This window comes from Halomonas eurihalina (assembly GCF_008274785.1).
Lineage (GTDB): Bacteria > Pseudomonadota > Gammaproteobacteria > Pseudomonadales > Halomonadaceae > Halomonas > Halomonas eurihalina.
Map to the genome: position 1 here is coordinate 55,631 of NZ_VTPU01000006.1, position 55,747 is coordinate 111,377.

General features: G+C 62.3%; 53 protein-coding genes and 3 tRNA genes (1 of these 56 only partly in view). 40 read left to right on the plus strand and 16 right to left on the minus strand.

What is annotated here, in order from left to right:
- Window positions 1-243: 243 nt before the first annotated feature.
- A complete protein-coding gene (locus FZZ93_RS07575; protein ID WP_149321719.1) occupies window positions 244-2,322 on the plus strand; it encodes a YadA family autotransporter adhesin in 2,079 nt (692 codons plus the stop codon).
- 495 nt (window positions 2,323-2,817) lie between these two features.
- Window positions 2,818-3,582, plus strand: a complete 765-nt coding sequence (locus FZZ93_RS07580) for a response regulator transcription factor (protein ID WP_149321720.1) — start codon at window positions 2,818-2,820, stop codon at window positions 3,580-3,582.
- 86 nt (window positions 3,583-3,668) lie between these two features.
- Here the strand turns inward: FZZ93_RS07580 and FZZ93_RS07585 are convergent, their stop codons facing one another.
- A complete protein-coding gene (locus FZZ93_RS07585; RefSeq protein ID WP_149321721.1) occupies window positions 3,669-4,589 on the minus strand; it encodes an SH3 domain-containing protein in 921 nt (306 codons plus the stop codon).
- A gap of 204 nt (window positions 4,590-4,793) precedes the next feature.
- Between FZZ93_RS07585 and FZZ93_RS07590 the strand changes: the two genes are divergently transcribed.
- Window positions 4,794-5,861, plus strand: a complete 1,068-nt coding sequence (locus FZZ93_RS07590) for an NAD(P)H-dependent flavin oxidoreductase (RefSeq protein ID WP_149321722.1) — start codon at window positions 4,794-4,796, stop codon at window positions 5,859-5,861.
- A 292-nt stretch (window positions 5,862-6,153) separates the two neighbouring features.
- Here the strand turns inward: FZZ93_RS07590 and FZZ93_RS07595 are convergent, their stop codons facing one another.
- The 4 genes from FZZ93_RS07595 to FZZ93_RS07610 form a co-directional block, all read right to left on the minus strand.
- On the minus strand, window positions 6,154-6,345 hold the full coding sequence (locus FZZ93_RS07595; protein WP_246146145.1) for an Hsp20 family protein: 192 nt from the start codon (window positions 6,343-6,345) through the stop codon (window positions 6,154-6,156).
- A 416-nt stretch (window positions 6,346-6,761) separates the two neighbouring features.
- Window positions 6,762-6,837 (minus strand) — tRNA-Thr (locus tag FZZ93_RS07600).
- A gap of 51 nt (window positions 6,838-6,888) precedes the next feature.
- Window positions 6,889-8,202 (minus strand): glycine cleavage T C-terminal barrel domain-containing protein, encoded by a 1,314-nt coding sequence (locus FZZ93_RS07605; protein WP_187774487.1) that lies wholly within the window; start codon window positions 8,200-8,202, stop codon window positions 6,889-6,891.
- Window positions 8,203-8,476: 274 nt separating this feature from the next.
- Window positions 8,477-9,298 carry an acyl-CoA thioesterase gene (locus FZZ93_RS07610; protein ID WP_149321724.1) on the minus strand — a complete coding sequence of 274 codons (822 nt, stop codon included), beginning with the start codon at window positions 9,296-9,298 and terminating at the stop codon, window positions 8,477-8,479.
- 108 nt (window positions 9,299-9,406) lie between these two features.
- On the opposite strand from FZZ93_RS07610, the gene tadA reads away from it, so the two are divergent.
- Window positions 9,407-9,874, plus strand: coding sequence for a tRNA adenosine(34) deaminase TadA (gene tadA / locus FZZ93_RS07615; RefSeq protein WP_223111777.1), 468 nt, complete (start codon window positions 9,407-9,409; stop codon window positions 9,872-9,874).
- A gap of 4 nt (window positions 9,875-9,878) precedes the next feature.
- On the opposite strand, the gene mltF is transcribed toward tadA, so the two are convergent.
- On the minus strand, window positions 9,879-11,342 hold the full coding sequence (gene mltF / locus FZZ93_RS07620) for a membrane-bound lytic murein transglycosylase MltF (protein ID WP_149321855.1): 1,464 nt from the start codon (window positions 11,340-11,342) through the stop codon (window positions 9,879-9,881).
- 257 nt (window positions 11,343-11,599) lie between these two features.
- Here mltF and purL point away from each other — a divergent pair, with 257 nt between their 5' ends.
- Complete coding sequence (gene purL / locus FZZ93_RS07625; protein WP_149321726.1) at window positions 11,600-15,535, plus strand: phosphoribosylformylglycinamidine synthase; 3,936 nt, start codon at window positions 11,600-11,602, stop codon at window positions 15,533-15,535.
- Window positions 15,536-15,643: 108 nt separating this feature from the next.
- Here the strand turns inward: purL and FZZ93_RS07630 are convergent, their stop codons facing one another.
- Window positions 15,644-15,862 (minus strand): hypothetical protein, encoded by a 219-nt coding sequence (locus tag FZZ93_RS07630; protein WP_149321727.1) that lies wholly within the window; start codon window positions 15,860-15,862, stop codon window positions 15,644-15,646.
- A gap of 159 nt (window positions 15,863-16,021) precedes the next feature.
- Between FZZ93_RS07630 and radD the strand changes: the two genes are divergently transcribed.
- The 9 genes from radD (at window position 16,022) to FZZ93_RS07675 (ending at window position 25,391) form a co-directional block, all read left to right on the plus strand.
- Window positions 16,022-17,821 carry a DNA repair helicase RadD gene (gene radD, locus FZZ93_RS07635; RefSeq protein WP_149321728.1) on the plus strand — a complete coding sequence of 600 codons (1,800 nt, stop codon included), beginning with the start codon at window positions 16,022-16,024 and terminating at the stop codon, window positions 17,819-17,821.
- 111 nt (window positions 17,822-17,932) lie between these two features.
- Entirely contained in the window at window positions 17,933-18,871 is a 939-nt protein-coding gene (locus FZZ93_RS07640) for a segregation and condensation protein A (RefSeq protein WP_149321729.1), read from the plus strand.
- Complete coding sequence (gene scpB, locus FZZ93_RS07645) at window positions 18,868-19,782, plus strand: SMC-Scp complex subunit ScpB (RefSeq protein WP_149321730.1); 915 nt, start codon at window positions 18,868-18,870, stop codon at window positions 19,780-19,782. The genes FZZ93_RS07640 and scpB overlap by 4 nt, the downstream gene beginning before the upstream one ends.
- On the plus strand, window positions 19,782-20,645 hold the full coding sequence (gene rluB / locus FZZ93_RS07650; protein WP_149321731.1) for a 23S rRNA pseudouridine(2605) synthase RluB: 864 nt from the start codon (window positions 19,782-19,784) through the stop codon (window positions 20,643-20,645). Before scpB ends, rluB begins: the two co-directional genes overlap by 1 nt.
- A gap of 69 nt (window positions 20,646-20,714) precedes the next feature.
- Window positions 20,715-20,790, plus strand: a tRNA-Lys gene (locus FZZ93_RS07655).
- 31 nt (window positions 20,791-20,821) lie between these two features.
- A tRNA-Lys gene (locus tag FZZ93_RS07660) sits at window positions 20,822-20,897 on the plus strand.
- A 300-nt stretch (window positions 20,898-21,197) separates the two neighbouring features.
- Window positions 21,198-22,226, plus strand: coding sequence for a quinolinate synthase NadA (nadA, locus tag FZZ93_RS07665; protein ID WP_149321732.1), 1,029 nt, complete (start codon window positions 21,198-21,200; stop codon window positions 22,224-22,226).
- Window positions 22,227-22,358: 132 nt separating this feature from the next.
- Window positions 22,359-24,203, plus strand: a complete 1,845-nt coding sequence (gene ilvD / locus FZZ93_RS07670) for a dihydroxy-acid dehydratase (protein WP_149321856.1) — start codon at window positions 22,359-22,361, stop codon at window positions 24,201-24,203.
- A 78-nt stretch (window positions 24,204-24,281) separates the two neighbouring features.
- The gene (locus FZZ93_RS07675) at window positions 24,282-25,391 is read left to right on the plus strand and encodes an oxidoreductase (RefSeq protein ID WP_149321733.1); all 1,110 of its coding nucleotides are present in this window, start codon (window positions 24,282-24,284) and stop codon (window positions 25,389-25,391) included.
- Between the two features lie 46 nt (window positions 25,392-25,437).
- Here FZZ93_RS07675 and nudE read toward each other — a convergent pair whose 3' ends face one another.
- A complete protein-coding gene (gene nudE, locus FZZ93_RS07680; protein WP_149321734.1) occupies window positions 25,438-26,022 on the minus strand; it encodes an ADP compounds hydrolase NudE in 585 nt (194 codons plus the stop codon).
- 104 nt (window positions 26,023-26,126) lie between these two features.
- On the opposite strand from nudE, the gene yrfG reads away from it, so the two are divergent.
- From yrfG to hemH, 13 genes are all read left to right on the plus strand, one after another.
- Window positions 26,127-26,807, plus strand: coding sequence for a GMP/IMP nucleotidase (gene yrfG, locus FZZ93_RS07685; protein WP_149321735.1), 681 nt, complete (start codon window positions 26,127-26,129; stop codon window positions 26,805-26,807).
- On the plus strand, window positions 26,800-27,189 hold the full coding sequence (locus FZZ93_RS07690) for an RNA-binding S4 domain-containing protein (RefSeq protein ID WP_149321736.1): 390 nt from the start codon (window positions 26,800-26,802) through the stop codon (window positions 27,187-27,189). Before yrfG ends, FZZ93_RS07690 begins: the two co-directional genes overlap by 8 nt.
- A 91-nt stretch (window positions 27,190-27,280) precedes the next feature.
- A complete protein-coding gene (gene hslO / locus FZZ93_RS07695) occupies window positions 27,281-28,156 on the plus strand; it encodes an Hsp33 family molecular chaperone HslO (RefSeq protein ID WP_149321737.1) in 876 nt (291 codons plus the stop codon).
- A 254-nt stretch (window positions 28,157-28,410) separates the two neighbouring features.
- A complete protein-coding gene (locus FZZ93_RS07700) occupies window positions 28,411-29,991 on the plus strand; it encodes a phosphoenolpyruvate carboxykinase (protein ID WP_149321738.1) in 1,581 nt (526 codons plus the stop codon).
- A gap of 137 nt (window positions 29,992-30,128) precedes the next feature.
- A complete protein-coding gene (gene msrB / locus FZZ93_RS07705; RefSeq protein WP_149321739.1) occupies window positions 30,129-30,626 on the plus strand; it encodes a peptide-methionine (R)-S-oxide reductase MsrB in 498 nt (165 codons plus the stop codon).
- 155 nt (window positions 30,627-30,781) lie between these two features.
- Window positions 30,782-31,153: a 30S ribosomal protein S6 gene (gene rpsF, locus FZZ93_RS07710; RefSeq protein WP_013333282.1), complete on the plus strand. Its 372-nt coding sequence runs from the start codon at window positions 30,782-30,784 to the stop codon at window positions 31,151-31,153.
- A gap of 33 nt (window positions 31,154-31,186) precedes the next feature.
- Window positions 31,187-31,414, plus strand: a complete 228-nt coding sequence (gene rpsR, locus FZZ93_RS07715) for a 30S ribosomal protein S18 (RefSeq protein WP_013333281.1) — start codon at window positions 31,187-31,189, stop codon at window positions 31,412-31,414.
- Between the two features lie 12 nt (window positions 31,415-31,426).
- Entirely contained in the window at window positions 31,427-32,278 is an 852-nt protein-coding gene (locus tag FZZ93_RS07720; protein ID WP_149321740.1) for a hypothetical protein, read from the plus strand.
- Window positions 32,279-32,293: 15 nt separating this feature from the next.
- The gene (gene rplI / locus FZZ93_RS07725; RefSeq protein WP_149321741.1) at window positions 32,294-32,740 is read left to right on the plus strand and encodes a 50S ribosomal protein L9; all 447 of its coding nucleotides are present in this window, start codon (window positions 32,294-32,296) and stop codon (window positions 32,738-32,740) included.
- Window positions 32,741-32,919: 179 nt separating this feature from the next.
- Window positions 32,920-34,308, plus strand: coding sequence for a replicative DNA helicase (gene dnaB / locus FZZ93_RS07730; RefSeq protein ID WP_149321742.1), 1,389 nt, complete (start codon window positions 32,920-32,922; stop codon window positions 34,306-34,308).
- A gap of 71 nt (window positions 34,309-34,379) precedes the next feature.
- The gene (locus FZZ93_RS07735; protein ID WP_149321743.1) at window positions 34,380-34,673 is read left to right on the plus strand and encodes a hypothetical protein; all 294 of its coding nucleotides are present in this window, start codon (window positions 34,380-34,382) and stop codon (window positions 34,671-34,673) included.
- 118 nt (window positions 34,674-34,791) lie between these two features.
- Window positions 34,792-35,094, plus strand: coding sequence for a DUF6482 family protein (locus tag FZZ93_RS07740; protein ID WP_149321744.1), 303 nt, complete (start codon window positions 34,792-34,794; stop codon window positions 35,092-35,094).
- 326 nt (window positions 35,095-35,420) lie between these two features.
- Complete coding sequence (hemH, locus tag FZZ93_RS07745) at window positions 35,421-36,458, plus strand: ferrochelatase (protein WP_246146156.1); 1,038 nt, start codon at window positions 35,421-35,423, stop codon at window positions 36,456-36,458.
- A gap of 31 nt (window positions 36,459-36,489) precedes the next feature.
- Here hemH and FZZ93_RS07750 read toward each other — a convergent pair whose 3' ends face one another.
- Genes FZZ93_RS07750 through FZZ93_RS07775 form a run of 6 tightly spaced genes read right to left on the minus strand, consistent with a single transcriptional unit; the run spans window position 36,490 to window position 42,329 of the window.
- A complete protein-coding gene (locus FZZ93_RS07750; RefSeq protein WP_187774488.1) occupies window positions 36,490-36,885 on the minus strand; it encodes a Na+/H+ antiporter subunit G in 396 nt (131 codons plus the stop codon).
- A 15-nt stretch (window positions 36,886-36,900) separates the two neighbouring features.
- Window positions 36,901-37,170 carry a K+/H+ antiporter subunit F gene (locus FZZ93_RS07755; protein ID WP_149321746.1) on the minus strand — a complete coding sequence of 90 codons (270 nt, stop codon included), beginning with the start codon at window positions 37,168-37,170 and terminating at the stop codon, window positions 36,901-36,903.
- Window positions 37,164-37,661: a Na+/H+ antiporter subunit E gene (locus FZZ93_RS07760; RefSeq protein WP_149321747.1), complete on the minus strand. Its 498-nt coding sequence runs from the start codon at window positions 37,659-37,661 to the stop codon at window positions 37,164-37,166. The genes FZZ93_RS07755 and FZZ93_RS07760 overlap by 7 nt, the downstream gene beginning before the upstream one ends.
- A complete protein-coding gene (locus tag FZZ93_RS07765) occupies window positions 37,658-39,169 on the minus strand; it encodes a monovalent cation/H+ antiporter subunit D (protein WP_149321748.1) in 1,512 nt (503 codons plus the stop codon). Before FZZ93_RS07765 ends, FZZ93_RS07760 begins: the two co-directional genes overlap by 4 nt.
- Window positions 39,166-39,513, minus strand: a complete 348-nt coding sequence (locus FZZ93_RS07770) for a Na+/H+ antiporter subunit C (RefSeq protein WP_149321749.1) — start codon at window positions 39,511-39,513, stop codon at window positions 39,166-39,168. The genes FZZ93_RS07765 and FZZ93_RS07770 overlap by 4 nt, the downstream gene beginning before the upstream one ends.
- Window positions 39,513-42,329: a monovalent cation/H+ antiporter subunit A gene (locus tag FZZ93_RS07775; protein WP_149321750.1), complete on the minus strand. Its 2,817-nt coding sequence runs from the start codon at window positions 42,327-42,329 to the stop codon at window positions 39,513-39,515. Before FZZ93_RS07775 ends, FZZ93_RS07770 begins: the two co-directional genes overlap by 1 nt.
- Before the next feature lie 239 nt (window positions 42,330-42,568).
- Here FZZ93_RS07775 and FZZ93_RS07780 point away from each other — a divergent pair, with 239 nt between their 5' ends.
- The 9 genes from FZZ93_RS07780 (at window position 42,569) to rloA3 (ending at window position 50,296) form a co-directional block, all read left to right on the plus strand.
- Entirely contained in the window at window positions 42,569-44,899 is a 2,331-nt protein-coding gene (locus FZZ93_RS07780) for a putative monovalent cation/H+ antiporter subunit A (RefSeq protein ID WP_149321751.1), read from the plus strand.
- Window positions 44,892-45,329 (plus strand): Na+/H+ antiporter subunit B, encoded by a 438-nt coding sequence (locus FZZ93_RS07785; protein ID WP_149321752.1) that lies wholly within the window; start codon window positions 44,892-44,894, stop codon window positions 45,327-45,329. Before FZZ93_RS07780 ends, FZZ93_RS07785 begins: the two co-directional genes overlap by 8 nt.
- Before the next feature lie 10 nt (window positions 45,330-45,339).
- Window positions 45,340-45,687 (plus strand): Na+/H+ antiporter subunit C, encoded by a 348-nt coding sequence (locus FZZ93_RS07790; protein ID WP_149321753.1) that lies wholly within the window; start codon window positions 45,340-45,342, stop codon window positions 45,685-45,687.
- Window positions 45,684-47,201: a Na+/H+ antiporter subunit D gene (locus FZZ93_RS07795; protein ID WP_149321754.1), complete on the plus strand. Its 1,518-nt coding sequence runs from the start codon at window positions 45,684-45,686 to the stop codon at window positions 47,199-47,201. Before FZZ93_RS07790 ends, FZZ93_RS07795 begins: the two co-directional genes overlap by 4 nt.
- Complete coding sequence (locus FZZ93_RS07800) at window positions 47,198-47,671, plus strand: Na+/H+ antiporter subunit E (RefSeq protein WP_149321755.1); 474 nt, start codon at window positions 47,198-47,200, stop codon at window positions 47,669-47,671. Before FZZ93_RS07795 ends, FZZ93_RS07800 begins: the two co-directional genes overlap by 4 nt.
- 16 nt (window positions 47,672-47,687) lie before the next feature.
- Complete coding sequence (locus FZZ93_RS07805) at window positions 47,688-47,957, plus strand: MrpF/PhaF family protein (RefSeq protein ID WP_149321756.1); 270 nt, start codon at window positions 47,688-47,690, stop codon at window positions 47,955-47,957.
- Window positions 47,950-48,351 (plus strand): monovalent cation/H(+) antiporter subunit G, encoded by a 402-nt coding sequence (gene mnhG / locus FZZ93_RS07810; RefSeq protein ID WP_149321757.1) that lies wholly within the window; start codon window positions 47,950-47,952, stop codon window positions 48,349-48,351. The genes FZZ93_RS07805 and mnhG overlap by 8 nt, the downstream gene beginning before the upstream one ends.
- Window positions 48,352-48,431: 80 nt before the next feature.
- Window positions 48,432-49,697, plus strand: a complete 1,266-nt coding sequence (locus FZZ93_RS07815; RefSeq protein ID WP_246146147.1) for a lytic murein transglycosylase — start codon at window positions 48,432-48,434, stop codon at window positions 49,695-49,697.
- Between the two features lie 50 nt (window positions 49,698-49,747).
- A complete protein-coding gene (gene rloA3, locus FZZ93_RS07820) occupies window positions 49,748-50,296 on the plus strand; it encodes a retropepsin-like aspartic peptidase RloA3 (RefSeq protein ID WP_149321759.1) in 549 nt (182 codons plus the stop codon).
- Between the two features lie 14 nt (window positions 50,297-50,310).
- Here the strand turns inward: rloA3 and FZZ93_RS07825 are convergent, their stop codons facing one another.
- Complete coding sequence (locus FZZ93_RS07825; protein WP_149321760.1) at window positions 50,311-51,024, minus strand: 16S rRNA (uracil(1498)-N(3))-methyltransferase; 714 nt, start codon at window positions 51,022-51,024, stop codon at window positions 50,311-50,313.
- A 124-nt stretch (window positions 51,025-51,148) separates the two neighbouring features.
- Here FZZ93_RS07825 and phaR point away from each other — a divergent pair, with 124 nt between their 5' ends.
- The 4 genes from phaR to FZZ93_RS07845 all read left to right on the plus strand — a co-directional run bounded on the left by phaR (window position 51,149) and on the right by FZZ93_RS07845 (window position 55,020).
- The gene (phaR, locus tag FZZ93_RS07830) at window positions 51,149-51,607 is read left to right on the plus strand and encodes a polyhydroxyalkanoate synthesis repressor PhaR (protein ID WP_149321761.1); all 459 of its coding nucleotides are present in this window, start codon (window positions 51,149-51,151) and stop codon (window positions 51,605-51,607) included.
- Window positions 51,608-51,680: 73 nt separating this feature from the next.
- On the plus strand, window positions 51,681-52,970 hold the full coding sequence (gene purD / locus FZZ93_RS07835; RefSeq protein WP_149321762.1) for a phosphoribosylamine--glycine ligase: 1,290 nt from the start codon (window positions 51,681-51,683) through the stop codon (window positions 52,968-52,970).
- A 146-nt stretch (window positions 52,971-53,116) separates the two neighbouring features.
- The gene (locus tag FZZ93_RS07840) at window positions 53,117-53,989 is read left to right on the plus strand and encodes a phosphoribulokinase (RefSeq protein ID WP_149321763.1); all 873 of its coding nucleotides are present in this window, start codon (window positions 53,117-53,119) and stop codon (window positions 53,987-53,989) included.
- 32 nt (window positions 53,990-54,021) lie between these two features.
- On the plus strand, window positions 54,022-55,020 hold the full coding sequence (locus FZZ93_RS07845; protein ID WP_149321764.1) for a LacI family DNA-binding transcriptional regulator: 999 nt from the start codon (window positions 54,022-54,024) through the stop codon (window positions 55,018-55,020).
- A gap of 95 nt (window positions 55,021-55,115) precedes the next feature.
- Here FZZ93_RS07845 and tal read toward each other — a convergent pair whose 3' ends face one another.
- Window positions 55,116-55,747, minus strand: the 3' portion of a protein-coding gene (gene tal, locus FZZ93_RS07850) for a transaldolase (RefSeq protein WP_149321765.1). The gene runs 322 nt beyond the window's last position; 632 of the gene's 954 nt are visible here — the last part of the coding sequence; its start codon lies off the right edge, out of view — the gene reads right to left on this strand; it ends in the stop codon at window positions 55,116-55,118.

Here is a 55,747-nt window from a genome sequence, read left to right on the forward strand (position 1 = left end):
ATTGTTATGATTCGTCTTTTGTGATTGTAAATTGTTGTTAACAATGCTAGTGATAAATGTATCGCATGGTAAAATTTCCTTGGGAATCGTGTCTCCTGTGGGTGACTGGAAATGAGTGACTGGAAATGAGTGAGTGCTGCACAGCAGGATGACTCCAAGCGAACGGTTTTGGAACTGCGCCGAGAAATTGAACTGCCAGCGTCGGTTGACGGGTAGGCCCTAGGAAGCAGGGAGAGAGCTGTAATGGATAATATGTATCGCCTGGCTTGGAGTCGCTCCCCCGGCCACATGTCGATGGTATCCAGGGTAACCCGTCCAGCGGGAAGGTTGACGATTTCTCGAAGTATCGCTATCGGCATGTTCTTGAGCGTCGCTTTCACCATGGGGCTGGGGGCGAGTAGCGATGTCCAGGCCCGGAAGTTTGCCTCGGATGGCAGTACCTGCATCTCGAATACCGGCGATACGGCTGTAGGCCGGATCGCCACTCCCCTGACCGACCGTGACCCCATGGATGGTTCCGGAACCTACTCCACGGTGGCTGGCTGTAATGCTGATGGCAATGGCCAACTTGCGGCAACTGTCTATGGCACATTCTCCAAGGTGACAGGAAGAGGGGGAAGTGCCTTCGGTTTCTTGAGCGAGACGTCAAAATGGGCATCCGCCCTGGGGCTCGAGTCGGCGGCGACAGGAACTGGCGGTGCGGCCGTAGGTTTCGGGAGTCGTGCCACTGCCCTCAATTCCATTGCGATCGGTAGTGCTGCCGGGGATGGTGCCAATCCGCTGACCGTGGAAGATTCCACCATCGCATCTGGTCGACACTCCATTGCCATTGGTGCAAATGATGTGCGCGGGGCGCAGGCTTCTGGAGTGGCAGGTATCGCGATAGGCGGTGAGGCCACGGCGAGTGCAGTATCAGCGGTAGCCACGGGAAGCGGCGCGATGGCCACGGCGGATGGCACACTCGCCCTCGGAGCCGGTGCCATGGCTAAGGACGCTCATGGCGTGGCATTGGGCGCGAACAGTGTGACAGCACCGGTCGAGGCAACCTCCGAGGTGACTATCAATGGTCAGACCTACGTAGTGGCCGGCAGTGATCCGGCGAGCACTGTATCGGTGGGGGATATGGGGGCAGAGCGAACTGTCACCAATGTGGCGGCGGGGCGGGTTTCTGCTGATAGCACAGATGCTGTCAACGGCAGCCAACTGCATGCCACCAACCAAGTGGTGGGCCAGATAGGGGGTCGAGTGATCGAAGTCGAGGGCGACGTCAAAGCACTTGGTGATCGGGTAACCAATGTCGAAGGTGGTGTGAGCAACATCAGCAACGACCTGGCGGAGCTGGACGATCAGGCGGTCAAATACGACACCAGCGACGACGGGAGCGTCGACTACGACACTATTAACTTGAATGGCGATGACGGGACCACCATCACCAACCTTGGAGATGGCGAGGTCTCGGCGGACAGCAGTGACGCGGTCAATGGTGGCCAGCTGTGGGAAGTTAAGGAGAAGCTCACCAATATAGAAGTGGGAGAGACAACGTACTTCAAGGCTAACTCCGAGGCAGTGGATGCGCGTGCCGAAGGTGCCGAGAGCGTGGCGATGGGACCGGAGAGTGTGGCTGCAGGTGACGACAGTGTGGCAGTTGGCAACGGCGCTCGAGCTGAGAGTGATGGCGGGGTAGCCCTGGGGGCCGGCTCGCAAGCGACTCGCGAGGGCATGAACGGTGCCGAGGAAGCTTTTTCCAATGAATCCGTGGCGTCGACACAGGGCGCTGTTTCGGTGGGCAGCGAAGGTGGCGAACGTCAGATCTCCCATGTGGCGGGTGGTACTGAAGACATGGATGCGGTCAATGTGCGTCAGTTGGAAGCCGTGCAGACGGGTTCGGTGAACTATGACCGCCATGAAGATGGCGGCGTGGACTACAGTTCGGTGACACTGGGGCATGAAGGCACATCGACACGGATCCGCAACGTGGCACCAGGTGAGGCGCTGACTGATGCCGCTAATGTGGGACAGCTGCAGGAATTGAACCAGCAGTTCAACCAACAGATCGGAGGGCTCAGTAATCGCATCGACGACGTCGAGGACGATGCCAATGCGGGGACCGCCAGCGCCATTGCCACAGCTTCTGTGCCGCAGGCCTACCTACCCGGCAAGAGCATGGTATCCGCCGGTGCAGGGACCTACAGCGGTGAGTCGGCTGTCGCTGTGGGGGTGTCACGCCTTTCCGACAACGGTCGCTGGGCTGTGAAGCTCAATGCCTCGGGGGATTCCCAGGGTAACTTCGGTACTGGTATCGGTGCGGGCTTCCATTGGTGAAGCCTGGCAATGATCCTGGGACGAGCAGAGAGTTTCTTCGAAGACTAAGGCTTGCTTGATGAAGGTTTGCTAGCTGTGTGGAGGTAGTGAAATGCCCAGCCAATTGATGACATATGGGTGAACTATTCTCTCTTCTATATGGCAAAATAAGATGTTTTATGATGGTTCGTAATTTCTAGGTTATAGATTTGTTTTTTTATGGAATAAGAAGCTGTCGCCCTTGGTGATCGGGGTTGAAGTCGATGGTCGGACACATTCTTTCATTAAATATCCCTTAAGGCATTGCAAGGTTTTGCCTACCATTGTAGGGCCATGGGTTCCTCCATGGTCCCCTGCTTTTGCCTGGCATTTTGCCAGGCTTTTTTATCTCCCCTGTACAATATGGTTCTGTTGGCAGTTTTGATGTGTCAAACTGTTAAAGGTTGGCTATAATGTCTACCTTGGACGCAAAAAAATTAATAGTTTTTAAGTATACGCTGTAGGAGCTGTGCCCTGATGTTTATCGCCATCCTTGAGGACGATCCAGTATGTCTCAATCAGTTGACGAGTCTACTACATACCGCATCTGAAAAGAGTTCACAGGACTGGCAGGTCGATGAAGGCAAGACGGATTGGCAGATTGATGAGTACCAGAACGCCAAGGACTTCATTCGAGGTATCAAGCGAAAGACCTATAACCTCGTGCTTCTCGACTGGATGCTTCCAGACATGAATGGGCCGGAGATTTTGCATTGGATGGACGAATATTTTCAGTCTCCGCCTCCTGTCATCATGGTGACCAACCGGGATACGGAACAGGATGTTGTTGAAGCATTGAAAGCTGGCGCCGAGGATTTTGTCAGCAAGCCTTTTCGGCCAGATGAGCTGGTCGCGCGTGTATTGACGACCCTGCGCCGTCATCACGTGAGTGGCAGGCATCGCAACGAATCCTTCACGCAAGGAAATATCACCGTATCCCCGAAAGAGGAAATTATCTCTATCGGTGGTGAGGCCGTTAAATTGACTCATCAGGAGTACCGCTTGGCGCTACTTCTTCTACGTAATCTGAACCATCCTTTGAGTCGCTCCTACTTGTATGAAACGGTTTGGGGACAGGAAGAAAGCCCTATGTCGAGAACTCTGGATGTGCATATTTATCGCCTCAGGAGAAAGCTTGGACTGAATGCTGTTAATGGCTGGAAGCTGTCTTCTGTATACCGTTATGGGTATCGCCTGAAGAGGCTTGATGAAGAGGAGCAGGAGGTTGGTGAAGAAGTGTGATCCCGGAATTTCCCAAGCTTCTTGCTGTTAGGATTGAATTTTTCGGCTAGTCTCGAAGGAGTAAAGCGGGCGGGGTGTTGCCCTGGTTATTCTAGTAAGCTGGTGGCTATCCAGCCGAGCTTGCCTTTTTCTGGCAAGTAAACCTGGTTCCAGTCACCCGTGCTTCCCAGAATGCGTAGCGTGTCACCCTGTTGAGCTTTGTTGATCACCTCATGGTCGGTGGAATTACCGGCGCGAATATTGGCTGTTTCAACGCGAACCCTCCTGGCCTGCAAATGTTTCAGGCTCGAGGCGATGTTTTCGGCAGCGACTTCGTTGCCTTGTTGCGCGGAGATAGCGAACCAGAACGTTGCCCAGGCATGGCTGTTCTCTACCCCCTTTCCCTGGGCGTACATGGCACCAAGACTGTTCTGAGCATAGGCGTCACCAGTCTGGGCGGCCTGTTGATACCAGTCGAAGGCCTTGGCATAGTCCTGGTCAACACCGCGACCATTTTCGTAGAGAGAACCCAAGTTGTTCTGTGCAGGAGCCACGCCCTGTTTGGCGGCGGCTTCGAGCCATTTGGCGGCCTCGATATCGCTCTGCTCGACGCCTCGACCTTCCAGATAAAGCATGGCCAGCTGAAACTGTGCTTGCGCCTCCCCTTGCTCTGCTGCATGCCGATACCAGAATGCGGCCGTTTCGGAATTGGCTTCCTTCACGTTGCCATTTCCGCTCAGATATTGTTGCGCAAGTTGCATCTGGGCCGGTACGTAGCCGGCATCGGCGGCCAGTTGATACCATTTGAGAGCTCGCTCAGCATTCCGGGAGGTACCCTGGCCGCGCTCGTACATCCCCGCCAGCCGGAATTGAGAGTCGGCATTGCCCTGTTCGGCGGACTGACGCCATTCATATATAGCGGAAGCAAAGTTACCGCGTTGATACTCGCTGACGCCTTGCTCATAGTTGGCCATTGACAGAGGTGCATGGAGGGCAATGAGCCCGATCATGGACAGTTTCCATTTCATGGTCAGCCTCCGAGAGGTATGAGCTGGAAGCATTGGCCGTGCGGCGCCTTCATGACGGTACCATTCTGGTGCCAATTTGGCATTGTCCCGAAGGTGGTGGTGCAGTAAAGGTTCGTGATCGCCACTTTATCGGCCTCGAAGGGATTGCAAGAGACGTCATTGTGGATTTTCCTGATATATGGATCTCTTGCCAAGGAGTTAGCCATGTCATCCGCCGATGCATTCTTGCAGCGACTCGGCCTCCGCTACCCCATCATGCAGGCCCCCATGGCAGGGGTGTCCACGCCAGCGTTGGCGGCGGCCGTCACTGAAGCTGGCGGTTTGGGGGCGTTGGGGGTGGGGGCGCTCTGTGTGGATCGCGCGAGGGAACAGATTCACGCTGCCCGCGAACTGAGCACTGGCCCGATCAACGTCAATCTATTCTGTCACCGTGCCGCGGCGCGCGATGCTGGCCGTGAGGTCGCCTGGCTCGAGCATCTGGCGCCGCATTTTGCCGAATTCGGGGCTCGGCCGCCGGATGAGCTACGAGAGATCTATCGCAGTTTTGTCGGGCATGACGAGATGCTCGAGATGTTGTGCATGGAGCGGCCGGCGGTGGTTAGCTTTCATTTCGGGCTACCTGGCCGCGAGGTGGTGCAGCGCTTGAGAGCGGCAGGGTGCATGACGCTGGCCTGCGTGACGTCCCTTGAAGAGGCCGAACGAGCCGAGAGCGAGGGTGTCGATGCGCTTGTGGCCCAGGGTATCGAAGCAGGTGGGCATCGGGGAGTCTTCGAACCCAGGCTGGATGATGGCATCGGCACTCTGGCACTGGTGAGACTGCTGGTGGCGCGAACTCGAAGACCGGTGATTGCCGCGGGCGGGATTATGGACGGCGCCAGCATCGATGCCGTCTTGCGGTTGGGGGCCGTGGCGGCACAACTGGGCACGGCCTTTATTCTTTGCCCAGAGTCTGCTGCCGATGCGGCCTATCGCGAGCGACTCAAGGGGGCGAGCACGCACCATACGTGCATTACCACCGCCATTTCCGGTCGCCCTGCGCGTGGGCTCGTCAATCGTCTTCACGGAATCGCTGATGGTGTCGAACTGCCCGATTATCCCCTGGTCTATGACGCTTCCAAAGCCCTGCATGCAGCGGCTCGTGCCGTCGGCAATCACGACTTTGCGCCGCACTGGGCGGGGCAGGGGGCGCCCTTGGCCCGGGAATTGCCCGCCGCTTCCCTGGTAGGGAAATTGGTAGAGGAAATGCAGGAATCCCAGAGACGTGAAGTGTAATGAGCGATAAAAGAGACAGAGTTTATGAGAGGGATGGCTTCATAAAAGTTCATGAGGATAGCGCGGAAATTGCTAGGCGTTATTCGGGCCTTTGGTTAAAATTGTCAGTGCGGTATTCACAATAGTGTGAGATCGTGCCTTGCCAGGGACGGCATCCTAGATCATGAAGATCGAGGAAAATAGGCCCCGTCTTACGGGGCCTGATTAAAAGGAAGTGATGTAGAGCGTTGTAACGGTAGGCCTTGTCACGGATGACATGGCCGACCGTCATACAGTGCTTCCATCTCTGGGTTCAATCTGTTGGATTGAGCCTTCCCTGAGCCAAGACTGTTGATCTCGATTTCGCGTGATGTGGTTTTGCTTCTTCGGGAATTTCGCGAAAGAGATCGATCACCAGCAAGCCATTTTCCAGCTTGATGCTGAGATCCTCTTCGGAAAATCCTGCGACTGCCAAGACGATTTTATATTGATTCTCTCCGTACATTTTCAATGTTATATGGAGGGAAGGTTGAAGCCGAACTCCTCTCCATGGCTCGATCGAAGAGACCGCTGAACCTGTCAAATCCGATGGGGTGACGAAGTGGAGGTTAAAGTGAAAGTGCAGTGTTCATTGATATGTTCTCCCTGCTGTTTAGCGAAGTCATACCTACTGCTTTTAGCCCACCTGCTTGGCTATCGTTCTGGAAGGTGGGCTGTCTGACATGAACAGGAATTAGGCCGATAACGAGGATTTTAACCCTCCGTTTTATAACGATTTTCCATGCCTTATGGCGACTGGATATAATGCTGTCGGTTGACGCTCACACCGTACCGATTGGCAGACGGCGCCGTTATCGAGCTGCATTCAAACGTATAACGGCCACTGCGATGTTTTGCTGAGTGGCCGTCTTTCATGATTTCTGGTGCCGGTGAGTGGACTCGAACCACCGACCTACGCATTACGAATGCGTTGCTCTACCAGCTGAGCTACACCGGCGCGCGGATTATGATACTGGCGTGCGTGCCGGTATGCCAGGTCTGGAGGTCTTCAATAAGAATAATCGCGACCGGCCGCCTTGGCACGTTCACGAGAGCTTGGGTTGACCGATTCGCGGAAGGGCATCTCGCAGACTATCGCGGCTACCGGCTGCCCTGGAATGTCGAGGAACTCGTCGGGCAGCCAGGCCACCAGTTCGGTACCCAGTACCGCCGAAGAGACGGGAACATAGGCCATGGCGATGTTGGTACCGAGTTCCGGTGAATACCAGGGTGAGGTGATCCAGCCACTGGGCTCGCTGCCGGCATCCGGACCTACCAGCCAGAAGTCCGGTGCGTAGTCCTCGATGGGCTTGCCGCCGAGCTTCAAGCCTACCAGCTGATGGCTGAAGGGCGGCTTGCCTGCCTTGACGAGTTCCCGGGTGCGTTCCAGTGCCTCCTTGCCAATGTAATTCGCCTCCTTGGCCTTGGGCACCATATGACCGAGGTTGCATTGGAAGGGATTGGTCTCATGGTCGAGATCCTGCCCGTAGGAAAGGATGCCGGCGGCAATGCGACGGTGGTGGGCCGGAGCGACGACCATCAGGTTGTATTGTTCACCGACGGCGAGAATGGCGTTCCAGACGGTTTCGGCATTCAGGGTCGAGTCATGGGCATAGACTTCGTAGCCCTTTTCGCCGGAGAAACCGGTCTGGGAGATGAAGACGTCAGCGCCCTCGATCTGAGCGGCCATCAGGCCGTAATAGGGCACTTCGCGTACCGCTTCACCGACCAGATCGGCCAGCAGGTCCTCGGATTTGGGGCCTTGAACCTGAAGCGGGCTGACGTCGATCTCGTCGATCTCGACGTCGAAACGCATGCCATGATTGACTCCGCGGAACCAGTAGGCCAGGTCCGAATCGCTAATAGTGAACCAGAACTCGTCCTCGGCGACGCGCAGCATTACCGGGTCGTTGAGCACGCGACCGTGTTCGTCGCAGAGCACTACATAGCGTCCCATCATGGTCGGAACCCGGGTCACGTCACGAGTGCAGACGTAGTTGCAGAAAGCCTCTGCCTCGGGGCCCTTGACGCGAATGGGCCGCTCGACGGCGACGTTCCACAGGGTCACGTCGTTGACCAGTGCGCGGTACTCCTCCATGGCACCGCCATCCTCGGGGCGCACATAGGCGCGGGGGTGATACATGCGATTGTAGACGGTAGCCTTCCAGCAGCCGGCCTCGACGGAGAGGTGCCAGTAGGGAGACTTGCGTACCCGGTTGGAGAGTAATAGCTGAATGCCTGGGTCGCCACTCTGACGGAGGTTGACCGGCACCAGGCGCTCGCTCTGGTCGATGGACTGCTGGAAATTGACGTTATGTGTCATGGTGCGGCACTCCTCGTCCTTGGCTGATGGCCCGAGCAGGTGTCGAGGAGACGTGTGCCTTTCGCCGTCGTTCTCGTCCACTCGGACCTCGCTGTCGGAGGCCCAGGCGGGCATCCGCTCGACGGCGTCATCTGGGCCATGTCGGTCGTTGCGGATGCGGGCCGCCGATATCTTCAAGGTAGGTGTGAACGCGCGAATCACCGTTCCAGTGGCGACGCTGGTATTCCCGGGTACGACACCGCGTCACCGAGTGCAGGCACTTTTCGTGCAGGCCCTAGCGTGGTGCCTCGTGCAGCCTCGTCAGTCCTTCCTGGGCACTGGAAGCGACCAGGCGCCCGTCACGATCGTAGATGCTGCCACGGCTGAAGCCGCGTGCGCCGCCGGCCCAGGGGCTGTCCATGTCATAGAGTAGCCAGTCGTTGACCTTGACGTCGTGGTGGAACCACAGGGCATGATCGAGGCTGGCGATCTGTAGCTTGGGGTCGCCGAAGGCGAGGTCGTGGGGAACCAGCGCAGTAGTCAGTAGGTTGAAGTCGGAGCTGTAGGCCAGCAGGTAGCGGTGCAACGCCGGGTCGTCGGGCAGTTTGCCGGCTAGACGGAACCACAGGCGCTTGCGGGCTGGCTGGCCGGGCTCGGCGCTGTCCTCGATATGGCGAAACTCGATCGGGTGACCGGGGAAGCGGGTCACCCCGGCGTCATTCACTTCGGGGGATTCGGGTGGTGTCACCTCGGGCATGCACGGCTGGTGGGCGATGCTGGTTTCCTCACCGTGGAAGGACGCACTGCAGAAGAAGATCGGCCGCCCTTTCTGAATCGCCGTGATGCGGCGGGTGGTGAAGCTGGCGCCGTCACGCACGGCATCGACCTGATAGATCACCGGCATCTGGGCATCGCCCGGGCGTAGAAAGTAGCCGTGCAAGGAGTGCACGCGGCGTTCGGCAGCGACGGTATGGGTCGCCGCCGAGAGGGCTTGACCGAGCACCTGGCCACCGAACAGTTGGGGGAGTCCCAGGTCCTGGCTGCGACCCCGGAAGAGGTTCTCCTCAAGGGGTTCCAGGGCGAGCAGGTCGACCAGGGCGTTTAGCGCGTCGGACATTCGGGGGTATCCTCCTGAGAAGAGTGTGGCCCACCTTTGAATACCGTTCCTGGTAAGTCGTGTCGGGCCATCATCGATATGCCGAGCAGTCTACTGGAGTCAACGTTGATGCGCAGCGATGAGTATTACATGCACCGGGCCATGGATCAGGCGCGCCGCGCAGAGGCGGCGGGGGAGGTGCCGGTGGGCGCCGTGGTCGTGGATCGGAACGGCGAGATCGTGGGGTGCGGTTTCAATGCGCCGGTCTCTGGCCATGATCCCAGCGCTCACGCCGAGATTCGTGCGTTGCGCGATGCCGGTACTCGGCTTGGCAACTATCGTCTCGATGGCTGTACGCTCTTCGTGACCCTGGAACCCTGCCTGATGTGTACCGGTGCCATCATTCATGCTCGCCTGGCCCGAGTGGTGTATGGCGCGGCCGAGCCTCGCAGCGGTATGGTGGAGTCGCGTGCCAACCTGTTTGCTCAGCCATGGTACAACCATCGAGTCGAGGTGGTGGGCGGGGTGCTGGCCCCGCGTATCGCCAAGCACCTCAAGGCCTTCTTCGCCGAGCGACGAGACACCGCCGAGCCGTGAGCGCTCAGGTGCTGGGCGGGATGACGTTGAACGTCTCGCGACTCGCCTCTCTGGGTAGCCGGGCGTTGAGCGGATGGAACTGCTCCTGGCTGCGGTCCACATAGGCCAGGATCTCGTGATAGCGGCGAATGTTGCGGACGTAGATCACCGGCTCACCGCCACGGGCGTAGCCGTGGCGGGTCTTTTCATACCAGCCGCTCTCCTGGAGCAACGGCAGCGAGCGTCGAACATCCCCCCAGACATCGGGGTCGCCGCCACGCTGACGGGTGATATCGCGCGCGTCATAGAGGTGCCCCAGCCCTACGTTGTAGGCTGCCAGTGCCATGTAAAGGCGGTCGTCGCCGGTGATCGACTCGGGCAGTCGTTGCTCGAGGCTTCTCAGGTAACGCGCGCCGCCATCGATGCTTTGCGCCGGATCGAGGCGGTTGTCGACGCCCAGGTCGCTGGCAGTGGGACGGGTCAGCATCATGAGTCCGCGGACGCCGGTAGGAGAGGTCGCCTCGGGATTCCAGTGGGATTCCTGATAGCCCACCGCGGCCAGCAGTTTCCAGTCGAAACCGGTGTCGCGGGCGGACTGGCGGAATAGCTGGGCATAATCCGGCAGCCGTTTCTGGGCATGAGAGATGAAGGTGCGTGCACCGACATATTCGAGATAATTGTCGCGGCCGAAATAGCGTGTCTCGAGTCGCTGGAGCAGGCCATTGTCCTGCATGTCGGCGAGGAAGCGGTTGGCCTCGCGTACCAGTCCCAGGCCTTGGCCAGCGGGAAAGGCCCAGGCCAGGGAAAGCGGCTTGCCGAACCGGAAACCGTCCTCGACCTCGGGGAAAAACAGGCGATTGAGTCGGAACTGGTGCTCGAAGACCACGGCGGCGTCCAGGTCGCCATTCGCGACCTGGCTCAGCAACGAGGCGACCTCCATATCGCTGGATTCCTTCCAACTCAATTCTGGGTATTCGGCCTGGAGTTCGCGCATGACAGTATCGGTGCCGGTGCCACTCAGGGTGCCGATCTCCAGGCCTGGCAGGTCTTCGATACCGCTGGGCGGCGGGAGGCCTCGGCGGTAGACCAGCAAGGGTTGCAGCGGCATGATCGGACGACTGAAAATCACACCCTCGCGCCCCGGATCGAGTGGCAGGGCGGCGGCACCCATATCCCCCTGCTGACGCACTGCGCCGAGCACATTGGTGGTGTTGTGGTCATCATTGAGCGCCAGGCTGACATTGAGGTGGTCGGCAAAGCGGCGCATCAACTCGTATTCGAACCCGGTGGGCCCCTGGCGGCCTTCGTAATAGGTGGTCGGGGTATTGCGGGTATGCACGCTGATGAAATCCCGTTGCAGCACGTCCTGCAAATGCGGTCCAGGCTCGCTGTTCGGCAGCACTGGGAATAGCATGAGCGGCAGTGTGACGCACAGTGTCAGGTAGCCGCGCCAGTGGCGGCGGACATGGTTGAACCAGGATGCGAGCATAGTGGCGATGAGCGGCAGCAAGACCCTCCACCTTACCCAGCCTCCCTCCGGCTGTCATCATTCTCGATTTCTCGCGACCGGCGCTTTCCAGTATCATGTGGGCATTCAGTCGCCGGCTGCGGCCCTTCAAGGACGACTGGCTCAACGCCGATGCGGCTCACTCATCGAGTGGTCGTGGGTTGAGGCCTGAGCCGGTTGTTCGGCGCTTCCTTCATTTTGCGTCCTTCACATTTTGTTCGCTTCAGAGGCCCGAGGATATGCTCGAACTGCGCGGTGCGCCCGCTTTATCTGCTTTTCGTCACGCTAAGCTACTGGATGCCCTGCGTAGTGCGGTGCCCGATGTCGAGGCGCTCGAAGCCGACTACGTGCACTTCGTCGATCATGACGGGGAACTGGCCGATGATGACCGGCGGCTGCTCGAGCGCTTGCTGGACGACGGCACGGCGCGCGAGGCGTCGCCCAGCGCTCGGGGGCGCCTGTTCCTGGTCGTGCCGCGGATCGGTACCCAGTCGCCCTGGTCATCCAAGGCGACTGACATCGCCCACAACTGTGGGCTGACGAAGGTTCGCCGCCTGGAGCGGGGAATCGCCTATCGGGTGCAGTTCGCCGGAGAGCTTTCCGAGGCGGACTTCGAGGCCGTCACGACAGCGTTGCATGACCGCATGACCGAGACGGTGTTGTTCGATGCCTCGGACGCCGCCCGCCTGTTCGCGCATCATGAACCGACCCCGCTCGGCCAGGTGGATCTTCTGGAGGGCGGCCGCGCGGCGCTGGAAACGGCCAACGTCGAGCTCGGCCTGGCGCTCGCCGAGGACGAGATCGACTATCTGTGCGAGGCCTTCCGCGGGCTCGAGCGCAATCCCACGGACGTCGAACTGATGATGTTCGCCCAGGCGAACTCGGAGCATTGTCGCCACAAGATCTTCAACGCCGACTGGGTGGTGGACGGCGAGGCGCAATCGCACTCGCTGTTCAAGATGATCAAGAACACCTTCGAGGCTTCGCCGGACGACATCCTCTCCGCCTACAGCGACAACGCGGCGGTGATCCGGGGCAGCGAGGCCGGGCGTTTCTTCGCCGCGCCCCTGACCGGCAAGGCGGCCGATCGCGCCGTCTACGGGACCCATCAGGAGTCGGTGAACATCCTGATGAAGGTGGAGACCCACAACCATCCGACGGCCATTGCCCCACACCCCGGGGCGGCCACCGGCGCCGGCGGCGAGATCCGCGACGAAGGCGCTACCGGTATCGGCGGCAAGCCCAAGGCGGGCTTGACCGGCTTTACCGTGTCCAACCTGCGTATTCCCGAATTCGTCCAGCCCTGGGAAGCCTTCGACTACGGCAAGCCCGAGCGCATCACCAGTGCGCTGTCGATCATGCTCGAGGGGCCCGTCGGCGGCGCGGCCTTCAACAACGAGTTCGGCCGCCCCAACCTGACCGGCTATTTCCGCAGTTATGAACAGGATGCTCTTGGCGCCGACGGCATCGAGCGCCGGGGCTATCACAAGCCGATCATGATCGCCGGCGGCTATGGCAACATCCGCGAGGATCATGTTCAGAAGGGCGAGATTCCCGTCGGCGGCAAGCTGATCGTCATGGGCGGGCCGGCCATGCTGATCGGTCTGGGCGGCGGCGCCGCCTCCTCGATGGCCTCCGGCGCGTCCAGCGCCGATCTGGACTTCGCCTCGGTGCAGCGTGACAACCCCGAGATGGAGCGTCGTGCCCAGGAAGTCATCGATCGCTGCTGGGCGCTGGGCGACGACAACCCGATCCGCTTCATCCACGACGTCGGGGCGGGCGGACTCTCCAACGCCCTGCCGGAGCTGGTCAAGGACGGCGAACGGGGCGGACGCTTCGAATTGCGCGAGATACCCAATGCCGAGCCCGGCATGAGCCCGCTGGAGATCTGGTGCAACGAGGCCCAGGAACGCTATGTGCTGGCCGTGGCACCGGACGATCTCGAGACCTTCGAGGCGCTGTGCCGTCGCGAGCGTTGCCCCTATGCAGTGGTTGGCGAGGCCACCGAGGCGCATCATCTCGAGGTTCGCGATGGCCATTTCGCGACCCGGCCGGTGGATTTGCCGATGAGCGTGCTGTTCGGCAAGCCGCCGAAGATGCAGCGTGAATTCGAACGTCAGGACCGCGAGTTGCCGGGCATCATGCTCGACAACCTGGACCTGCGCGAGGCCATGGACCGGGTGTTGCGCCTGCCCACGGTGGCCTCCAAGAGCTTTCTGATCACCATCGGCGACCGCTCCATCACCGGCCAGGTGGCCCGCGACCAGATGGTCGGGCCCTGGCAGGTGCCGGTAGCCGATGTCGCCGTGACGACTGCAACCTTCGATACCCACGCCGGCGAAGCCATGGCCATGGGCGAACGCCCGCCGGTGGCGTTGATCGATCCCGCCGCCAGTGCTCGCCTGGCGGTGGCCGAGACCATCATCAACCTGGCGGCGGCGCCGATCGCCAAGCTCGGTGACATCAAGCTCTCGGCCAACTGGATGAGCGCGGCCAGCCACCCCGGCGAGAACCAGGCGCTTTACGATGCCGTTCGGACGGTGGGCATGGAACTCTGTCCGGCGCTGGGCATCGCCGTGCCGGTGGGCAAGGACTCGATGTCGATGCGCACGGCCTGGGAGGCCGAGAACGACAAGGGCGAACGCGAGGAGAAAAGCGTCACCGCGCCGCTGTCGCTGATCACCACCGGCTTTGCGCCCGTCATCGACGCCCTGCGTACCCTGACCCCCGAGATCAACTTGGAGCAGGACGAGTCCGACCTCATCCTGATCGATCTCGGCGGTGGCCGGAATCGTCTCGGTGGCTCGGCCCTGGCCCAGGTCTACGGGCAGGTCGGTGACGAATGCCCCGACCTGGACGACCCGGAGGATCTCAAGGCGTTCTTCTCGGTGATCCAGGGGCTCAACGCCGACGGCAAGCTGCTGGCCTATCACGATCGCAGCGACGGCGGCCTGCTGGTCACGCTGCTGGAAATGGCCTTCGCGGCGCATGCCGGCCTGGAAATCAAGCTCGACTGGCTGATCGACGAGCCCACCGATGCCTTCAACGCCTTGTTCTCCGAGGAGCTCGGGGCGGTGATCCAGGTCTCCCGCGAGCATACCGAAGAGGTGCTGGCGCAGTTCGCCGGTGCGGGCATCGAAACCTGTGGCGTCATCGCCCGGCCGCGCTATGACGACCAGGTGCGGGTGACGTTGTTCGAGGAGCCGTTGCTCGAAACCACGCGCCTGCTGGCGCAGCGTACCTGGAGCGAGACCAGCTACCGCATGCAGGCGTTGCGTGACAACGCCGAGTGCGCCAAGAGCGAGTTTGACAACCTGCTCGACAGCCGCGATCCGGGGCTTTCGGCGGCGCCGACCTTTGATGTCGACGAGGATGTCAGCGCGCCCTTCGTGAACACCGCGCGCCCGCCCATGGCCGTGTTGCGTGAGCAGGGCGTCAATGGCCACCTGGAGATGGCCTGGGCCTTCGACCGGGCTGGTTTCGAGGCCGTTGACGTGCACATGAGCGATATTCTAGGGGGCCGAGTAAGCCTGGAAGACTTCAAGGGCCTGGTGGCCTGCGGCGGCTTTTCCTACGGTGATGTGCTGGGTGCCGGCGGCGGCTGGGCCAAGTCGGTGCTGTTCAATGAACGTGCACGCGACCAGTTCGCCGGCTTCTTCGGCCGCGATGACAGCTTCGCGCTGGGCGTCTGCAACGGCTGCCAGATGTTGTCTCAGCTCAAGGAGTTGATTCCCGGCGCCGAGCATTGGCCGCGCTTCGTGCGCAACGAGTCCGAGCAGTTCGAGGCCCGGGTCTCGATGGTCCGCGTAGAGCAGAGTGCCTCGATCCTGCTCGCCGGCATGGAGGGGTCGCGGCTGCCGATCGCCGTGGCCCATGGTGAGGGGCGTGCCGAGTTCCGTGACAGTGCTCATCTGCGCCGCATGCAGGGCAGCGCCCAGGTGGCCCTGCGTTATCTCGACAATCACGGGCAGGCGACCACGCGCTATCCCGCCAATCCGAACGGCTCGCCGGGCGGTATCACCGGTTTGACCACCCCGGATGGCCGCGTGACTATCATGATGCCGCATCCGGAGCGCGTGGCCAGGGCGGTGACCAATTCCTGGCGGCCGGCCGAGTGGACACGTGACGGCGCCTGGATGCGCCTGTTCCGCAACGCTCGGCGTTGGCTGGGCTGAAGGCAGACGGCGGGGCCACCAGAACCCGCCATGCAAGACGCCGACGCCTGGCTGGGCGTCGGCGTCTTGCCTTTGTCTCTGCTTATGCTGCCTCGGTTTGGCGCGGGGTCAGGAGGCGTTATTGTCCGAGGCGCCGTCCTTGTGCTTCAGATGCGATTCCACATCATCGAGTAGACTGCGGAATTGTGCCTGAAGACGGTCATAACGCCCGAAATCATGACCGCACTCCTCGCAATAAACATGGTACTGCCCCTCTCGGCTCGGCGGCAGGCGCTTCCAGGGGCTGCCGCATTCCGGACAATTGGGGCTGGTCTTTTGAGTGGTCATGCAAGGTTCTCCCTTAGGGCAATACGAGATAGTTCATTCTCATACTACCTAGGTATCACGCCTGTGTGCCCATAGGTCAAGCCATGCTCGGCCGTTTTGCTGTCGGCAGCGGTGGCGGAAGGTGGCAAGATGGCGACGTTTCACCGCAAGAGTGACCCTATGAGCATCTCTTTCGCACCACGATTGCGTCCTTATCAACAGGACGCGGTAACCCGAGTGATCGAGCATTTTCGAGCCAGTCATGACCCGGCCGTGGTGGTGTTGCCCACTGGCAGCGGCAAGTCGCTGGTGATCGCCGAGCTGGCTCGTCTGGCACGGGGCCGGGTGCTGGTGCTGGCGCATGTGCGCGAGCTGGTGGAACAGAATCACGCCAAGTACGAGGCCTACGGGCTCGAGGCAGACATCTTCAGTGCTGGCCTCGGCAGCAAACGGGCGGCGCGACAGGTGGTGTTCGGCTCGGTGCAGTCGGTGGTGCGCAACCTCGACGCCTTCGGTGAGTGTCTCGATGCACAGGGTGGCGAGCATGGTGCCTTTTCGTTGCTGGTAATCGATGAGTGTCATCGGGTCTCGCTGGACGATGATTCGAGCTACCGGCGTGTGATCGAGGCCCTGCGTCGCCACAACTCGCATCTCAAGATTCTCGGCTTGACCGCCACGCCGTACCGGCTGGGGCAGGGCTTTGTCTATCATCGGCACTACCATGGCATGGTGCGTGGCGATGACGATTGCTTCTTTCGCGAGTGTGTCTTCGAGCAGCCGCTGCGCTTGATGGTCAAGCAGGGCTACCTGGCCGAACCGCAGCGCGTCGACGCGGCAGTGGCCCGCTATGATTTCTCGCGGTTGGCGCCGGGTGCCGGCGGGCACTTTCAGGACGCTGAGCTCGATCAGGTGGTGGCCGGCCATCGTGCCACGCCGGCCATCGTCGCCGAGGTGGTGGCGTATGCCGCCGAACGTCAGGGCGTGATGCTGTTTGCCGCCACCGTGGTGCACGCCGAGGAAGTGCTCGGTCATCTACCGGAGGGACAGGCGGCACTGATCACCGGTGCCACGCCGTCCGACGAGCGCCAGGCGTGCATCGAGGCCTTCAAGGCGCGGCGTCTCAAGTACCTGGTCAATGTGTCGGTGTTGACCACCGGCTTCGATGCGCCCCATGTCGACCTGATCGCGATTCTTCGACCCACGGAATCGGTCGGGCTTTACCAGCAGATCATCGGGCGTGGTTTGCGGCTGGCCGAGGGCAAGCGCGATTGCCTGATCCTCGACTACGCCGGCAATCCCTGGGACCTCTATGCCCCCGAGGTGGGCAGCCCCCGGCCAGCGCCGGACACCGAGCCCGTCCAGGTCGAATGTCCCGCCTGCGGTCACGCCAATCTCTTCTGGGGGCGTCGCGACGGTGAACTGGTGATCGAGCATTTCGGGCGCCGTTGCCAGGGGCTGATCGAAGATGACGCGGGCCGACAGCTCCAGTGCGATTTTCGCTACCGCTTCAAGGAGTGCGAGCATTGTGGCGCCGAGAACGATATCGCCGCGCGTCGCTGCCATGGCTGCCAGGCGATGCTGGTGGATGCCGACGACAAGTTGCGCGAGGCCTTGCGCCTGCGTGACGCCATGGTACTGCGCGTGACCGGCATGCAGCTCGAAGTGACGCACAATGGGCGTGGCTTGCCGCGTCTCAAGGTCACCTATCACGATGAGGACGGCGCGACCCTGAATGAGTGGTTTGCGCTGGAGACGCCGGCCCAGCGCGGCGCCTTCGCGGCGGTCTTTCTGCGCCGTCATCTGCGGGCGCCGGGAGCGGACTGGTGGCCACGGAGTCCGGCGGAAGTCGTGGCGGAGCGGCGCCGGTTGAAAGCGCCGGACTTCGTCGTCGCTCGCAAGACCGGGCGCCACTGGCAGGTGCGCGAGAAGTTGTTCGATTATGCTGGCCGCTACCGAACCGCCGATGCGGCCGAGGCATGAGTCGCCGTTGGAGGCCGGGTGGCTTACCTTGGTGGGGTGGCTCTTGGTAGACTTCACGGTCAACCAACGGGCGTGTTTCCGCCAGCAACGTCGCAGGAGGCCAGGCCACGCGTGAGCGATACGCCAACGACCGCCGATGGTGAGGCGAGTGCCGCGCAGGATGTCGAAAATAGTGCGGCGGTGCTCGGTCGGCTGTTCGACGAGCCGATCACCCAGTTGCCGGAGGATCTCTATATCCCGCCGGAGGCGTTGCGTGTCTTTCTCGAGGCTTTCGAGGGGCCGCTCGATCTGCTGCTCTACCTGATTCGTCGCCAGAACCTGGATATTCTGGCCATCAACGTGGCGGCCATCACCCATCAGTACATCGAGTACGTGGAACTGATGAAGGCCATGGAGATCGAGTTGGCCGGCGAGTATCTGCTGATGGCGGCGATGCTGGCCGAGATCAAGTCGCGCACCCTGTTGCCGCGCCCTCCCAAGGAGAGCGACGAGGACAACGAGGAAGATCCCCGCGCCGAGCTGATTCGCCGCTTGCAGGAGTACGAGCGGCTCAAGAGCGTCGCCGAGTCGTTGGCCGACCTGCCCCGGCTGGGGCGCGACTGGTTTCCGGCGCGGGCAGCATTGCCGCCGCTCGAGTCCCGGGTGATCCACCCCGATGTGGAACTCGATGAATTGCTCGGCGCGCTGGCGGGTATACTGCGACGGGCGGAGCTCAACCAGTCTCACCAGATCAGCCGTGAAGTGCTTTCGACTCGCGAGCGCATGCTGGCGATCATGGAGCGCCTGAGTCACGAGCATCACACGCCCTTCGAGGCGTTGTTCAATCTCGAGGAAGGGCGCGCGGGCGTGGTCGTCACCTTCATGGCGATTCTCGAGCTGGCCAAGGAATCCTTGATCGAGATCGTGCAGAATGCGCCGTTGTCGCCGATCCACGTGCGTGCCCGGGCCGGGACCGAGGCACAGGAAGGTGACGAGGACTTCGAGGAGGAGGGCGACGTGGGTGAGAGTCCCTTCGCGACGCAGGACGAGGATGGGAGCGAACCGGCATGACCGCCATGGAATATCCCGAGGCGCTGGACGATATTCTCGAGGCTGCCCTGCTGGCGGCCGGCGAACCCTTGCCGCTGGAGCGTCTTGAGGCACTTTTCGATGACCACGAGCGCCCGCCGCGTCGCGCCCTGCGCGAGTCGCTGGAGCGTGTCGAGGGGCGTCATGAGCGCGGTGCCATGGAGCTGCTCGAGACTGCCACAGGCTACCAGCTGCGCATTCGGCCGCGGCTGTCGTCCTGGGTGTCGCGGCTGTGGGATGAACGCCCACAGCGCTATTCGCGGGCGCTGCTGGAGACCCTGGCGATGATCGCCTATCGTCAACCAGTGACGCGGGCCGACATCGAGGAGGTGCGCGGGGTATCGGTGAGCGGTTCCATCATGCGCACTCTGGTCGACCGAGGCTGGGTGAGGGTCGTGGGGCACCGTGATGTGCCTGGACGCCCGGCGGTCTATGCCACCACGCGCTCCTTTCTCGACGACTTCGGCCTCAAGACGCTCGATGAACTGCCGCCGATGCACGAACTCAAGAGCTTCGGCGAGGAAGAGACCTATCAGGAGGACGAGCCGCCGCCGCCCCAGCAGGACGTGCTGGCGCAGGCGGATGAGTCGCTCGATGAGCCCGAGGAAGAAGGTGGCGCCGAGGAAGAAGGTGAAGCCGAAGAAGAGAGCGACCGCGAACTCGAGGCGTCACCGGCAGCGGCCGGAGCCGAACGGGCGGAAGCGCCGGCTGGGTCTGAAGAATCATTGGCCGGGACGGCCGACGAGGATGAAACACACGCCGGGACGGCGTCCGAGCGGACGAGTCCGAGCTTTGCCGATATCGAGGCTCGGTTGTCCGAGCGTGCCCGTGGCCGCGTCGACGAGGATGCTGCTGCGGGGACGGAATCCACGACAAGTGAGACAGATGACTGATGAGTGACACCAGCGAAAAACTGCAAAAGGTCCTGGCCCGGGCGGGGCTGGGTTCGCGCCGTGAAATGGAGACCGCCATCGCCGACGGGCGGGTCAAGGTCAACGGTCAGGTGGCGACCCTGGGAGACCGGGTCGAGCTGCGCGACAAGGTGGCCTTCGACGACCGTCCGGTGGCCCTGCGCGGTGCCGACGAAGTGCCGCGCAGGGTGATCATGTACAACAAGCCGGAGGGCGAGTTGTGCACGCGCAAGGACCCGGAAGGGCGTCGTACCGTCTTCGATCGCCTGCCGCGCCTCAAGGGCGAGCGCTGGATCGCCATTGGCCGCCTGGACATCAACACTAGCGGGTTGCTGCTGTTCACCACCGACGGCGAGTTGGCCAATCGATTGATGCATCCCGCGACCCAGATCGAGCGCGAATATGCGGTACGCGTGATGGGCGAGGTGACCATGGAGCATATCAAGGCGATGGTCGAGGGCGTGATGCTCGATGACGGTCCGGCACGTTTCACCGATGTGCAGGAGTTCGGCGGCGAGGGCATTAATACCTGGTTCCATGTGGTCCTCATGGAGGGGCGTAATCGCGAAGTGCGCCGGCTATGGGAGTCGCAGAACCTCACTGTCAGCCGCCTCAAGCGCGTGCGCTATGGCAACATCTTCCTCGACAAGCGAGCCAAGGCGGGGGAGTGGGTCGAGCTCGGTCAGGACGAGATCGACGACCTGGCCGAACAAGCGGGGCTGTCATCGCGCAAGGTGCCGGAACTGACGCCTGATGAGAAGAACCGCTGGAGCCGCGACAAGAACAAGCGGCGCCCAGTACAAGGCATGCGAAAGCCCAAGCCATCCAAGTCTCGAGGGCGTTGATCGGGCGGCGATAAAAAAATCGCTTGCCAGCGACCGGGTCCATACGTATTATTTGCACCCGTTCGGCAGGGGTCGTTAGCTCAGTTGGTAGAGCAGTTGGCTTTTAACCAATTGGTCGTAGGTTCGAATCCTACACGACCCACCATCCGAACCCGTATTGGCCTTCGGGCCATGCAGGGTCGTTAGCTCAGTTGGTAGAGCAGTTGGCTTTTAACCAATTGGTCGTAGGTTCGAATCCTACACGACCCACCAGATATTACGCCCCCGCCTCGTTTCGAGGCGGGGGCGTTTTCGTTGGTCGGACTGTCGGATCACGACACGTCGCCGGGCCTGCCGAGCTTGCAACCTGAACGTGTCAGCGTCATTATCAGAAGACGTCATTTTTCTTGCGCCGATGATCGCGGAACGCGAGTCGGTTGCAAACGGCGCGGGTCGACCACAGCGAGAGACGCAGCGGTTGACCCTCTGGTGTGTCGAGCCGTGCGGAGTGCACGAGACCCGGCACCTGGTGTAATGCAGGGGGAGCCCCTGCCGGTCACAGTGGTAGACACGATGACGATCATGACTTCCCGTGCCGAGCTGCGCGAACAGCTGGCACGCCGCTATTGCCCCACCCGCATTCCCGCCGAGGACGAGGCGCGCGTCGAGGAGATCAAGCGACTGCTCGAGGCCAACAATGCCGTCCTGGTGGCCCATTACTACACCGATGATGCCATCCAGCAACTGGCCGAGGAGACGGGCGGTTGCGTGGCCGATTCCCTGGAGATGGCACGCTTCGGTGCCCGTCACGAGGCCGATACCCTGGTGGTGGCCGGCGTGCGTTTCATGGGCGAAACGGCCAAGATCCTGTCGCCTGAGAAGCGTGTGCTGATGCCGACCCTCGAGGCGACCTGCTCGTTGGATGTCGGCTGCCCGGCCGATGAGTTCTCGGCGTTCTGCGATGCCCATCCGGATCGCACCGTGGTGGTCTATGCCAATACCTCGGCGGCGGTGAAGGCGCGTGCCGATTGGGTGGTGACGTCTTCCATCGCTGTGGATGTGATTGAGCACCTGCAGGCGCGAGGCGAGAAGATCTTGTGGGCGCCGGACAAGCACCTGGGTGGCTACATCCAGCGCAAGACCGGCGCTGACATGCTGCTCTGGGACGGCGCCTGCATCGTCCACGAGGAGTTCAAGGCCAAGGGGGTCGAGGATCTCAAGGGAGTGTATCCCGGCGCCGCAGTGCTGGTGCATCCGGAATCGCCATCCTCGGTGGTCGAGTTGGCCGACGTCGCCGGCTCCACTTCGCAGCTGATCAAGGCCGCCAAGGAGCTGCCCCAGCAGGAGCTTATCGTGGCCACCGATCGGGGCATCTTCTTCAAGATGCAGCAAGCGGTGCCGGACAAGACGCTCTTTGAAGCCCCCACTGCCGGTGATGGTGCCACCTGCAAGAGTTGTGCCCACTGCCCGTGGATGGCGATGAACGCCCTGGACAACCTGGCTGGCGCCCTGCGTAACGCCAGCGGCGAGATCTTCGTCGACGAAGCGTTGCGGCAGCGTGCGCTCAAGCCGCTGGAGCGGATGCTCAACTTCAACGCCTGACCATCGGGCCCCGGCAGCCTCCGTCTGGCATGCCTGCGCCTCTCATGCCAGAATCGGTGTCCAACCTGGACATCGAGACCGTCAGGCGGCAAAGCGCCCGCCCGAGGCGGCGTGACTGAGCAAGAGGACACCATGCCCGAGTATCGCTCCCGAACCACCACCGCCGGTCGTAACATGGCCGGCGCCCGCGCCCTGTGGCGCGCCACCGGCATGAAGGATGATGATTTCCACAAGCCGATCATCGCCGTGGCCAACTCCTTCACCCAGTTCGTGCCGGGCCATGTGCACCTGAAGGACATGGGCCAGCTGGTGGCGCGGGAGATCGAGAAGGCTGGTGGCGTGGCCAAGGAATTCAATACCATCGCTGTCGATGACGGCATCGCCATGGGCCACGACGGCATGCTGTATTCGCTGCCGAGTCGCGACATCATTGCCGACAGCGTCGAATACATGGTCAATGCGCATTGCGCCGATGCGTTGGTGTGCATTTCCAACTGCGACAAGATCACCCCGGGAATGCTGATGGCTGCGATGCGCCTCAACGTGCCTGTGATCTTCGTCTCCGGTGGCCCCATGGAGGCCGGCAAAACCAAGCTTTTGGATCATGGGCTGGACCTGGTCGATGCCATGGTCATGGCCGCCGACGACTCGGTAGACGACGAGACGCTCTCCGAGGTGGAGCGTAGTGCTTGCCCGACCTGCGGTAGCTGTTCGGGCATGTTCACCGCCAATTCCATGAACTGCCTGACCGAGGCGCTGGGGCTGGCACTGCCGGGCAACGGCACCGTGGTGGCGACCCATGCCGACCGGCGTCGCCTTTTCGAGACGGCGGGGCGGCGCATCGTCGAACTGGCCAAGCGTTACTACGAGGGCGACGAGGCGCACCTGCTGCCTCGTGCCATCGGTTCCAAGGCGGCCTTCAAGAACGCCATGACGCTCGATATCGCCATGGGCGGTTCTACCAACACCATCCTGCACCTGCTGGCCGCCGCCCAGGAGGCCGAGATCGATTTCACCATGACCGATATTGATCGCCTCTCCCGGGAAGTGCCCCAGTTGTGCAAGGTGGCGCCCAATACCCAGAAATACCATATCGAGGACGTACATCGTGCCGGCGGCATCATGGCCATTCTCGGCGAGCTGGACCGCGCGGGAGTGCTGGATACCCGGGTGCCGACGGTTTACGGCGACAGCCTGGCCGAGGCGCTCGCCGAGTGGGACATCATGCGCTCGCCGAGTCCCGAAGTGGTGGAGTTCTTCCGGGCCGGTCCTGGCGGCGTGCCGACCCAGGTGGCGTTCTCTCAGAGCGCCCGCTGGCCGAGCCTGGATGGCGACCGCGCCACTGGCTGTATTCGTGATCTCGAGCATGCCTTCTCGAAGGAGGGTGGGCTCGCCGTGCTGCATGGCAATATCGCGCGTGATGGCTGCGTGGTGAAGTCCGCCGGGGTCGACGAGTCGATCCTGGTGTTCGAAGGGCCGGCCCATGTCGTCGAGTCCCAGGACCAGGCCGTGGAGCACATCCTCGGCGGTCAGGTGAAGGAAGGCGATGTGGTGGTGATTCGCTACGAGGGCCCCAAGGGCGGTCCGGGCATGCAGGAGATGCTTTACCCGACTTCCTACCTCAAGTCGAAGGGGTTGGGCAAGGCGTGTGCCCTGCTCACTGATGGTCGCTTCTCCGGCGGTACCTCGGGGCTTTCGATCGGCCATGTCTCGCCGGAAGCCGCGGCGGGAGGCGCCATCGGCCTGGTCGAGAATGGCGATACGATCCGTATCGACATTCCCGGCCGCGGCATCAATGTCCTGCTCTCCGATGAAGAACTCGAGCAGCGCCGGCAGGCTCAGCAGGCGCGCGGACGAGACGCCTGGAAACCGGCCATCCAGCGTGTGCGCAAGGTATCCGCGGCGCTCAAGGCCTATGCGCTGCTGGCGACATCCGCCGACAAGGGCGCGGTGCGTGATCTGACCAAGCTCGACTGAACGCTTGGCTCCCGGATTGGATCGCCCCGGCACGCGCTTGCCGGGGCTTCATCTTTGTTGTTGCTAGGACGCTTTGGTATGAAGACTCAGACCCTCAACGTTGGCCTGATCGGCTTCGGCATGGCCGGCAGAACCTTTCACGCGCCGCTGATACAGGAGGCGCCGGGCCTGGAGTTGTCCGCCGTGGTCAGCGGCGACACGGCGAAGGTGCAGGCGGTGTATCCCCAGGTGACGGTGCACGCCAAGCCTCAGTCGTTGTTCGCCGACCCGGATATCGACCTGGTGGTGATCGCCTCGCCCAATGAGTCGCATTTTCCGCTGGCCAAGTCCGCGCTATCCGCCGGCAAACACGTGGTGATCGACAAGCCCATGTCGGTATCGCTGGCCGAGGCGCGCCAGTTGAAGTCGCATGCCGAAAATGCGGATCGCTTGCTCAGTGTCTTCCACAATCGACGCTGGGACAGTGACTTTCTGACCCTCAAGTCGCTGCTCGAACGGGGCGAGTTGGGGCGCGTCGTCGCCCTGGAGTCGCGATTTGATCGTTTCCGCCCGCATGTCAGCGATCGCTGGCGGGATCATCATCGGCCCGGAAGTGGTATCTGGTTCGATTTGGGGCCGCACCTGCTCGATCAGGCCCGCGAGCTGTTCGGCATGCCGCGGGCGATCCTTTTGGAGCTGTCGACCGCGCGGGACGGCGCCGAGATCGACGATGACTTCCTGGCAGTGCTGGATTACGACAATCTGCGCGTGATGCTCGGAGCCAGCTCCCTGGTGGCCGAACCGACCCCGCGTTTCGCGGTGTATGGCACCCAGGGCAGTTTCGTGAAGTATGGTCTCGATCCCCAGGAGGCCTGGCTCAAGGCCGGTGAAACGCCGCAAGTGGGCTGGGGCGTGGATGACAGCCCCGGCCGTCTGACGCTCGATGAGGGGCCGGGCGATGAGGTGTCGCTGGTCAGCCATGAGCTGCCCTGCGAAGCGGGTGACTATCGAGCCTATTATGACGGTATCGCCGAGACGCTGCTGCGCGGTACGCCACCGCCGGTGACGGCCGAGGAAGCCCTGGAAACCATGTCGCTGCTCGAGGCCGGACTGGACAGTTATCGCCAAGGGCGCTGGGTCAAGCTCAAGGAAGGCAACGGCGTTCGTCGTCGGCTGCTGCATGCCCAGGGTGGCGGCAGCTCCGCCTGATAACGCCTTGCCGCCGGCTCACCGCAGTCGTCTCACCGCAGCCGTCTCACCATAGAGAGGAAGGCGCAGGCGACTCGGCGCGTAATTTGTCTCTGGCGATGAACAGGGCGGCGATGGCCCGGGCCTCGTGGAAATCGTCTCTCGCCAGCAGGGCGCCGATTTCGTCGATGGCGTGGGTCTCCACGATCAAGGGCTCGGGTTCATCGCCGGGGAGTCGTTTGGGGTAGAGGTCGGTGGCAAGCATGACCTGCATGCGATGGCTCATGTAGTTGGGGGCCAGGGTCAGTTCCACCAGCGGCTCGAGGCGGTGAGCGCCGAATCCGCACTCTTCCATCAGCTCGCGATTGGCGGCGGTCACGACATCTTCGCCGGGATCGACCAGGCCCTTGGGCAGGGTCAGGGCGTACTCCTCAAGGCCTGCGGCATACTCGCGAATCAACAGCACATGCTCGGGGTCGGGCATGGCGACGATCATCACCGCGCCGTTGCCCCTGACATTGCCGCCCAGCCGCTCGAAGGTCCGCTCGGCGCCATTGGCGAAGCGCAGTTCCATTTCCTCGACATTGAACAGACGGCTCGTGGCAACGCTGCGTCGTGACAGGACATGCGGTTTAGCGTACTGGTCGGCCATGGGGGCTCCGGTCGATGGGGCATCGAATGCGCCGTGAGTGTCGATTGGTTACACTATCACGTCTATCATCCGCGAGACGCCACCGCGCCACCCATGAGGAGCCCATGATCGACTGGCGTGCTATTGATACCGTCCTGCTGGACATGGACGGCACACTGCTGGACCTGCACTTCGACAGCCACTTCTGGCTCGAGCACCTGCCTAGGCGCTACGTGGAGTTGCATCGACTCGACGAAGCCACCCAGGAGGAGGTGCGCGCGCGCATCATTCGCGAACAGGGCACCCTGGACTGGTACAGCCTGGCCTATTGGCGCCGTGAACTGGGCGTCGACATCCTGGCCCTCAAGCGTGAGGTTCAGCATCTGATCGGCCTGCGTGGCGATGCACTGGATTTCCTGGCCTGGCTCAAGCAGGCCCATCCGCGTGTAGTCCTGGCGACCAATGCCGACCGCGAGAGCCTGGCGCTGAAGCTACCGCTGACGGGTCTCGAAGACTACCTGGACGCCATCGTCTCTTCCGCCGACCTGGGCGTGCCCAAGGAAGAGCAGGCGTTCTGGTTCGCTCTGCAGGAGGTCGAGCCCTTCGAGCCGGCCCGCACTTTGTTCATCGACGACAATCCTTCGGTGCTGGAGAGCGCTCGCGAGTTCGGCATTCGCCATCTGCTGGGCATTCTGCAGCCCGATAGCCAACGACCGGCCCGCGAGCTCGAGTCCTTCGTCGCTCTGGACCGGTTCGCGGCGCTGTTGCCCGAGGACCTGCCGCCCCACGGAGGTGCTCATGAGTGATATCAGGCTCGACAAGTGGTTATGGGCGGCGCGCTTCTTCAAGACCCGGGCGCTCGCCAAGAAGGCTATCGAAGGCGGCAAGGTGCATTACAACGGTGGTCGTGCCAAGACCAGCAAGAATGTTGAAATCGGTGCGCTGATCAAGGTGCCCCAGGGCTGGGACACCTGTGAGGTCGAGGTGGTGGCCTTGTCGGATCAGCGGCGTGGCGCCCCCGAGGCCCGCGAGCTTTACCGCGAGACCGCGGAAAGCGAGGCGAGGCGCGCGAAAGAGGCCGAGAGTCGCCGTCAGGCCAACCAGGCCATGCAGCACCCGCTCAAGCGACCCGACAAGAAGCAGCGCCGCGAGATCAAGCGTTTCATGCGAGAGCAGGGCGGGGAATGAAGGCAGAAGGAAGAGGTAAGAGGGAAGTCACCAGGGGCTGATATCTTCCTTCTTCTCTCTTGTTTCTCACCACTTATCTTCAGGCAGATTCATGACCGATCAGATACAGCGTTTCCTCTTCGACAACACCAATGTGCGTGGTGAGGTCGTTTCCCTCGAGAAGGCTTATGCCGAAGTCCTGGAACGGCACGATTATCCGCCCGCGGTGACTCGGCAGCTCGGAGAGCTGCTGGCCGCCGTGGCGCTGCTCACAGAGACCGTCAAGCTCGATGGCACCATGAGCATCGAGGTTCGGGGCAAGGGCGCCTTGTCGTTGCTGATGGCCGAGTCGAACCCCGGTGGCGAACTGCGTGCTATCGCCCAGTTGGATGAAGATGCGGCGATCCCCGGTGACGATGCCGGTTTCGCCGAGCTGTTCGGCGAGGGGCAGATCACCATCACCCTGGATCCTCGTGAAGGGCGCCGCTATCAGGGCATCGTCACGCTGGAGCGGGACAACCTGGCCGGATGTCTGGAAGATTACTTCAGCCGCTCCGAGCAGTTGCCCACACGAATCTGGCTGGCCGCCGACTCGCAGCGCTCCGCAGGCTTGTTGCTGCAGCGCCTGCCCGACGAATCCTTGAATCAGGACGAGGACGCCTGGGAGCGCATGGTGCAACTGGCCGCTACCCTTACCGCCTACGAGCTGCTGTCGCTGGAACAGCATGACTTGCTGCATCGTCTGTTCCATGAAGAGCAGGCCCGGGTGTTCGAGCCCAAGGCCCTGCATTTCGGCTGCAGCTGTTCCCGCGAGCGTATCGCTGGGGCCCTGCTGAGCCTGGGTAACGAGGAGCTGCGCGAGATCCTGGCCGAGCAGGGCGGAATCGCCACCCAGTGCCATTTCTGCCATACCCGCTACCAGTTCACCGTTGCCGAAGTTGAGGCGATGCTCGATGATCCGGATGGACCGCCGCCGACGGTTCACTGAACCGGCCGGGTAAAGAGGTCAGTCTGGATAATGTAGTGATTGGTCATGATGTAGTAGTAAAACTACAAGAACGTCGGGTAATGTCGGCATTTCCCGGTGGCCGGGTTTTTGCCATAATGCGCTCCACTCATCCAAGCGTGGGTGCCGCCGAACACGAGACGGGTAACCGCATGCGGCGTTCGCGGGATGGGCAGACACGCGTCAAGGACGCCCGGCAAACGAGAGAGAATTGGCCGTAAGGCCCAGGAATCGACATGACCACGACTCAAGCCGTTTCACAGGCTGCCAGTGCGCAGTCCGCCACCGCCCACGTCAACCTCAGCAGCGCCGAGTTGGTCGAGCGTGCCGTGGCCAATGGCGAAGGCCGTCTGGCAGCCAATGGCGCACTGGTGGTGAATACCGGTCAACGTACCGGCCGCTCGCCCAAGGATCGTTTCATCGTCGAAGAGCCGTCCACCAGCGGCCAGATCGACTGGGGTAGCGTCAACCAACCGTTCGACGCCGACAGCTTCGATGCCCTGTGGGGGCGTGTCGAGGCCTATCTGAACGCCGGCGAGCGCTATGTGTCCGAACTGCACGTGGGCAGCGACCCGGTTCACTACCAGCCGGTTCGCGTGACCACCGAAACGGCCTGGCACAACCTGTTCGGCCGCACCATGTTCGTGCGCCCCGAGCCCTATAATCCGTCTTCCAAGGATGAGTGGACCATCCTCAATGCGCCTTTCTTCGAGTGCGACCCGGCGCGTGACGGTACCAATTCCGATGGCTGCGTGATCATCAACTTCGCCGCGCGTCGGGTGCTGATCGCCGGCATGCGCTATGCCGGCGAAATGAAGAAGGCCATGTTCTCGGTGCAGAACTTCCTGCTGCCGGCGTCCGACGTGCTGCCCATGCACTGCAGCGCCAATGTTGGCGAGGATGGCGAGACCACCCTGTTCTTCGGCCTCTCCGGAACCGGCAAGACCACTCTGTCCGCCGATCCGTCGCGTTTCCTGATCGGTGACGACGAGCACGGCTGGGGCGTGGGAACCGTCTTCAACATCGAGGGGGGGTGCTATGCCAAGTGCATCGATCTCTCCGAGAAGAACGAGCCGGTGATCTGGAATGCCATCCAGTTCGGTACCGTGCTCGAGAACGTGGTCCTCGATGACCGTCGTGAGCCGGATTACGCTGACGACAGCCTGACCCAGAACTCGCGCGCCGCCTACCCGCTCGAGCACGTCGAGAAGCGCGTGGCCGAGAATCGCGCCGGCGAGCCTAATGCCATCGTCTTCCTGACCTGCGACATGAGCGGCGTACTGCCGCCGGTCTCGGTGCTTTCCAAGGAAGCAGCAGCCTATCACTTCCTGTCCGGCTACACCGCCAAGGTGGGCTCTACCGAAATGGGCTCCTCCGAGGGGCTGGCAGCCACTTTCTCTACCTGCTTCGGTGCGCCTTTCTTCCCGCGTCCGGCCCGTGAGTACGCCGACCTGCTGATCAAGCGCGTGGCCGAAAAGGACGCCCAGGTCTATCTGGTCAACACCGGCTGGACCGGCGGTGCCTATGGCGAGGGCGGTGCGCGTTTCTCGATTCCTACCACCCGCGCCATCATCCATGCTATCCAGTCCGGCGTGCTGCGCGATGTAGAGACCAAGCGCATCGAAGGCCTCAACCTGGATGTGCCGACCGCCGTACCGGGCGTCGAATCCCGTCTGCTCGACCCGCGAGAGACCTGGTCCGACCAGGCAGCCTATGACCGCCATCTCGAGGAGCTGGCCGGCAAGTTCGTCGATAACTTCAAGAAGTTCGACGGCGTCAGTGAAGCAATCGTCAAGGCCGGTCCCAGCCTCGACTGAGTCTGCCGGGGACGACACTGAACACCGCTGTTCGCGTATGGTCGAAAGCGGAGGGGAGTATTCCTCTCCGCTTTTTTCGTCCCGCCTGGTGTCAGTGGGAGCTCTCGCGGATCATTTCCTGGAAGAGGAGTCGTGCCATGCAGCGTCGTCATTTCCTTGGTCTGTTGGGGCTCGGTGGCTTGTCCGGTCTGGCGCCGGGGCTGGCCAATGCACGTCCAAAGCCGGATCTGTCCCCGGCGTCGGGACTCGAGACGCTCGAGCTAAGCGAGGTCGAATGGCGGGAAAGGCTAACCGAGGAACGGTTCGAGATACTGCGGAAGGGAGGCACCGAGCCGGCCTTTTCGAGTCCGCTGGACAAGGAGACCCGGAAGGGCGTCTATCATTGCGCCGGCTGCGATCTGCCGCTGTTCGAGAGTGCCATGAAATATGATTCCGGTACCGGCTGGCCGAGTTTCTTTACGCATATCGAAGGGCATCTACTCACTGAACTCGACCTGGTGCTGCTGATACCGCGCACCGAGTATCATTGTGCCCGATGCGGCGGCCACCAGGGCCACCTCTTCGATGATGGCCCCGACCCAACCGGACTGCGTTGGTGCAACAATGGATTGGCGTTGCGCTTTGTGCCGGCTTAGAGAAGCCCTTGCTTGCGCGCGCGCCGCTCAGTCTATAGAATGCTTGCGCCCGCTCGTCCTGCGAGCGGGCATCGTATATTCGAGAATCACCTCCTTGCTTCCCCTGGGGTGCAACAACGCCTCCACCGGAAGCTGCCAAACCGCAAGGAGAATCCATGCGTCATTATGAGATCGTCTTCATGGTCCATCCGGACCAGAGCGAGCAGGTTCCCGCGATGGTCGAGCGCTATACCGGCATCGTCACCGAGAACGGCGGAACTGTGCATCGTCTCGAGGATTGGGGTCGCCGCCACATGGCCTACCCGATCAACAAGATCCACAAGGCTCACTACGTGCTGATGAACGTCGAGTGCAGCGGCGAGACTCTCGAGGAAATCGAGAACATCTTCCGTTTCAACGATGCCATCATTCGCAGCCTGGTGGTGCGCTGCAAGGAAGCCATCACCGAAGCTTCTCCGATGATGAAGCCGGCCGAGGACAAGCGCGCGCGTCGCGACGAAAAGCCGCGCACCGCCGAGTCCGCCTGAGCCCAACCGTCGCACGTTTGAAGGAGTCTTTACATGGCACGCTTTTTCCGTCGCCGTAAGTTTTGCCGTTTCACCGCCGAAGGTGTGAAGCAGATCGATTACAAGGATCTGGACACGCTCAAGGCCTACGTCACCGAGACCGGCAAGATCGTTCCCAGCCGTATCACCGGTACCAAGGCTCGCTACCAGCGTCAGCTGTCTACCGCTATCAAGCGGGCACGCTACCTGGCACTGCTGCCTTACACCGATAGCCACCAGTAAGCTACTGACCCGATGCTGCCTGTCGCTCGATGGCTGATGCAGGGGCTGCCCCAGGCGACAATCGGGGCGGCCGTTGGCACTCTGGTGCCTTGGTTGTTCTGGCTGGGGGCCGCCATTGCGGCACTGGTCACGCTGCGCAGAGGGTTGTCGTCGGCCCTGCCGGTGATCGTTGCCGCGGCCTTGCCGGCGGGATGGTGGTGGAGCCAGGGGGATGTGATTCCCTTGTCCAGCGTCTTGCTGGTGACGCTCATGGCAGTGGTGCTGCGCTCCCGGATGCGCTGGAGCGAGGCCTTGATCATCGGAGCCCTGGGAGGGGCGCTGATGATTCAGTCGGGGATCTTCCTGCCACCCGGCGGCGTCGAGCCCTTGCTGGAGCAATTGCGCCAGGGCGCGCCGGAGATCGCGGCGATGCTCGACGACATGGCCAGTCAGGGCGTGGACACCAGGCAACTCGCCAATCTGCTGATCGGTGGTGTCACCGGCTTGGTGGTGCTGCTGGTAGCGGTGGGATGTCTGGCGCTGGCCAGGGCCTGGCAGGCCGGGCTCTATAACCCCGGTGGCTTTCGCGAGGAGTTTCATGCCCTGCGGCTGGCACCTCGTGAGCTACTGGTGCTGCTCGGGATCGGCCTGGTCGGTCTGGTGCTCAACCTGCCCGGGTTGGGCATGCTGGTCTGGGTTCCGCTGCTGGTGGCCGGTATCGCGTTGGTACACGGTTTTATTGGATTGAAGGGAATGCATGGGCTGTGGTTAGGCATCTTTTATGTGCTGCTGATCTTCACCTGGCCCATGATTCTCATCGTGCTGCTCGTGGCCCTGCTGGATTCGTTCGCGGATTTCCGTGCACGACTCGGCCGCGGCAACTGACAAGAGGTTAACGAGATGGAAGTCATTCTGCTCGACAAGATTGGCAAGCTGGGCGGTCTGGGTGACCAGGTCAACGTCAAGCCCGGTTATGGCCGCAACTACCTGGTGCCCTACGGCCTCGCCGTGCCGGCCACCAAGGATAACATCGAGGCTTTCGAAGCCCAGCGTGCCGAGCTCGAGGCCGAAGCGGCCGAGCGCAAGGCCGAGGCCGAGGCTCGCGCTGAACAGCTCAACGACATCGAACTGTCGCTGGTCGCCAAGAGCGGTGACGAAGGCAAGCTGTTCGGTTCCATTGGTCCGCGTGATCTGGCCGAGGCGATCTCCTCTGCCGGCATCGAAGTGGCCAAGAGCGAAGTTCGCATGCCGCAGGGGCCGATTCGCCAGACCGGCGAATACGACATCGACCTGCACCTGCATGCCGAAGTCGACGCCACCGTACGTATCGTGGTGGTAGGCGAGTAAGCCGACCAGCGCGACGTCCATGTGGATGTCCAGGGGGCGCGAGGGCTATCCTCGCGCCCCTTTTTTGGCTCCCTTTTTTGACTGTTTTTTGATCGCTTGTGTGTTGCCACCAGGGCATGGGGTCGTCTTTCCCCTTCGGGTAGAATGGTGGCGCCGATTTCGCCAAGGGCCTCGCTGTCATGAATGAACCCCTCGAGCTCGACAAGGAAACCGCGGCGCTCAAGGTGCCGCCTCATTCGCTGGAGGCCGAACAGTCGGTGCTCGGCGGTCTTATGCTCGATAACGCGGCCTGGGACAATGTCGCCGATCGTCTGGTGGCGGATGATTTCTACCGCTATGAGCATCGTCTGGTCTTCAACGTCATGGGCCAACTCGCCGAAGGGGCCCGTCCGATGGACGTGGTGACGCTGTCGGAGGCACTGGAAGGTCGCGATCAACTGGATACCGTGGGTGGTCTGGCCTATCTGGCGGAGCTGGCGCGCAATACGCCCTCGGCGAGCAATATTCGCGCCTATGCCGATATCGTTCGCGAGCGGGCCACCCTGCGCAAGCTGATCCGTGCCGCCAATCAGGTGGCGGAAAGCGCCTTCGCGCCCCAGGGGCGTCCCGCCGATGAGCTGGTCAACGAAGCCGAGCGGCTGGTCTTCCAGATTAGCGAGGAGCGGCCGAAGTCCGGCGGTCCCATTGGCATGAGCGACCTGCTGGCCAAGGCCGTGGATCGTATCGATGAACTGTTCAACATGCAGGGCGAGATGACCGGGTTGTCCACCGGCTTCCGCGATCTCGACGACATGACCTCCGGCCTGCAGCCTTCCGATCTAGTGATCATTGCCGGGCGCCCCTCAATGGGCAAGACCACCTTCGCCATGAACCTGGTTGAACATGCGGTGATCTCCAGCGACCAGCCAGTGATGGTGTTTTCCATGGAGATGCCCGCGGAGTCATTGATGCTGAGGATGCTGTCGTCGCTCGGCCGCATCGACCAGACACGGGTGCGTACCGGTCAACTGGAAGACGAAGACTGGCCACGGCTCACCTCGGCGGTCAACCTGCTCAAGGACAAGCAACTCTTCATCGACGACACGGCGGCCCTATCCCCCAACGAGATGCGCTCGCGCATCCGGCGGGTGGTGCGTGAGCATGGCAACCTGTCGTTGATCATGATCGACTACCTGCAATTGATGCAGATCCCCGGTTTCTCCGAGAACCGTACCGGCGAGATTTCGGAGATATCGCGTTCGATGAAAGGGCTGGCCAAGGAGTTCGGCTGTCCGGTGGTCTGTCTCTCCCAGCTCAACCGCTCCCTGGAGCAGCGGCCCAACAAGCGTCCGGTGATGTCGGACCTGCGAGAGTCGGGCGCCATCGAGCAGGATGCCGATATCATTGGCTTCGTCTATCGCGATGAGGTCTACAATCCAGATAATCCGGACAATCAGGGATTGGCGGAATTCATCATCGGCAAGCAGCGTAATGGTCCCATCGGCACGGTGCACATGGCCTTTATCGGCAAGTACACGCGTTTTGAGGATCTCGCACCCGACAGCTATGGGGGCGGGTTCGGCGAGTGAGTCGCGACGCTTGAGCCGACGGGCGAGCCCCGTATAATCCGACCCCCTCAACAGCATACTGGAGAAGCACCATGGCAGGCGGATTCCGGCGCGGCAATCGTCGTCGCGCTCCGAAACTCGAGGCGCGTGGCGAACTGCAATCGGTGGAACGGGAAGGGCCGTTCAAGGAATGGCTGGGTATGCCCGATCTGTATCGCTACCAGCTGGTAGTGGATGGCGAGCATTACAGCTATCAGACCGAGGATGCCGAGCTGCCCGTCGCGATCGGCGACCGGGTGGTGTTGCGCTACAAGGAGACCAAGGCCGGCAATTGGGTCGACCGCAACTCTCTGGGCAAGGCCATCGACCCCTCTGAATACCAGTAAGGGAACCCCTGGACCCGCCATCAGTCACAGAGGCGACACGGGTCGGTCATCCGGTTGTCATGCGATATCCCCAATCTGGAGCCGATCCACTCAAGCCGACTCCCTGATGGAGGGACTCATGGAACTCAACGACCTCGAGGCCTTCGTGGCCCAGCACGACAACTTCGAAATCCGCGTGATCGGTCATGCGGGCAATCGGTTCTACCAGATGGAACTCGAGGATGTGGAAGGGCGGCGACACATGCTGACCCGTGCCGGTAAGCCGGTACTGTTTCGGACACTGGACGATGTCTACCTGGAGCTCAAACGCGCCGACATTCATCGCGCCTATCTGGTGGAGCAGGTGCCCGAGGACGAGATGATTGGCCACCGGGCTCGCTATCATGATCCGCTGAATGCACGCATGCCACTGGCCTTCTGAGCTGACTCGGCAACCATCCGTATCACATCCCGCCCATCCTGATTTCCTGACCGCTACATTCGGCTCCGACCCTGGCGAGCCGATATTGCCTCTCTTGCCATTTCCCGCATGAACGGACGCAATGATCGTCGGGCCTTCAGTGCATGGGCCTCGGTGGAAGCTGTCGCTGGCGTAGTCGTCACCGCTCGCTGCCTCTTCTTGGTCAACTCTTGTACAAATTGAATTAATAGTATAACTCTATTCCGCCGCCTGAAGCGCCGATGGTATCCTTGTGCTCCGCCCGTGGCCCCGCAACAGGAGACTTCGACATGGCAGCTTCCGAGGAAATGGCGTCCTTGCTTCAGACGCCTGATGGGCATCCCGAGCCGGTCGGCGGCAAGGTCGGCGTGGTATTGGCCAATCTCGGAACCCCGGATGCGACCGACTACTGGTCGGTGCGGCGCTATCTCAGTGAATTTCTCTCTGATCGTCGTGTCGTCGACTACTCGCCCTGGCTGTGGCAGCCTCTACTGCAACTGGTGATCCTCAGCCGTCGTCCCTTCGCGTCCGGCAAGGCCTATCGCGGCATCTGGAACCGGGAAAGGGACGAGAGTCCCTTGCTGACCATCACCCGCGAGCAGACCGACAAGCTCGCCGTGGCGCTCGAGGGTACCTATGGGGAGCGGCTCGAAGTGGCGTTCTGCATGCGCTACGGCAATCCGTCGACCGAGAGCGTGCTGAAACGCCTGCAGGCCAATGGCTGCGAGCGAATCCTGTTCTTTCCGCTGTATCCTCAGTACGGCTCGCCGACGACCGCGACGGCCAACGATCAGGCCTTCCGGACCCTGATGAAGCTCAAGTGGCAGCCGGCGATTCGGACCGTACCGGCCTATTTCGATCATCCGGCCTATCTCGAGGCCCTGAGTGCCACGGTGCGCGAGGCCTATGCCGCCGCCACGACTCGTCCCGAAGTGCTGGTGGCCTCCTACCATGGCGTCCCCAAGCGCTTTCTCGACGAAGGCGATCCTTATTACTGCCACTGTCGCAAGACCACGAGGCTGTTGCAGGAGCAACTGGGGCTGGATGACGAGTCCATCGTCACCACCTTCCAGTCGAAGTTCGGACCCGAGCAGTGGCTGGGGCCCGCCACCGTGGAACATGTCGCCGAATTGGCTCGCCAAGGCATCCGACACATCGCCGTGGTGTCGCCAGCCTTCTCTGCCGATTGCGTGGAGACCCTGGAGGAGATCGAAGAGGAAATTCGCGGCGCCTTTCTCGATGCCGGTGGCGAGGCCTTCACCTATGTACCGTGTCTCAATGCCCGTGACGACCATATCCAGGCACTGACGGCCATCGTCGAAAGAGAACTCGCCGGCTGGCTATGATCCAGCGCCGCTCGGGGCCATCATGGGCCCCTTAGTCATGCCCTGCATCCGAGTGGTGTGGCACTGGTTTCTTCCCGACTTCCTCGTCCCGTAGCTCGGCCGGCTGACCCTGCGTCTTGTCCACGCGCTTGAGCTGCTGGTGCAGGCCCGTCTTGGCCAATAGATGGGCGCTGACCGGCGCGGTGATGAACAGGAACAGAGTAATCAGCAGCTCCTGAATCACGGGGTAGTTGTCGACGATGCCGAAGTAGAGCATCGAGGCCACCAGGATGCAGCCAATACCCATGGTGGTGGCCTTGGTCGGCCCATGCAGGCGCATGTAGAAGTCCCGCAGGTGGGTCATGCCCAGCGAGCCGATGAAAATGAAGGCGCCACCGGCGATCAGGAAAAATGAAATCACGCCCTCTAGGATCACATAGATCGACATGCTGGCTTGCTCCCGCTATTCGATGATGTCGCCGCGCAACAGATATTTGCACACGGCCACGGTACTGATGAAACCGAGCATGGCGATCAGCAAGGCGGCCTCGAAATACGTCTTGGTATTGAGCCACAGCCCCATCAGCACGATCAGGGCGATGGAATTCACGTACATGGTATCCAGTGCCAGGATGCGGTCCGGCATGTCGGGCCCGACCGCCAGTCGGTAGGTGTTGAGCAGAATGGCGACCAGCACCAGAGCCAGGCTGATCTTCAGCGCGATATCTAGCATTCGTAGATCTCCTTGATCGGCCGCTCATAGCGCTCGCGGATCTGTTCGATGAGCGCTTCGTCATCTCCCACATCCAGCGCGTGGATCAGCAGGGTCTTGCCATCCATGCGCAGGTTGGCCGATACCGTCCCCGGCGTCAGGCTGATGGTGTTGGCCAGCAGGGTGATGGTGAAACGTTCCTGCAGCATCAGTGGATATTCCACGAAGTGCGGGCGCGTGCGTCGCCAGGGATTGATGATCAACCAGGCGACATGGAAGTTGGCGACGATGATGTCGCCCAGCACGCGAAGCACGAAGCGCAGCAGCAGGCCGGGCCGGCGGATATGTGGCTGAACATCCCAGAAACGGTAGGTGTACAGCGGGATGACCACTGCCAGGACGCTGCCCAGCAGGATGTGGCCCGGCGACAGGCTGCGTACCATCAACAGCCAGACCGCCAGCAGTAGCAGCGACAACAGGGGAATGGGAAGCCAGCGTCTCGGCTTGATCATTGGGCGCCTCCGTTGTCGGACAATAACGCGCTCACCAGGGCGTCGGGGTTGGCCAACTGGTCGGCGGTGGCCCGGGTGTAGTCACTGACCGGTCCGGCCAGTGCCACCAGCAGTGGCGAGCTGGCGAGTAGCAGACTCACGCCGATCCATTGTTGACGAGGGAGTCGTTCACCGCCCGGTTCACCGTCGTTGCTGCGCCAGAACAGCGTCGATCCGGCCCGGGACAGAGCGATGATGGCGCACAGGCCACTGATCAGCAGGATGGGCCAGAGCCAGAGGCGTTGTCCGGCTTCGGCGGCATGCATCAACAGTGCCTTGCCGATGGCGCCAGACAGCGGGGGCAAGCCGGCCACGGCGGCCGCGCCGAGGAAGAACAGCCCCGCCAGGGCTCCACCCTGAATCAATGGGCGACCCTTGACGATGCGGGTACCCGCCTTGCCGCGCTGTTGGCCGATCATGTCTGCCAGCAGGAAGAGGCCGCCGGTCACCAGAGTGGTATGCACCAGGTAATAGAGCAGCGAGGCGGTGGCCTCGGGCGTGTTCATGCCGACCCCGGCGAGCAGGGTACCGACGGATACCAGCACCAGATAGGCAACCAGCAGTCGCAGGTCGCGGGCTGCCAGCACGCCGATGGTGGCGGCGACCAGGGTGGCGAGTGCCAGCCACCACACCCAGGGCTGCTCGAGCGAAGAGAGCTCGCCGGCATTCTGGCCGAAGATCAGCGAGTAGACCCGCAGGATGGCATAGATACCGACCTTGGTCATGATGGCGAACAGCGCCGCCACCGGCGCCGGGGCGGCGGCATAGGCTCGCGGCAGCCAGAAGTAGAGTGGCAGGATGGCGGCCTTGAGGCCGAAGACCACCAGCAGCAGCAGAGCGCCGGCGGTGACCAGCCCGCTGCGTTCGGCGGGCAGTTCGCCCAGTCGTGCCGCCATGTCGGCCATGTTGAGGGTGCCGGTGGCGCCATAGAGCACGCCTACGGCGATCAGGAACAGCGCCGAGCCGGCCAGGTTGAGCACTACATAATGCACGGCCGATTGAATGCGGGACTTGCCGCCGCCATGCAGCAGCAGGGCATAGGACGCCAGCAGCAGTACTTCGAAGAAGACGAAGAGGTTGAACAGGTCGCCGGTCAGGAAGGCACCGTTGATGCCCATCAACTGGAGCTGGAAGAGCCCGTGGAAGTTACTGCCTTTCTCGTCGTCACCTCCGCAGGCAAAGATCACGCAACCGATCGCCAGCACCGAGGTAAGCAGCACCATCAGGGCCGAGAGCCGGTCCAGCACTAGCACGATGCCGAAGGGCGGCTGCCAGCCGCCGAGAGCGTAGTAGGTGATCTCACCCTCGGCAGCATGTCGCAGCAGGACCAGGGAAATGACAGCGAGTGCCAGGGTGGCGATAACGCTCGCGACGCGCTTGAAACCTGGGCTGCCGAAGCGCGAGCGTAACAGCACGACGCCCATGGCGAGTGGCAGGACAATGGGCAGGACGATCAAATGCGGCATCACCGGCGCGTCTCCTCTCGATCCTCATGTTTCCGGCCATCGACATGGTCGTTGCCCATGTCGCCCCGGGCACGCATGGCCAGGATGACCGCGAAGGCGGTCATGGCGAAACCAATGACGATGGCCGTCAGCACCAGGGCCTGGGGGAGCGGGTCGGCATAGTTGCCATCGCCGTTGACGACGGCGGCGCCGTCGGTGGTCAGCCCGCCCATGGAGAACAGGAAGAGATTGACTGCATAGGACAACAGGGTCAGGCCGACCACCACGGGAAAGGTTCTGCCCCGTAGTGTCAAATAGAGACCACAGGCACTGAGCACGCCGGTGGTGAGGGCATAGAGGCTTTCCATCAACTCGTCTCCTCGCTGGGGGCGGCGGTGTCGCTGTCCTTGGTTGGTCGGTGGGGTGTGGTCAGCTTGCCGAGGTTGGCCAGGATCATCAGCGTTGCACCGACCACGGCCAGGTAGACGCCGAGATCGAAGATCATGGCTGTGGCCAGCTCGAAATCGCCAACCACCGGCAGGTGGAAGTGGCCGAAGGACGACGTCAGGAAGGGATGACCGAACAGCCAGCTACCGGCGCCGGTCAGGGTGGCCAGGCCGACCCCGGCGATGGCGACAGGCTGGTATTGGAAGTCCAGGCGAGCCTGGGCCCACTCCACGCCTCGGGCCATGTAGAGCAGAATCAGGGCTACGGCGGTGATCAGGCCGGCGATGAAGCCACCACCGGGCAGGTTATGCCCGCGCAGGAAGATGAATACAGAGACCAACAGGGCCAGCGGCAGCAACGCCTGGGAGATGGTGGTCAGGATCATCGGATAACGATCTGGTGACCAGAGCCGGCCCTCTGAATCACTGTGCGGCATGAACAGGCGCAGGCGGTTGAGCAGTTTCAGGATGGCCAGGCCGGCGATGGCCAGGACGGTGATCTCGCCCAGGGTATCGAAGCCACGGAAGTCGACCAGGATGACGTTGACCACGTTATGGCCGCCGCCGCCCGGCACGCTGTTGTCGATGAAGAAGCCGGATATGCTGGCGTTGTCTCGGGTCAGGACGGCGTAATTGAGGCTGGCGATGACCATGCCCAGTGCCGAAGCCAGCGCGACATCGCGAAGGTTGCGCGGCATCGAGGATTCGCGTGGTGTCTTCTGGGGCAGGAAGAACAGCGCCAGCATTAGCAGGATCATGGTCACCACTTCCACCGAGAGCTGGGTCAGGGCCAGGTCAGGGGCGGAGAAGCGGGCGAAGGTCAGCGAGACCAGCAGCCCCACCATCGACAGCATCAGCAGCGAGATCAGGCGATAGCGATGGGTGGCTACCGTGGCGATACCGCTGAACATCAGCAGGATAGCGCCGGTCAGCAGCACTCCATCGATATCGCTGGCGGGCTGGTCCCCGGCGAGGCTTGGCATCATGAACAGCCCCAGGCCGCCCAGTACCAATGCGGTGCACAGCAGCAGGCTCATGTAGCGCTGCAGTGAGGCGTTGTCGAAGCGTCCGAGCAGTGTCTCGGCATACCGGCCGACGTACTGTACCGAACCTTCGAACACCAGGCGTGCATCCACCGGCTTGAAACCCTTGTGGAAGCGCCGCAGGTAACGGTGTCCCACATAGGTGCCGATCCCGGCGACCAGGGCGATCAGGCTCATCAGCAGCGGCAGGTTGACGCCATGCCAGATGGCCAGGTGGAACTCCATGGGTTCGCCGAGCACCGCCTGGGTAGCCAGGTCGAGAAGGCCGCCGGCCAGCGGCGAGGGCAGCAGCCCTACCAGGATGCAGAGCACTGCCAGCAGTTCGACTGGCGCCCGCATCAGGCGAGGGGGCTCGTGAGGTGACTTGGGCGGCGCTTCACGGGCGGGCTTGAAGAAGACGGCATACACCAGGCGCAGCGAGTAGGCCACCGACAGGATGCCGCCCAGCGTGGCCAGTACCGGCAGCAGCCAACTGATGCCGCCGAGCATGCCGGTGTCGGCAGCACTGGTGAAGAACATTTCCTTGGAGATGAAGCCGTTGAGCAAGGGAACCCCGGCCATGGCCGCCGCGAGGATCGAGGTCAGCAGGGCGGTGACCGGCATGGCCCGGCGCAGGCCGCCGAGGCGCGAGAGTTCTCGGGTGCCGGTTTCGTGGTCGATGATGCCGGCACACATGAACAGCGCCGCCTTGAAGGTGGCGTGATTGAGAATGTGGAACAGGGCGGCCAGCACCGCCATGGGCGTGCCGATACCCAGCAGGGCGGTGATCAGGCCCAGGTGACTGACCGTGGAAAAGGCCAGGATGCCCTTGAGGTCGGTCTTCACCAAGGCGAACCAGGCGCCGTAGATCAGCGTCGTCATGCCGACCAGGGTAACCACCAGGGTCCAGAGCTCGCTGCCGGCAATGGCCGGATGGAGGCGGGCCATCAACAGGATTCCTGCCTTGACCATGGTGGCGGAGTGCAGATAGGCCGAGACCGGTGTGGGCGCGGCCATGGCATGGGGCAGCCAGAAATGGAACGGAAACTGGGCCGACTTGGCGAAGGCGCCGAGCAGTATCAGGCCCAATGCCAGCGGATAGCGGTCATCGGCCAGGATAGTGTCGCCACTGGCCAATACCTGGTTCATGTCGAAGCTGCCGACCATGTCGCCGAGCAGCAGCAGCCCGGCCAGCAAGGCCAGGCCGCCGGCGCCAGTGACCGCCAGTGCCATGCGCGCGCCCTTGCGGGCGTCGCTGCGATGTGACCAGAAGCCGATCAGCAGGAAGGACGACAGGCTGGTGAGCTCCCAGAACATCCACAGCAACAGCAGGTTGTCGGCCATGGCGATGCCGACCATGGATGACATGAACAGGATCAGATAGGCGTAGAAACGCCCATAGGGTTCCTCGGGCGCCAGGTAGTAATGGGCATAGAGCAGAATCAACAGGCCGATGCCCAGGATCAGCAGATTGAAGAGCACCGACAGGCCATCCAGCCTGAAGGCGAGTTCCATCCCCAGCGCAGGCACCCAGTCGACGGCGAAGCGCAGCGTCTCTCCATCGGCGAGGGCGGGAATCTGTGCCAGGGTCAGCAACAGGGCCACGGCCGGCAGCAGTGCTGTTATCAGCGAGCAGGCCGGGCGTTCGAGGCGTGCACCGAACGCCGGTACCAGCACGCCGATAAGGGGAAACAGCGCTATCCAGAGCAATGTCATCGATCGGTCATCCTGCGCGTTTGCTTGAGGCCAAGGGTTCTGTCCCGAGGGAACGATCGACGACAAGCGCTGGGCTGCGCGTCCATCCCTGGGGAAACAGGCCCATCAATGGCATTTGCTCTCTACTCTAACGCAAAATGGACGCGTCTTGCCCTCTCTCTTGCTTGCGATCTGGAAGCGCTCTAGAGTCGGGGCTCGTTCGGCGGGCAAGGCCGGTCGGCCATGCTATGGAGGGCAATATGCAACTGGCGATACTGGCAGGCTTTGTGGCAGCAGGGCTGGCGCCGCTGCTCCACCGTTGGTTCGGGGCCAAGACGCCTCTGCTGATGGCTGTATTGCCGGCGGCCTTTGCCGTGTGGCTGGCGACTCTGTGGCCGTCCCTCGCCGATGGCAAGTCGCTCCTGCTGGAGTGGGCCTGGGTGCCAGGGCTGGATATCACGCTGACCTTCCTGATCGATGGCCTTTCCTGGCTGTTCGCCATGCTGATCACCGTGATTGGTGCACTGGTGCTGGTCTATACGGGCGAGTACCTGAAAGGCGAGCGCGATTTGCCGCGTTTTCTGGTGGTGATAACCGCCTTCATGATGTCGATGCTGGGCCTGGTGCTGGCCGATAATCTGGTGGCATTGTTCGTCTTCTGGGAACTCACCAGTATCACGTCTTACCTGTTGATCGGTTTTCATCATACCGATCCCGTGGCTCGAAAGTCGGCGCAGCAGGGACTCTTCGTCACCGTCGGGGGTGGGTTGGCGTTGTTGGCGGGCTTCGTCATGCTGGCCCAGGCCGGCGATAGCTGGTCGCTGGCCGTGCTCACCGAGCGCGGCGAACAACTCACCGGGCACGCTCTCTACACGCCATTGCTGATCTGCGTCTTGATTGGCGCCTTTACCAAGTCGGCCCAGTTTCCGTTCCATTTCTGGCTCCCCAATGCCATGGCCGCGCCCACGCCGGTCTCGGCCTATCTGCACTCCGCCACCATGGTCAAGGCCGGGGTCTATCTGCTGGCGCGCCTGCACCCGGCCCTGGGGGGAACCGAGCCCTGGGAGATGACACTGTCGCTGGTGGGGGCAGTGACCATGCTGACCGGCGCCTTCCTGGCCATACGTAACACCAACATCAAGAAACTCCTTGCCTACTCCACGGTGATGGCACTGGGCACCCTGACCATGCTGCTGGGGATCGGCACCGAAGGGGCGTTGATCGCCTTCGTTACCTTCCTGCTGGCCCATTCGCTGTACAAGGGCGCGTTGTTCATGGTGGCCGGGATTCTCGATCACGAGACCGGCACCAAGGATGTCACTGCCATGGGCGGCTTGTGGCGCGTGATGCCGAGAACCGCGCTGGTGGCCTGTGTGGCGTCGCTGTCGCTGGCTGGTTTGCCTCCGCTATTGGGATTCATCGGCAAGGAGTTGATGCTGACATCGGTCCTGGCAACCGATCACTATGGCGGCTTGATCCTGCTGCTGGCCTTCACCGGGGCCTTCTTGACGCTCGCGGTGGCGGCCATCGTGGCGCTGAAGCCGTTCTTCGGGCTGAGGCGCGATACGCCCAATACGCCTCATGAGTCTCCCGCCGGCATGCTCGTCGGTCCGGCCTTGCTGGCCGTGCTCTCCCTGTTGTTCGGCCTGGCGCCCGGCATGCTCGACTCCCTGGTGGAGACCACCGTGAGCGGCCTGGGCGTCGTCGAGCCGGGCGTGCATCTGACACTCTGGCATGGCATCAACCTGCCGCTTTTGCTGTCGGTCGCCAGCCTGGTGCTGGGGTCGCTGGTCTTCCGCTACTGGGATGGCATTCGGGGGCGGCTGGCGCTGCTCGATCCGCTCATTCATCGCGGCCCCGAACATGGCTACGAGATGCTGATGGCCGGCATGGTGCGCTTCGCCGAGTGGCAGACCCGTTTCCTCCAGAATGGCTATGTCCGCAATTATCTGGTCATGACGCTGCTGGTGCTGCTGGGCCTGGTGGGCCATGCGCTGCTCGTTCGTCATCCCCTGGAGATCGGTTTCTCGGTCGATGCCTACTTCCACGAGGTGGTGGTGGCGGGGCTGATGATTGCCGGCGCTCTGGCGTCTTGCGTGATGCGTTCGCGGCTGGCCGCCGTGGCCGCCGTCGGCATCATGGGGTTTTCCATTGCCTTGATCTTCGTGCTGTTCAGTGCCCCGGACCTGGCGATCACGCAATTGCTGGTGGAGACCCTGACCGTGGTGCTGCTGGTGCTGGTGCTCTTCCGTCTGCCGCGCTTCGCAACGCTGTCCACGCCGAAAGAGCGTTGGCGCGACCTGGTGGTGGCGGGCAGCTTTGGCACGCTGATGACGCTGTTGATGCTGTCGGTACTGAATGGGGACCAGTTGTCGCGTATCTCCGATTACATGGTGAGCAACAGCCAGCCGCTGGGACATGGCCACAACATCGTCAACGTCATTCTGGTGGACTTCCGGGCGCTCGATACGCTGGGTGAAATGTTCGTGCTGGCGCTGGCCTCGATCGGTGTTCATGCGATGCTGCGTTTTCATGCCGCCGAGCATGATGCCAGCCACGGTCTGAGCGGAAGGAGGGAAGACCATGGTTAGATCGGGCACCCTGATTCTCAATGTGGCGGCGCGCCTGCTGCTGCCCCTGCAACTGTTGTTCTCCGTGTTCCTGCTGTTGCGCGGCCATGACGAACCGGGCGGTGGCTTCATCGCTGGCCTGGTGGCTTCCGGCGCCTTCACGCTCTATTTCTTCGCCTATGGACGCAATGCCCTGGGCGAGATGCTCAAGGTGTCTCCCCGCGATCTGGTGGCCATGGGACTGCTGTTCGGCATGCTCTCGACCTTGCCGGCCTGGTGGGCCGGGGAGCCCTTCTTCACCGCCCAGTGGTGGACGGTTCCGGTGCTCGGCATCAAGGCGTCCACGCCACTGATCTTCGATATTGGCGTCTATCTGGCGGTCGTCGGCTCGGTACTGACGGCCATCACCGCCCTGATCGACACGGATCACGTCGACGAATCGGGAGACTGAGGAGAGTGCTATGGAATCGTTGATGGCAGTCGCGATCGGGGTACTCTTCGCCGCGGCGATCTACATGATGTTGCGCCGTTCCATCGTCAAGCTGGTGATTGGCCTGATGCTGCTTTCCAATGCCGCCAACCTGCTGATCTTTGCCATGGCGGGGATGGTGCGCGGGGCGCCGCCACTGGTACCCGAAGGGCTGTCGGCGCCAGCGGCGGCGGTGGCCGATCCGCTGCCCCAGGCACTGGTGCTCACCGCCATCGTCATTGCCTTCGGCGTGTTGTCCTTCGCCGTGGTGTTGGTGCGCCGGGCCTGGGAAGTTGTGCGTGCCGATGACCTCGACCGGATGAAGGATACCGATACGTGAACCCTCAGATTGCACTGCCCATCCTGATCCCGCTGCTGGCCGGGGCCGTGTCGCTGGTGTTCTGGCGCTCCCGGGCAATGCAGCGCCTCGTCGCCGTGCTCGGTACTGCGGCCTTGCTGGCCACCAGTATCTGGTTGCTGGTCTCGGTGGGGCGTGACGGCATCCTGGTGATGCAGATGGGTGGCTGGGCGGCGCCCTTCGGCATCAGCCTGGTGGCCGATCTACTGGGCGCCATCATGGTGGTGCTGACCGGCATCATCGGTTTCGCGGTGGCGTTGTACTCGCTGGCTACCACGGGGCGTGGTCACGAGGCCTTCGGCTATTTTCCGCTGATGCACCTGCTGCTGGCCGGGGTGGCGGGCGCTTTTCTCACTGGCGATATCTTCAACCTCTATGTGTGGTTTGAGGTGATGCTGGTGGCGTCTTTCGCGCTGCTCATTCTGGGCAGCGAGAAGCCGCAGATGGAAGGCGCGATCAAGTACGTCACGCTCAACCTGGTGTCATCGGTGATCTTCCTGGTGACGATCGGCCTGCTGTACAGCATGGTCGGCACCCTCAACATGGCCGACATCGCTCAGCGTCTGGCGCATCTGGACGACAACGGCATGATCGATGCGCTGGCGATGATGTTTCTGGTGGCCTTCGGCATCAAGGCGGCGGCGTTTCCGCTGTTCTTCTGGCTGCCGGCTTCCTACCACACGCCTCCGGTGGCGGTATCGGCCCTGTTTGCCGGCCTGCTTACCAAGGTGGGGGTCTATGCGCTCTATCGCGTCTTCACGCTGATCTTTTACCACAACCCGGGTTATACCCATGAAATCCTGCTGTGGGGAGCCGCATTGACCATGCTTTCCGGCGTGCTGGGGGCCGCAGCGCAGTTCGAGTTCCGGCGTATCCTGTCGTTCCACATCGTCAGCCAGATCGGTTACATGATCCTGGGGCTGGCGCTGTTCACGCCTCTGGCGATCATCGGTGGGGTCTTCTACATCGCACACCACATCATCGTGAAGGCCAACCTGTTTCTGGTCAGCGGCATCGTGCATCGGCTGCAAGGCAGCTATCGGCTCGAGGCCCTGGGGGGCCTGTATCGCCGGCATCCGTGGTTGGCGGTGCTGTTTCTGATCTCGGCCCTGTCGCTGGCCGGAATGCCGCCCTTGTCGGGCTTTTTTGCCAAGTTCATCGTGATTCGTGCCGGGCTCGAGGCCGGTGCCTATGGGGTCACCTTCATCGCCTTGCTGGTGGGGCTGTTGACGCTGTACTCGATGATCAAGCTCTGGGCCGAAGTGTTCTGGAAGGCCGATCCCCGCGAGGACGCTGACACTGCTCCCCCGGCGCCGAGGCGAGGCGAGCTCTGGCTGATGATGACGCCGGTGGCGGGGCTGGCGCTTTGCACCCTGTTCATCGGGCTCAATGCCGGCCCCCTGTATTCCCTGGCCGAAGCTTCGGCCGGCCAATTATTGGCGCCTGAGCGCTACATCGAGGCCGTACTCGGCAATGCCGGAGGAGGTGAGCGATGATCGGAGCGGCTTGGCATCTGCTGCTGGGGCTGGCCTGGGTCGTGCTGACCGGGGACTTCAGCGGCGGCAACCTGTTGGCGGGACTGGTCTTCGGCTACCTGGTGCTGGCGCTGATTCAGCCCCAGGTGCCGGCGTTGGCGGGCTATGCTCAGCGCTTGCCTCGCCTGGTGCGTTTCGTCGGCTTCTTCCTCAAGGAGCTGGTGTTGGCCAACTGCAAGGTGTCCTACGACATCGTCACACCGCCCTGGTACATGAAACCGGGAGTCATCGCCATGCCTCTGAAGGCTCGGACGGAGATCGAGATCGCCTTCGTGGCCAACCTGATTTCATTGACGCCGGGAACCCTGAGCCTGGATGTGTCCGATGACCGTCGGGTGCTGTACATTCACGCCATGTTCCTCGATGACGAGCCGGCGCTCAGGCGTAGCCTGGCCGAGCTGGAACGTCGAGCCTTGGCGCTTTTCCGGTAGTTAAGAGGGGACATGCATGTCGACCGTGATCCTGATCAGTCTGTCGGTGATGGTGCTGGCGCTTTGCCTGACCTTCATACGCCTGTTTCGCGGCCCCAGCCTGCCCGATCGAGTGGTGGCCCTGGAGCTTTTTTCCTCGATTCTCGTCGGTATCATCGGGGTTGTGGCCGTGGCCGTCGATGTGGCCCTGCTGCTGGATGTGGCCATCGTCGTGGCGCTGATGGGGTTCATGACGACGATCGGTTTCGCGCGTTTCCTCGAGCGGGGAGGGCGTCGTGATGACTGAGTGGCTCGTCGCGGGATTGGCCCTGATGGGGGCTGTCTTCATGTGCCTGGCGGCCCTGGGCATATTGCGCTTGCCCGACTTGCTGACGCGCATGCATGCCTCGACCAAGGCGGCCACGCTGGGCGTTTCCCTGATCATGCTGGGGGTGGCCATCCATTTCGCCGAGGAGGCGGTGGTGGCCCGGGCGTTCGGGATCATCCTGTTCATCATGATGACCGCGCCGGTGGCGGCGCACATCATCGGTCGCGCCGGCTATTTCGTCGGCGCTCGCCTGTGGGACGGTACCGTGAAAGATGAACTCAAGCCGCATTACGACCCGTTGAGCCACCGCCTGGACAGTGGGCTGGAAAGCGAGCAGGGCGACGAGGCCGATGAGCGCGGCCGTGAAGAATGATGAGGGGCAAGCCGATGGGCTGGTGTCCGGCGCCGTTGTAGGCGATGATCGGGGCCGACACCGCCAAGGAATGCGATGCCATGACATTCAAGATATTTCCCCTTGCCGTTCTGTGTGCCGCTTTGGTCGGCTGCCAGAGCGCCCAGACCCAGGATGCCCGGGCTGAATCTCCCACGACGCAGGAAACCGCCGAGCCGGCCGGTGACGCCTCTGTTTCCGAGGCGGAGGAGGTCGACTTCGAGACCTGGCTGGCGAGTTTTCGCCGTCAGGCCCGTGGCGAAGGCATTGACGAGGTGACCCTCGAACGGGCCCTCGACGGGCTGCGCTATCGGCCTCGAGTCATCGAGCTGGATGGCTCCCAGCCGGAGTTCGTGCGGCCGATCTGGGAGTATCTCGATAGCGCTGTGTCGGCATCGCGAGTCAGCAATGGACGCGAACGCCTGGCCGAATACCGCGACACGGCTCGGCAGATGAGCGAGCGATACGGGGTACCCAGCGAGGTGCTGGTGGCCATCTGGGGCATCGAGAGCAGCTACGGCGACTATCTCGGTGATTTCTCGACCCTGGAAGCGTTGGCCACACTGGCTTATGACGGTCGCCGCCGTGACTTCGCCAGAGGTGAGTTGCTTGCCGCACTGCGCATCATCGAGGCCGGCGATATTTCCCCGGAGCGCATGAAAGGCTCCTGGGCCGGTGCCATGGGGCATACCCAGTTCATTCCCTCGAGTTTTCTGGCCCATGCCGTGGACGGCGATGGCGACGGGCGCCGGGATATCTGGAACAGCATTGCCGATGTGCTGGCATCCACCGCGAACTATCTCGACGAAGCCGGCTGGCGGGAAGGCGAGCCCTGGGGATCCGAGGTTCGCCTGTCGCAAGACTTCGATTATACCCTGACCGAGCCCGATACTCGTCGCTCCACCGCCGAGTGGGCGGCGGCCGGGGTCCGGGCCTTGAGTGGCCATGCGCTGCCTGATTTCGCCTCCGCCTCGGTGATCACCCCGGCTGGCGCCCAGGGCCCGGCCTTCCTGGTCGGCCACAATTTCCGGGTTATCCTGCGTTACAACAATGCCACCAGTTACGCGTTGGCGGTAGCCACGCTGAGCGACGCCATCGCGGGGCGTGCTGGCATCCAGGGCGAGTGGCCCCGCGAACAGCCGGCCCTGAAGCGCAGCGAGGTACGCGAGATGCAGCAGCTTCTCGATGCCCGGGGCTTCGACGTGGGAACTCCTGACGGTATTCTGGGGCCGAATACCCGTCGTGGGCTGCGCGACTTTCAGCGTGAGATCGGTGTGACGCCCGACGGTTTCGCCACCAAGGCGTTGCTCGACCGCTTGCGTCGCTGACACGCACGGCATAGATAGTACGTCGTTGTTACGATCAAGGAGAGCCTTTCATGAATGCGATGCTTCGCCCTCTGCTGTTGCCCTTGGTGTTGTGCTCCTCGTGGGCGATGGCCGCCGATGGGCATGACGCGGATCAGCCGCTTGGCTGGGTGGAGAAGGTCACGCTCGAGCCCGGGGATGTGGAGATCAAGGCCAAGCTGGACAGCGGTGCGCTGACCTCGTCGCTGGATGCCCGTGACATTGAGGTCTTCGAGAAGGACGACGAGGAGTGGGTGAGCTTCCGGCTCAAGCTCGAGAACGAGGCCAACGGCGAGCGTTTCTCCGAGCGCCTGGAACGTCCGCTCTATCGCGACCTGACGGTGCGCGGCGCGGGCGGCCGAGACGAGCGGCCGGTGGTGCTGCTCGAAGTGTGCGTGGGGGATACACGTTACGAGGAGCAGTTCAGCCTGCGCAATCGCGAGGAAATGAATTACCCGATGCTGCTGGGCCGTCGCTCCATCGGCCATCTCGGCGTGCTGGACGTGCGCGAGACCTTCACCACCGAGCCGGATTGCGATACCGACTCGCCGCTGGTGTCGTTTGACCCCGACGAGGAGTGAGGCCTCGCCATTCTTCAGGCAAGGCGTGACAGCAGGGCAGTGACGGCGGTTTCCACCCGCAGGATGCGAGGCCCCAGGTGCACGCCTTGACATCCTGCCTCGAGGAGCTTGTCGACTTCCCAGGGAATGAAGCCACCCTCAGGGCCGACGACCAGAAGGGTCGGTTCATTGACACCGCGTGGGCACGCTGCCGGCATGCCGGGGTGCGCCACCAGCCCGCGGCGAGACGCCAGCAGCTCCGGCAGGCGGTCCTCGACGAAGGGGCGAAAGCCCTTGGCCAGGGTCACCTCCGGCATCTGGGTGTCCCGGGCCTGCTCCAGGCCCAGCACGAGGTGGTGGCGAATCTTTTCCGCGTCGAGTTCCGGCGATTGCCAGTAACTCTTTTCCACCCGGCGAGTATTGAGCAGGGTCAGGGATTTCACGCCCAGGGCCGTGGCGTGTTCGAGACTGCGTGCCAGCATGCGTGGGCGAGGAAGGGCAAGGACAAGATGAACCGGCAACGCCGGTGGTGGCGCTTCCTCGAGGCCGCTGATGTCGAACAGCGCTTCGTCGTTGTGGTACTCGAGCAGGGTGCCGCGCCCCAGCAGGCCATTTTCGACGCCCAGTGTAAGAGTGTCGCCGGCGCGCGCCCTATGCACGTCCCTGAGATGCGCCAGGCGGCGCGGGTCGCGGACCCGGGCCAGACGTCCATTCTCGAGGTCCTCGGGCGAGAGCAGAATCAGATTCATGGGTGTCTCGTGGTACCTTGTGAAAAATGAAAGGGACGGCGGGTGCCTTGCATGGCAGGTGGCGCGGTGCACAATACTCGAATGAAGGGCGATCGCCCAGTCGACAATGACAAGGAGCAGCGCCGTGCGCGTGATACGCAAGTATGCCAATCGTCGGCTCTATGATACCGAACAGAGCCGTTATGTGACGCTCGAGGACCTGCGCAGCCTGGTGCTCGATGAAGTGCCCTTCCGGGTCGAGGACGCCAAGTCCGGGGAGGACCTGACGCGTACCATTCTGCTGTCGATCATCATCGAGCAGGAGCAGGCCGATGGCGAGGCCGAGGTTTTTTCCAACGATCTGTTGGCCCAGTTCATCCGCGTCTACGACATGGCCAAGCCGTTGCCCCTGGCGCGTTACCTGGAACAGGGCACCCGACTGATGATGGAGCAGCAGAAGCACGTGCAGGACCAGTGGCAACAAGCCATGCGACATACTCCCATGGAGCTGATGCGCGAACTGGCCGAGGAGAACATGCGCTTCTGGCAGCAGAATCTCGGTGGTGGCAGCCGCAACGGACAGGACGATGACGACAAGACGTGATCGAGCGGCGGTCGAGGCGAGTTTCTGACATAATGCCGCGATGTTTCCCCGAGGTATTGAGGTAGAGCAGCGGATGAAGGTTCTGATCATCGGCGGCGGTGGCCGCGAACACGCCCTGGCCTGGAAGGTCGCTCAGTCGCCCCGGGTCGAGACCGTCCATGTGGCCCCGGGCAATGCTGGCACCGCCCGCGAGCCGGGGCTCGAGAATGTGGCGATCGGTGTCGACGACCTGGAAGGACTGGTGGCCTTCGCGCGTGACGAGGGCATCGAGCTGACGATCGTCGGGCCTGAGGCGCCGCTCGTCGAAGGTGTGGTGGATCGATTCCGCGAGGCTGGCCTGACCATCTTCGGTCCCACCGCCGGCGCGGCCCAACTCGAGGGCTCCAAGGCCTTCACCAAGGACTTCCTGTCGCGCCATGCGATTCCTTCCGCCGAGTATCGCACCTTTGTCGCGGTGGAGCCGGCGCTTGATTATCTCGCCGAAAAGGGCGCGCCGATCGTCATCAAGGCCGATGGCCTGGCCGCCGGCAAGGGGGTCATCGTGGCCATGACCGAGGCCGAGGCCGAGGCGGCGATTCGCGACATGCTTGAGGACAACGCCTTCGGCGATGCCGGTGCTCGCGTGGTGATCGAGGAGTTCCTCGAAGGCGAGGAGGCCAGCTTCATCGTCATGGTCGATGGCCGGACGGTACTGCCCATGGCCACCAGCCAGGATCACAAGCGCGCCCTCGACGGCGATGTTGGTCCCAATACCGGCGGCATGGGCGCCTATTCGCCAGCGCCGGTGGTCACTCGGGAGATTCATGAACGGATCATGGCCCGGGTCATCGAGCCCACGGTGAAAGGCATGGCCGAGGAAGGTCACCCTTATACCGGTTTTCTCTATGCGGGCCTGATGATCGACGCCGAAGGCAATCCCAAGGTGATCGAGTACAACTGTCGTTTCGGCGATCCCGAGACCCAGCCGATCATGATGCGCCTGACCTCGGATCTCGCCGAGTTGTGCCTGGCCGGTGCCAGGGGCGAGCTCGAAGGGCTCGCCTGTGACTGGGATGAGCGCGATGCCGTGGGCGTGGTGATGGCCGCCGGCGGGTATCCCGGCGACTACCGCAAGGACGATGTCATCACCGGCCTCGAAGCCGCCGAAGCCACCGGCTGCAAGGTCTTTCATGCCGGTACCCGGTTCGGCGAGGATAACGAGGTGGTCACCGCTGGCGGTCGAGTGCTGTGCGTGACGGCCTTGGGCGAGGGGGTGTCGGCAGCCAGGAGCCTGGCCTATCGAGGTCTGGCCGAGATTGACTGGCCCGATGCCACCTATCGCCGTGATATTGCCCACCGGGCCATCGGTCGCGGCGACGGCTGAAACGCCTCGCATCGCACGTGACATTCCGTTCGTGAGAACATCTCAGGAGGCCGCAACATGGAGCGCGTCAGGCTCGAATTTCCCGAGGCAGGCTGCCCAGTGCCGGTATCTCCAATCCTGGCGGATCGTTTGATGGGGAGTGGCTGATGTCCCGGGAGTATCCGATCATCGCGGTCACCGGCTCTTCCGGGGCGGGAACCACCACCGTGAAACGCACCTTCGAGCGTATGTTCGCCCGCGAAGACGTGCACGCGGCCTTCGTCGACGGCGATGCCTTTCATCGCTATACCCGCCAGGAACTGGCGCGCATGTTCCGTGAGGAGCCCGAGCGCAAGGACGAACTCTCGCATTTTGCGGTGGAAGCCAATCTGCTCGACAAGCTTGAGGATCTGTTCCTGGAGTATGGCGAAAACGGTACCGGCACCTATCGGCATTACATCCATGCCGAGGACAAGTCGATGATCGAGGCCGGCTATCAAGTCGGCACTTTCACCGAATGGCAATCGCTTTCTTCGGGGACCGACCTGCTGTTCTACGAAGGGCTGCACGGCGGCCTGGTCACCGCCGAGCATGACATCGCCCGCCACGTCGACCTGCTGGTCGGCGTAGCGCCGACCATGAACCTGGAATGGATCCAGAAGATCGATCGTGACATCCAGGCCCGGGGCTACACCCAGGAAGCGGTGATCGACACCATTCTGGGGCGCATGGATGACTATGTGCGTTATATCCTGCCCCAGTTCTCGAGGACCCATATCAATTTCCAGCGCGTGCCCACGGTGGATACCTCCAACCCTTTCGAGGTGCAGGACATCCCCACGGATGCCGAGTCCTTCGTGGTGATCCGCTTCCGCGACCCCGCTACGGTGGACTTCCCGTATCTGCTGGCGATGATCCAGGACTCCTTCATGAGCCGCCCCCACACCCTGGTGGTGCCCGGGTCGCGCCTGTCGCTGGCCATGGAGCTGATCCTGGCTCCTCTGGTGCGACACCTGCTGGCTCAGCGGCGTTTTCGCTGAGCGGCGTCGAAGACCGGAGCCAGGTAAGCAACATGGCAAGACGCAGCAAGGTCACCATCAACGACATCGCCAGACATGTGGGCATGACCAACATGACGGTGTCGCGGGCCTTCCAGGACCCCGATAAGGTCAAGCCGGAGACGCGGGAGAAGATTCTGGCCTCGGCCCGGGAACTGGGCTATGTGCCGAATGCCTTTGCCAGTCATCTCAGGAGCCGCAAGAACCGTCTCATTGGCCTGGTGACGGCCAGTGTCGATAATCCCTTCTACAGCGAAGTCATCAAGGCGATTTCCCGGGCGGCCGAACAGCATGACTATACGATCATGCTGATCGACACTGATGGTTCGCCGGAACGTGAAGAGGTGGCGATCGAGACCTTGCTCAGCTATCAGGTCGCCGGTGTCATCCTCTCCCCGGTTTCCGATGACGCGGCGTACCAGCCCGCCTATCTCGATCGCCTGCGGGCCGCCAAGTTACCGGTGGTCATGCTCGATCGTATCCTGGATGTGGAGGATTTCAGCCGGGTAGTGCTGGATAATCGCCTGGCCGGCCGTCTGGTGGGTGAGGCGCTGGTGAAGGAGAGTATTCGCCAGGTACTGGTGTTGACCGGCCCGCGGGGCTCGCGGATCACGCAGCATCGTTTGTCCGGCCTCAAGGAGGCTTATGATAGTGCGGGTGTCCCATTGATGCTGGAACAGCGGTCAGGCGATTACACCCTGCAGCCTGCTTATCGCGACATGGCGGACTTCCTGCGTCAAAGCAGGGCCCCCGAGGCTGTGTTCGGCTTCAACCAGTTGATCACCCTGGGGGCAATGCGAGCCCTGCACGATGCTCATGTGTCGAGGGACGATGTCCTCGTGGCAGGGATCGATCGACTGCCTTACGCCGACATCTTTGATGTGTCGGTACCCTGTGCGGTACACGATACCTACCGGGCAGGACATGAGGCCTTTCACCTGCTCTTCGAACAGATCAAGGATCCCACGGTGGCGGGTCGCGAGGTCGTTATCTCGGCTTCCTTGATGCACTAGTGCTTCTTTCGTCATTTGGCACCCTTGCCTCCGGTGCTCATCATCGCGGCGAGTCGGGGCCGGGCATGCCCGGAAGGTGCTGGACGCTCGATGTATCAGAAAGATGCCAGACGGTCGGCGATCCTTGCCTCCAGGGATTCTTGATCCGCGTCGAAACGTCGAATGCCCTCGGCCAGCTTGTCGTTGGCCATGGGATCCTGATTGTGACGCCAACGGAAGGCGGATTCCGTGAGCGGGGACGGACGGGGGCCACCACCGCGTGCCAGAAGCATCCTGGGAGTGACGGTACCCGGCGTGGTGGCGAGTTCCTCAAGCAATGGTGGTGCGATCGTCAACCGTGGACATCCCGCCAGAGCCAGCACCTGGCCAGTGTTGCGGAAGCTGGCTCCCATGACCACAGTGTCGTAGCCGCCCTGGGTGGCCCGTTGACAGACGCCACGCACGAACTGTACGCCGGGGTCGGTGTCGGGAGTGAAGTCCCGGCCAGTATCTTTCTTGTACCAGTCCGAGACCCGCCCGACGAAGGGCGAGATCAGGAAGACGCCGGCATCGAAACAGGCCTGAGCCTGAGCGTCGCTGAACAACAGGGTCAGGTTGCAGTTGATGCCTTCTCTTTCCAGTACCTCGGCGGCGCGAATACCTTCCCAGGTCGAGGCGAGTTTGATCAGTACACGATCTCTGGAAACGCCATGCTGCTCATAGAGTTCCATCAACTCGTGAGCCCTGT

What these genes read in the sequence shown, in the direction of transcription:
- FZZ93_RS07575 (WP_149321719.1), top strand. Translation starts at nt 244, where the DNA reads ATGGATAATATGTATCGCCTGGCTTGGAGTCGCTCCCCCGGCCACATG.
- FZZ93_RS07580 (WP_149321720.1), top strand. Translation starts at nt 2,818, where the DNA reads ATGTTTATCGCCATCCTTGAGGACGATCCAGTATGTCTCAATCAGTTG.
- FZZ93_RS07585 (WP_149321721.1), bottom strand. Translation starts at nt 4,589, where the DNA reads ATGAAATGGAAACTGTCCATGATCGGGCTCATTGCCCTCCATGCACCT.
- FZZ93_RS07590 (WP_149321722.1), top strand. Translation starts at nt 4,794, where the DNA reads ATGTCATCCGCCGATGCATTCTTGCAGCGACTCGGCCTCCGCTACCCC.
- FZZ93_RS07595 (WP_246146145.1), bottom strand. Translation starts at nt 6,345, where the DNA reads ATGTACGGAGAGAATCAATATAAAATCGTCTTGGCAGTCGCAGGATTT.
- FZZ93_RS07605 (WP_187774487.1), bottom strand. Translation starts at nt 8,202, where the DNA reads ATGACACATAACGTCAATTTCCAGCAGTCCATCGACCAGAGCGAGCGC.
- FZZ93_RS07610 (WP_149321724.1), bottom strand. Translation starts at nt 9,298, where the DNA reads ATGTCCGACGCGCTAAACGCCCTGGTCGACCTGCTCGCCCTGGAACCC.
- tadA (WP_223111777.1), top strand. Translation starts at nt 9,407, where the DNA reads ATGCGCAGCGATGAGTATTACATGCACCGGGCCATGGATCAGGCGCGC.
- mltF (WP_149321855.1), bottom strand. Translation starts at nt 11,342, where the DNA reads ATGCTCGCATCCTGGTTCAACCATGTCCGCCGCCACTGGCGCGGCTAC.
- purL (WP_149321726.1), top strand. Translation starts at nt 11,600, where the DNA reads ATGCTCGAACTGCGCGGTGCGCCCGCTTTATCTGCTTTTCGTCACGCT.
- FZZ93_RS07630 (WP_149321727.1), bottom strand. Translation starts at nt 15,862, where the DNA reads ATGACCACTCAAAAGACCAGCCCCAATTGTCCGGAATGCGGCAGCCCC.
- radD (WP_149321728.1), top strand. Translation starts at nt 16,022, where the DNA reads ATGAGCATCTCTTTCGCACCACGATTGCGTCCTTATCAACAGGACGCG.
- scpB (WP_149321730.1), top strand. Translation starts at nt 18,868, where the DNA reads ATGACCGCCATGGAATATCCCGAGGCGCTGGACGATATTCTCGAGGCT.
- rluB (WP_149321731.1), top strand. Translation starts at nt 19,782, where the DNA reads ATGAGTGACACCAGCGAAAAACTGCAAAAGGTCCTGGCCCGGGCGGGG.
- nadA (WP_149321732.1), top strand. Translation starts at nt 21,198, where the DNA reads ATGACGATCATGACTTCCCGTGCCGAGCTGCGCGAACAGCTGGCACGC.
- ilvD (WP_149321856.1), top strand. Translation starts at nt 22,359, where the DNA reads ATGCCCGAGTATCGCTCCCGAACCACCACCGCCGGTCGTAACATGGCC.
- FZZ93_RS07675 (WP_149321733.1), top strand. Translation starts at nt 24,282, where the DNA reads ATGAAGACTCAGACCCTCAACGTTGGCCTGATCGGCTTCGGCATGGCC.
- nudE (WP_149321734.1), bottom strand. Translation starts at nt 26,022, where the DNA reads ATGGCCGACCAGTACGCTAAACCGCATGTCCTGTCACGACGCAGCGTT.
- yrfG (WP_149321735.1), top strand. Translation starts at nt 26,127, where the DNA reads ATGATCGACTGGCGTGCTATTGATACCGTCCTGCTGGACATGGACGGC.
- FZZ93_RS07690 (WP_149321736.1), top strand. Translation starts at nt 26,800, where the DNA reads ATGAGTGATATCAGGCTCGACAAGTGGTTATGGGCGGCGCGCTTCTTC.
- hslO (WP_149321737.1), top strand. Translation starts at nt 27,281, where the DNA reads ATGACCGATCAGATACAGCGTTTCCTCTTCGACAACACCAATGTGCGT.
- FZZ93_RS07700 (WP_149321738.1), top strand. Translation starts at nt 28,411, where the DNA reads ATGACCACGACTCAAGCCGTTTCACAGGCTGCCAGTGCGCAGTCCGCC.
- msrB (WP_149321739.1), top strand. Translation starts at nt 30,129, where the DNA reads ATGCAGCGTCGTCATTTCCTTGGTCTGTTGGGGCTCGGTGGCTTGTCC.
- rpsF (WP_013333282.1), top strand. Translation starts at nt 30,782, where the DNA reads ATGCGTCATTATGAGATCGTCTTCATGGTCCATCCGGACCAGAGCGAG.
- rpsR (WP_013333281.1), top strand. Translation starts at nt 31,187, where the DNA reads ATGGCACGCTTTTTCCGTCGCCGTAAGTTTTGCCGTTTCACCGCCGAA.
- FZZ93_RS07720 (WP_149321740.1), top strand. Translation starts at nt 31,427, where the DNA reads ATGCTGCCTGTCGCTCGATGGCTGATGCAGGGGCTGCCCCAGGCGACA.
- rplI (WP_149321741.1), top strand. Translation starts at nt 32,294, where the DNA reads ATGGAAGTCATTCTGCTCGACAAGATTGGCAAGCTGGGCGGTCTGGGT.
- dnaB (WP_149321742.1), top strand. Translation starts at nt 32,920, where the DNA reads ATGAATGAACCCCTCGAGCTCGACAAGGAAACCGCGGCGCTCAAGGTG.
- FZZ93_RS07735 (WP_149321743.1), top strand. Translation starts at nt 34,380, where the DNA reads ATGGCAGGCGGATTCCGGCGCGGCAATCGTCGTCGCGCTCCGAAACTC.
- FZZ93_RS07740 (WP_149321744.1), top strand. Translation starts at nt 34,792, where the DNA reads ATGGAACTCAACGACCTCGAGGCCTTCGTGGCCCAGCACGACAACTTC.
- hemH (WP_246146156.1), top strand. Translation starts at nt 35,421, where the DNA reads ATGGCGTCCTTGCTTCAGACGCCTGATGGGCATCCCGAGCCGGTCGGC.
- FZZ93_RS07750 (WP_187774488.1), bottom strand. Translation starts at nt 36,885, where the DNA reads ATGTCGATCTATGTGATCCTAGAGGGCGTGATTTCATTTTTCCTGATC.
- FZZ93_RS07755 (WP_149321746.1), bottom strand. Translation starts at nt 37,170, where the DNA reads ATGCTAGATATCGCGCTGAAGATCAGCCTGGCTCTGGTGCTGGTCGCC.
- FZZ93_RS07760 (WP_149321747.1), bottom strand. Translation starts at nt 37,661, where the DNA reads ATGATCAAGCCGAGACGCTGGCTTCCCATTCCCCTGTTGTCGCTGCTA.
- FZZ93_RS07770 (WP_149321749.1), bottom strand. Translation starts at nt 39,513, where the DNA reads ATGGAAAGCCTCTATGCCCTCACCACCGGCGTGCTCAGTGCCTGTGGT.
- FZZ93_RS07775 (WP_149321750.1), bottom strand. Translation starts at nt 42,329, where the DNA reads ATGACATTGCTCTGGATAGCGCTGTTTCCCCTTATCGGCGTGCTGGTA.
- FZZ93_RS07780 (WP_149321751.1), top strand. Translation starts at nt 42,569, where the DNA reads ATGCAACTGGCGATACTGGCAGGCTTTGTGGCAGCAGGGCTGGCGCCG.
- FZZ93_RS07785 (WP_149321752.1), top strand. Translation starts at nt 44,892, where the DNA reads ATGGTTAGATCGGGCACCCTGATTCTCAATGTGGCGGCGCGCCTGCTG.
- FZZ93_RS07790 (WP_149321753.1), top strand. Translation starts at nt 45,340, where the DNA reads ATGGAATCGTTGATGGCAGTCGCGATCGGGGTACTCTTCGCCGCGGCG.
- FZZ93_RS07800 (WP_149321755.1), top strand. Translation starts at nt 47,198, where the DNA reads ATGATCGGAGCGGCTTGGCATCTGCTGCTGGGGCTGGCCTGGGTCGTG.
- FZZ93_RS07805 (WP_149321756.1), top strand. Translation starts at nt 47,688, where the DNA reads ATGTCGACCGTGATCCTGATCAGTCTGTCGGTGATGGTGCTGGCGCTT.
- mnhG (WP_149321757.1), top strand. Translation starts at nt 47,950, where the DNA reads ATGACTGAGTGGCTCGTCGCGGGATTGGCCCTGATGGGGGCTGTCTTC.
- FZZ93_RS07815 (WP_246146147.1), top strand. Translation starts at nt 48,432, where the DNA reads ATGACATTCAAGATATTTCCCCTTGCCGTTCTGTGTGCCGCTTTGGTC.
- rloA3 (WP_149321759.1), top strand. Translation starts at nt 49,748, where the DNA reads ATGAATGCGATGCTTCGCCCTCTGCTGTTGCCCTTGGTGTTGTGCTCC.
- FZZ93_RS07825 (WP_149321760.1), bottom strand. Translation starts at nt 51,024, where the DNA reads ATGAATCTGATTCTGCTCTCGCCCGAGGACCTCGAGAATGGACGTCTG.
- purD (WP_149321762.1), top strand. Translation starts at nt 51,681, where the DNA reads ATGAAGGTTCTGATCATCGGCGGCGGTGGCCGCGAACACGCCCTGGCC.
- FZZ93_RS07840 (WP_149321763.1), top strand. Translation starts at nt 53,117, where the DNA reads ATGTCCCGGGAGTATCCGATCATCGCGGTCACCGGCTCTTCCGGGGCG.
- FZZ93_RS07845 (WP_149321764.1), top strand. Translation starts at nt 54,022, where the DNA reads ATGGCAAGACGCAGCAAGGTCACCATCAACGACATCGCCAGACATGTG.